Genomic DNA, 54836 nt, shown 5'->3' on the forward strand with positions numbered 1-54836 from the left:
GGCCCGTCCCCGACGGACGCCGCCCTGGCCGCCGACCTGGCGCTGCCGATCGAGGAGCTCGAGCTCACCGTCCGCTCGTACAACTGCCTCAAGCGCGAGGGCATCCACTCCGTGGGTGAGCTCGTGGCGCGGTCCGAGGCGGACCTGCTCGACATCCGTAACTTCGGCGCCAAGTCGATCGACGAGGTCAAGGCGAAGCTGGCCGGCATGGGCCTGGCCCTCAAGGACAGCCCGCCCGGGTTCGACCCGACCGCCGCCGCCGACGCCTTCGGCGCCGACGACGACGCGGACGCCGGTTTCGTGGAGACCGAGCAGTACTGAACCACTGGGCCCCGGGCTCTGAGCCCGGGGCCCTCGGTTCTGCCCAGAACTTCCGGCGGGCGCTCGCCCGTCGGTGACTGACACCGGTACCTCATACGGCCGGTGCAGACCCAAGGAGAAACACATGCCGAGGCCCACCAAGGGCGCCCGTATGGGCGGCAGCGCTGCGCACGAGCGGCTCATGCTGGCGAACCTCGCCACCTCGCTGTTCGAGCACGGCCGCATCAAGACCACCGAGGCGAAGGCCCGCCGTCTGCGCCCGGTCGCGGAGAAGCTGATCACCAAGGCGAAGAAGGGCGACCTTCACAACCGCCGTCTGGTGCTCCAGACCATCCGTGACAAGAGCGTCGTGCACACTCTCTTCACCGAGATCGGCCCGCGCTACGAGAACCGGCCGGGTGGCTACACCCGCATCACCAAGATCGGTAACCGTCGTGGCGACAACGCGCCCATGGCGATCATCGAGCTGGTCGAGGCGCTGACCGTGCAGCAGCAGGCTGTCGGCGAGGCCGAGGCCGCCACCAAGCGCACCGCGAAGGACGCTGCCGGCGACCAGGCGCTCGAGGGCCTGAAGAAGGACGAGGCCGCCGAGGCCGCCGAGGCCCCGGCGGAGGCCGCTGAGGCCGAGGAGTCCAAGGACAAGGACGCCTGAGCGTCGTTCTGACGGCTTGAGGTGACGGGCCCGCTCCCAGCGACTTGGGGGCGGGCCCGTCCTGCATGGAGAGGATTTCCGGGTGACGGACGAGGCGCCCGAAGGCTACGTACGCGTCCGGCTGGACCTGTCGTACGACGGCACCGACTTCTCGGGCTGGGCCAAGCAGCGCGGCCGGGACACGGTGCGCACCGTGCAGGGCGAGCTGGAGAGTGCCCTCCAGGTCGTCATGCGCATGCAGGACCCCGTGGAGCTGACCGTCGCCGGCCGCACCGACGCGGGCGTGCACGCGCGCGGCCAGGTCGCCCATGTCGACCTCCCGGAGCCCGTCTGGGCCGAACACCGCGAGAAGCTGCTGCGCCGCCTGGCCGGCCGGCTCCCGCACGACATACGCGTCTGGTCCGTGGCGGAGGCCCCGCCCGGCTTCAACGCCCGCTTCTCCGCCATCTGGCGCCGCTACGCCTACCGCGTCGTCGACCACCCCGGCGGCGTCGACCCGCTGCTGCGCGGGCATGTGCTGTGGCACGACTGGCCGCTGGACGTGGACGCCATGAACGAGGCCGCGCAGCAGCTCCTCGGAGAGCACGACTTCGCGGCGTACTGCAAGAAGCGCGACGGCGCCACCACCATCCGCACCCTCCAGCACCTCAGCTGGGAGCGCGGCCCCGACGGCATCATCACGGCGACCGTCCGGGCCGACGCCTTCTGCCACAACATGGTCCGTTCCCTGGTCGGCGCCCTCCTCTTCGTCGGCGACGGCCACCGCCCGCCGGACTGGCCCGCCAAGGTCCTCGCCGCCGGAGTCCGCGACTCCGCGGTCCATGTCGTCCGCCCCCACGGCCTGACCCTCGAACAGGTCGGCTACCCTGCCGACGACCAACTCGCCGCCCGCAACCGCGAGGCCCGCAACAGGCGTTCGCTGCCGCTGGTGGGTCCGACGGCGGCGGGGGCGGGCTGCTGCTGAGGCTCAGCGGCTCTGTTGGCCCGTTAGCGTCTTGTATGGGCACGCCTGTTCGGGGAAGTCTCCCTTGAGTCAGATGATCTCATCACAAGGGGTGGGGAATGCGACAGCGAGACGGAAGAGACGGCCACGGACTCAGACGCTGGGCGCGGGCCGGGTCGGTGACGGCGGCTCTGACCATGCTGGTCGCAGTGGGGGTGGCGGACTTGCCGGCCGGGCTGCCGTTCGGTGCGACTTCGGCCGCCGCGGCGGAGATCCAGCCGGTGGCCATCACCTCGGACCGGTATCCGGACGACGAGCAGTGGTATGACGGCGCGGGAGAGTACGGCAGCTTCACGCTCGACGCCGCCTCCCCTGACGCGGTGAAGTACCAGTACGAACTGACCGGTCAGGGCCGGGCGACCCTAACCCCGTCTGTTCCTGGCGGTCCTGTGACCTTTCGTTTCATGCCGGAGAGCGCAGGTGTGTATCACCTGTCCGTGAGGGCGTACGACAGCGAAGGTTCCACCGTGGGGACGGGCACTTCCTGGTTCCAGGTCGCCTCGGGACGGGCTCCCAAGGCCGCGTGGCGGCTGGACGACCCCGAAGGTTCGGAGCGGGCCCAGGGCAGCGGATCCGCCCCGTCGGCCACGGCCGGGCCGGGCGTGACGTTCGGGCGGCCGGGCCACGGCTGGAACACCGGTACCGCGGCGGCCCTGGACGGCACGAGCGGCGCGTACCTGGACGCGGGTGGGTCGGCACTCGACACGCGCAAGGCGTTCGCAGTGGGGGCCTGGGTGTATCTGCCCGATCGGCCGTCCCGCTCGATGACCGTGGTCAGCCAGGATGGCACCGACGGGCCCGCCTTCGCCCTGGGATATGACGATGAGGCAGGTGCCTGGGCCTTTCGCGCGTCGCCAGCCGAGGGCGGGTCCTTGTCTTGGGCGGTGTCGGGTGGCGCCGCGCCGCGGCAGAGCTGGATCCACCTCCTGGGGGTGTACGACGTCGAAGCGGGCAGCCTCCGGCTGTATGTGAACGGGCGTCTGGTGAAGGAGGACATCCGGCCTGGCCGCACGGTGGCCGGCGGTACCGGCGGTTTGCAGATCGGGCGCGAGGCATCCCCCTCCGGGTACACCGGCCGGCTGCGGGGGACCGTGGCGGATGTGCGGGCGTACGACCGTGTCGTCCCGGTGCCCGAGGCCGAGGAGCTGGGCACCGTGAAGCCGCATCAGGTCGCTTACTGGTCCCTCGAATCCGCCACCGGCGGCGTCGCCCCCGATATGGATCCGAAGCGACCGGACGAGTCGGCGGGAACGGGGATTTCACTGCGCGGCGGCGCGTCGATCTACACCCCGGCGGATCCCGGGTGTGACCCCGGCATGGACCCGGACTGCGTGGTCGATCCGAACGCCTACGCCCTCAGCGGCAACGGGCACCTGGCTTTGAATGGCACGAGCGCGTTCGCCGACCGGGCTGCCGGGCTGCTGGCGTCCGAGGACAGTTTCTCGATCACCGCACGAGCCCGGCTGTCGTCCTTGGACACGGCAGGGAACCACACGGTCCTGAGTCTTTCCGGCCAATTCGCCCGGGCCGCGGTGGTGCGTTACTCGCCCTTCACGCAGAGGTGGGAGCTCGCGGTGACGAGTCGGGACGACAGCGGTGCCGCGGTCAGCACGGCCCGGGCCGTGGGCACATACCCCAGCGACGAGAACTTCGGCGATCACCTGGCGCTGGTGTACGACGCGACGGCCCGCGAGGTTCGGCTATATGTCAATGGCGAACTGGCCGGCGCGGAGACCATGTGGGTCAACTCCTGGGACCTCTCCACGACGCGCCTCGATGTCGGCCGGTCGGCGACCGGCTCCGACGCGGCCGACTACTTCTCCGGGGCCGTCGACGAGGTGCGGGTCTTCCAGGGGGCGCTCGGGGAGGAAGCGGTGTCGATGCTCTCCCTCCTTGTGTCCGGCTCGAGCCTGCCCGAACCCGGCGACTCCACCTCCGGACTCACTTCCCGGGGCTCGGGCACGTGACAGCCAGGTTGTTGGCCTTCGTGAGGTAAGGGCGGATGCCGTCGGTGGACGGGTAGAGGTCCGTCTTGTTGCGGTCGACGATGTCGCCCATGATCCGGCCGACGCGGAGCGGGCTGATGTCGGCCGGGGCTGGGGTGTCCGGGGTGAGACGGAGCGTCAGGTCCCAGACCGGGGCCTTGGGTGATTCCGTGTGGGCCTCGCGGATCCGGTCGTACGGGATGGTGGCGCGGAACTCGGCCGGGCCGAGGGCCGTGACGGGGACGGTGAAGGGGCGGGACGGGCCGCCGCGGGGGACGGCCAGGACGGTGGGGGTCGCGCCCGCGGGGAAGGCGGTGCCGTGCAGGGTGCCGGCCACGTTGAGCGCCTCGGCGTCGGCGTGGATGGTCCGGGCCTCGGCGTGGGCCCGGCGGTGCCAGGTGCGCAGGGCGAGATGGCCGCCCACGGTGCGGTACGGGATCCACCAGGAGAACGGGGCGTCGGGCGACGGATCTTCCAGGTCCAGCAGGCCGCGCCCCTCCGCGAAGCGGCAGACCACCCGGCGGCGGGCGCCGTCGCCGGGGCGTAGGACATGCAGGTCCCAGCGCCCCTCCGCGAGGGTGAGGGCGCGGCGGTCGAGCAGCGCGGTCCAGGGGGCGTCGTCGGTGGCGGGGGGACGCAGGGGCAGGGTGAGGGGGGCGGCCCCCTGGCCGTCGTGATCGTCGCGGCGGGTGAGGGTGAGCGCGAGGTCGGTGCCGCGTACGTCCGTGCGGTCGATCAGGACGGTCAGGTTGCCGTCCGCGTCGACGCGGCAGGAGGCGCTGGGGCGCAGCGGCTTGCGGATCAGCTGCTTGACCGCGCCCTTGAGTGCGGTCTTCAGGGGCGTCCCCGGGGTGGCGAGCCCTCGCAGCGGACGGCGTCCGCGCCGGGTCGCGGGGGCGGACGTGCCGCGTGCCTCGTAGAGCTGCGTGAACAGTTGCTCGTACGCCTCCGCCACGCGCTCAGGCGCGTACCGCTGGGCGGCTGTGCGGGCTGCCGCGCCCATGGTGCGGCGCAGTTCGTCGTCCTCGATCAGGCTCAGCAGCCCCTTGGCGATGGCGTCGCTGTCGCCGACGGGGACGAGGAGGCCGTCCTGGCCGTGGGTGATGATCTCGCCGGGCCCGTGGGGGCAGTCGGTGGCGACGACGGGCACGCCGCAGTGCATGGCCTCCACGATCGTCATGCCGAAGGACTCCTCGCGCGAGGTGACGGCGGCGATGGAGCCCTTGGCCCACTCGGTTTCGATGGGGGAGTGCGCGCCCATGAGCGTGACGTGGTCGGCCAGGCCGAGTTCGTCGATCCGGCGGCGGAGGATCGGCTGCTGGGGGCCGCGGCCGTAGAGGCGCAAGTGCCAGTCGGGGTGTTTGGCGGCGACCGTCGCCCAGGCCTCCACCAGCAGGTCGTACCGCTTGACGGGGATGAGCCGGCCGGCCGCCACGACCAGCTTCGCCGAGCCGTCGGAGGGCTCGACCTCGGTGGCGGGGACCCCGTTGGGCAGCCCGACGATACGGGTGGCCACGCCGGGCAGATGGGCGCGGTGCGTCGCCGCGTCGGCCTCCGAGACGGTGGTGTACGCGTCCAGGCGGGCGATGGCGGCGTCGCAGGCGGCGCGGAGGGTGGCCTCGTGGGTGCCGTAGATCCGGTGTTCCTGCCCGATCCGCAGACAGCGGCCTGCCTGCCCGAACTCGGCGAGGTAGATCACGAGTCCGGGGCGGGTCGCGATGACCACGTCGGCGTCGGTGTCCGCGAGATAGGCGGCGATGCGCTGGTCGGTCAGGGCGTTGAAGTTCGTGGTGCCCTTGGCCTCGGCGGCGGGGATGTGCGCGGTGGGGCGGGTGAGCAGGGGGTCGTCCGCGTCGCTCGTCTCCGCGTCCGGGCGCCGGTCGATCAGCGGGGTGATGCGGACGGCGGGGTGGAGGGGGAGGCTGGGCGCGTCGTGGGTCCGCATGACGGTGACGATCTCAACGGTGTGGCGGGCGGCGAGCGCGCTTGCCATGTTGAAGGTCGTGCGGATGGTGCCGCCTATGCCGTACGCGTTGTGCAGCAGGAATGAGATCTTCATGGTGATGTAGGCGCGGCCTGGGCGGACCGTCGCGCCGCTGCCTCCCGTTCAGCTTCACGTAATGCGCTCAACTCACAAACCACTCTGAAATACGCCCACATGAGCCCGGTATGGGGCCGGTATGGGTTCGGTAAGCATCGATCGGTCGGTAAGACCGTTGGACGCGGGAAAGGTTGCTTATGCGGCAGGTGATATGCGATGCCCCACATCTGGGCCATCCGATACAACCTTCCGCGGGGGTCGGGTGTCGCGGCCATCTCAACGGGAGGGGCGCGGGGCGCGTTGATGCAGCCTCGTGCGGATCCGATGGACCCCGCCCGCCGCCGGCTCAGTGAAGAGTGGCGATCGCCGTGCGGCAGAGGACGCTCTCGGCCTGATCCCACGACCAGCCGTTCTCGACCACCAAGGTGCGCCAGCCGGTGGGGCCGAACCAGAACCACAGCAGGCCGGCCGTCTCCTCCACGGTGCGGGAGGGTGCCGGAGCGAGCGTGTGCAGGTGAGGGGCGGCGGCGATGAGTGCGTCCCGGTACGCGGCGGTGGCGCGCGCGGCGACACCGGCCGCTGAGGCGATGTCCGCGACCGTGACTCGGCCATAGCCGCGCTCGGCGAAGAGCTCTGTGGCCTGCCGGAGGATCAGCGCACGCGTCTGCGCGACTCCGGGGCCGTCTGGGGTCCTCGCCTCGGGCGCGTGGATGCGGTCGGCCTTCAGCGACCTGCGCTTCCCCATCCTCGGCACGGCCCGCGACGATGACCAGGTCTGGGTGCGGCTGCGCATGCGGGGTCGTCATACGGGCCCCTTCGTCCGCTTCCGTGAGGGCGCCCTCGACCAGGCAATACCCCCTACCGGGCGCGAGATCGACTTTGAACAGATCCATGTGCTCGGCCTGCGCGACGGCAAGGTGGCCGTGCACGAGGCGGTGCGCGACGATGTCGCCATGCTCGGGCAACTCGGCATCTTTCCGCCGACGCCGGCGATCGCGGTACGCATGCTCACCTGGCGAGTGACCGGACGAGCCGCCCGCGCGGCCGCACACGTCACGGCACAGGCAGCCGACGCGGCCGCCCTTCTTGCCCCCGCGCCGGCGTGAGGGGTTCCCGGCCCCGCCGCTGGACGGCATGTTGGGCCGTTGTGATCTCGTGATCAGGCGAGGGGCAACCTTTTCGGCGATACCTGATCGTCATGGAAACCGCTGTTCGAACGCGCGCAACCCGTTGTTTGATGACCCCAACCGCGATCGCGGGAGAATCAACAAAGGGTGGACAAAAAAGTGAGTAAGTCTGTGTCGCGCGTCGTGCTGGCGGTCACGGCCGTGGCGGCGCTGGGGTTGGTGACCGCGTGCAGCGGCGACTCCGACGGGGACAAGAAGTCCGACAAGTCGTCAGAGCAGACGGCGGGGAAGACGCCGGGCGGCGACAAGGCGGTCGCGGCGCCGCTCGCGAAGGCCGACTTGGAGAAGGCCGTGATCGTGAAGGCCGACGTCAAGGGCTTCGAGGTCGAGAAGATGACGGACAAGGAGTACGCCGACGGCGGAGCGGCCAAGGCCGCGAAGGCCGAGTGCCAGCCGCTGGCGCAGATGATGGGGGCCGAGCAGAACCCGGTGCCGAAGGCCTCGGCGTACGCGACGTTCGCCTCCGGCACCCCGGGCGGCGACGACGCGGATCTGGGCCTCACGGGCATGATCCGGGTGTCCTCGTACGCGGAGGCCGGCGCCGAGCAGACCATCTCGGACCTGCGGGGCGCCCTCAAGGCCTGCGCCGGTGGGTTCAAGGCGACCGACGGGTCCGGCGACAAGGCGGACGTCTCGAAGGTGGAGACGCTGACCGCGCCGAAGCTCGGCGACGAGGCGCTGGCCTACACGGTGACCGACAAGCAGGAGGGCGCCGCCGTGAAGTTCACCGTCGTGCGCTCGGGCACGCACCTGTCCGTGTTCTTCGGCGTCAACATCGCGAACCCCGCCAAGTCCGAGATCCCGGAGGCCGTGGTCTCGGCGCAGGTCGCCAAGTTGGAGAAGGCCCTGAAGGCCTGAAGCCCCTGACGGGTTGATGTGACGCCCCGCCCGACCCCGGCTGCGGAGACCGGGGTCGGGCGGGTGCGCGGTGTCAGTTGGAGGCCGTCGCCGCCGCCGACGCCTGCTGGTTGCCGCGCTCCAGGATGCGGCGGAAGGCGTAGTCCGCGATATCGCGCCCCGCCTCCAGCGCCTTGGTGTCGGAGGAGGCCACATCCGCGCCGGAGGTGTATCCGGCGATGGTGAAGTAGGCGTAGCGGCCGATGGCGTTGGCCGAGGCGCGGCAGTCCGCCTGGCGGCAGAAGGCGGGCACGCCGCCGCCCGACAGGGACGCCACATTGGGCCCCGCCTGCTCCTTCGCCCGCTCCGCCGCCGCCTTGGTGTCGAAGACGGCGATTCCGACGGTGACCGCGACCCCGTCCTTCGAGTACGTCGCGCGGAAGAGTTGGCGGCAGCCGTTGCCGGTGAGGGCGGGGACCAGGCTGCCCTGGGCCGCCGTGGCACAGCTCTTGGTGGCCGCGGTGGAGCCCTTGGCGTACTCGCGGCCGTTCCCCACGGCCTTCTTGTCGGGGAAGAGAGTGCCGGTGCTGATGGGCGCCTTGTCCCGCTGCGCGCTGGAGAGGATGTCCAGCGGCTTCGGCGGGGCCGGCGGGGCGACGTCGGAGAACGTCGGCTCGGGGGTCGGGGACTCGCTCGGCAGGTCCTGGGGCGCGGGCAGCTGACTGGCCGACTTGTCGGACTTGTTGGCGGATTTGCCCTTGTCGCCGCTGCTGATCACGGCCGTGGCCACGATCGCCCCGACGGCGGCCGTCGCGAGCACCCCGCCGCCGATGAACAGCAGCTTGCGGCGGCGGCCGCGCCTGGCGCTGTCGTCGGCCAGCGCCGCCCAGTCCGGCGTCGGCGGCTGAGCACCCCCGGGCCCGTAGCCTCCCCCGGGCCCATAAGGCCCCCCTTGCCCAAAGCTCATGGCGCGCATCTTAATCCGCGCAAGTGTTAAACCGGTTGGTCCGGTACGCGCCCGGAGGTCACAATCCGGTCCATGGGACATGTGGAGGCAGGGCATCTCGAGTACTACCTCCCGGACGGACGGGTGCTGCTCGGGGATGTGTCGTTCCGGGTCGGCGAGGGCGCCGCGGTGGCGCTGGTGGGGGCCAACGGCGCCGGGAAGACCACGCTGCTGCGGCTGATCGCGGGGGAGCTCAAGCCGCACGGCGGCTCGGTGACGGTCAGCGGCGGGCTCGGCGTGATGCCGCAGTTCGTCGGGTCCGTGCGGGACGACCGGACGGTGCGGGACCTGCTGGTCTCGGTCGCGCGGCCGGGTATCCGGAAGGCCGCCGAGGCGGTGGACGAGGCCGAGCACGCGATCATGACCCGGGACGACGAGCCCGCGCAGATGCAATATGCCCAGGCGCTCAGCGACTGGGCCGAGGCCGGCGGGTACGAGGCCGAGACGGTGTGGGACATGTGCACCATGGCCGCGCTCGGCGTTCCGTACGAGCGGGCGCAGTGGCGCCAGGTGCGGACCCTGTCGGGCGGCGAGCAGAAGCGGCTGGTGCTGGAGTCGCTGCTGCGCGGCGCCGACGAGGTGCTGCTGCTGGACGAGCCGGACAACTACCTCGACGTCCCCGGCAAGCGCTGGCTGGAGGAGCGGCTGCGGGAGACCAAGAAGACGGTGCTGTTCGTCTCCCACGACCGGGAGCTGCTGGCCCGCTCCGCCGAGAAGATCATCAGCGTGGAGCCGGGCCCGGCGGGCAGCGACGTCTGGGTGCACGGCGGCGGCTTCGCCACGTACCACCAGGCCCGCAAGGAGCGCTTCGCCCGCTTCGAGGAGCTGCGGCGGCGCTGGGACGAGGAGCACGCCAAGCTCCGGCAGCTGATGCTCACCTTCAAGCAGAAGGCGGCGTACAACTCCGACATGGCCAGCCGCTACCAGGCGGCGAAGACCCGGCTGCGGAAGTTCGAGGAGGCCGGCCCGCCGCAGGAGCCGCCGCGCGAGCAGGACATCCGGATGCGGCTGAAGGGCGGCCGCACCGGCGTGCGCGCGGTGACCTGCCAGGGGCTGGAGCTCACCGGCCTGATGAAACCGTTCGACCTGGAGGTCTTCTACGGCGAGCGGGTGGCCGTGCTCGGCAGCAACGGATCGGGCAAGTCCCACTTCCTGCGGCTCCTGGCGGGGGACGAGGTCGGCCACACGGGCGCGTGGAAGCTGGGGGCGCGGGTGGTGCCCGGCCACTTCGCGCAGACCCACGCCCACCCCGAGCTGGACGGACGCCCCCTCGTCGACATCCTGTGGACCGAGCACGCCAAGGACCGGGGCGGCGCGATGAGCGCGCTGCGCCGCTATGAGCTGGAGCGCCAGGGCGACCAGCGCTTCGACAAGCTGTCCGGCGGGCAGCAGGCGCGCTTCCAGATTCTGCTGCTGGAGCTCGCGGGCGCCACCGCGCTGCTGCTGGACGAGCCGACGGACAACCTGGACCTGGAGAGCGCGGAGGCGCTCCAGGAGGGGCTCGAGCGGTACGAGGGGACGGTGCTGGCTGTCACGCACGACCGCTGGTTCGCCAGGTCCTTCGACCGCTTCCTGGTCTTCGGGGCGGACGGGGTGGTGCGGGAGGCGTCGGAGCCGGTCTGGGACGAGGGGCGGGTGGCGCGCAAGCGGTGAGCCGCGGTGTGCCGCTATGAGCTGGAGCGCCAGGGCGATCAGCGCTTCGGCAAGCTGTCGGGCGGGCAGCAGGGGCACGGGGGTCTGGGGGTGTCCCCCAGAAGGAAGGGGTCAGATTCTGCTGCTGGAGCTCGCGGGCGCCACCGCGCTGCTGCTGGACGAGCCGACGGACAACCTGGACCTGGAGAGCGCGGAGGCGCTCCAGGAGGGGCTCGAGCGGTACGAGGGGACGGTGCTGGCTGTCACGCACGACCGCTGGTTCGCCAGGTCCTTCGACCGTTTCCTGGTCTTCGGGGCGGACGGGGTGGTGCGGGAGGCGTCGGAGCCGGTCTGGGACGAGGGGCGGGTGGCCCGTAAGAGGTGAGTGGTGCGGTGGCGGCCGGGGGTGTTTTGACCCGTGCGGGGGCGGGCCGGTATTCTGCCAGTTCGTTATGCGTATTGGCTTGCTCGTTCTCACGTGAGAGGCCGTTACGCCGGTCCACCGGGCCGATGACCAGCGGCAGGCACTCGGTTTGCGTCACCGATGTGCGGCCAAGGCTGTCGTGATCGTCCGGGTGGCCTTGTTCGGACCCATCCCCTCGGTCCTGGCGGACCTGGGGAGACCCCATCACTGAAGAAGCGAAGGCAACGACCGTGCGTACGTTCAGCCCCAAGCCCGGCGACGTCCAGCGTCAGTGGCACGTCATCGACGCCACCGACGTCGTCCTGGGCCGCCTGGCCTCTCAGGCAGCCACCCTTCTGCGGGGGAAGCACAAGCCGGTGTACGCGCCGCATGTCGACACTGGTGACTTCGTCATCATCATCAACGCCGACAAGGTGCACCTCTCCGGCAACAAGCGGACCCAGAAGATGGCGTACCGCCACTCCGGCTACCCGGGTGGTCTGCGCTCCATCCGCTACGACGAGCTGCTGGACAAGGCTCCGGAGAAGGCCGTCGAGAAGGCCATCAAGGGCATGCTCCCCAAGAACACCCTGGGCCGTCAGATGCTCTCGAAGCTGAAGGTCTACGCGGGTGACCAGCACCCGCACGGCGCTCAGCAGCCGGTCCCGTTCGAGATCACCCAGGTCGCGCAGTAGTCCCGGCCACCCCCTAAGACGAAAAGAATCTGAGGAGCATCGTGGCCGAGACCACCGCCGAGACCCCCCTCGACGTCGAGGAGTACACCACCGAGAGCGTGGAGACGATCGAGTCGGAGTACACCTCCGAGTCGCTCGCTTCCCGCTTCGGCGAGCCGCAGCCGGCCGCCGGCACCGGGCGCCGCAAGAACGCCATCGCCCGCGTCCGCATCGTGCCGGGCAGCGGCCAGTGGAAGATCAACGGTCGCACCCTTGAGGACTACTTCCCCAACAAGGTGCACCAGCAGGAAGTCAACGAGCCCTTCAAGGTGCTCGAGCTGGACGACCGCTACGACGTTGTCGCCCGCATCTCGGGTGGCGGCGTCTCCGGTCAGGCCGGTGCGCTGCGCCTGGGCATCGCCCGCGCGCTGAACGAGGCGGACGTGGACAACAACCGCGGCCCGCTGAAGAAGGCCGGCTTCCTGACCCGTGACGACCGCGCCACCGAGCGTAAGAAGGCCGGTCTGAAGAAGGCCCGCAAGGCGCCGCAGTACAGCAAGCGCTAATCGCGGCTTCGCTGCTCATGCGGCGGCTTGTCCGCTCGTTCGAACGCCCCGGCGGCACCACCCGTGCCGCCGGGGCGTTCGGCTATTGGCACCAGGGGGCGTATACCTACAAGCAAGCTTCCGCCCCCCAGCTCGTAATCTCGGAGGACACCAGTGGGACGACTCTTCGGTACGGACGGTGTGCGCGGTGTCGCCAACGCCGACCTGACGGCTGAGATGGCGCTCGGCCTGTCGGTCGCGGCGGCGCATGTGCTCGCCGAGGCGGGAACCTTCGAAGGCCATCGGCCGATGGCGGTGGTCGGAAGGGATCCGCGCGCGTCCGGGGAGTTTCTGGAGGCCGCCGTGGTGGCCGGGCTGGCCAGCGCGGGCGTGGACGTGCTGCGGGTGGGTGTGCTGCCGACGCCCGCCGTGGCGTTTCTGACCGGGGAGCGGGGCGCGGACCTCGGCGTGATGCTGTCCGCCAGCCACAACCCGATGCCCGACAACGGCATCAAGTTCTTCGCGCGCGGCGGCCACAAGCTCGCCGACGAGCTGGAGGACCGGATCGAGAACACCTACCGCGCGCACGCCTCGGGCGAGCCGTGGGACCGGCCGACCGGCGCGGGCGTGGGCCGGGTCCGCGACTACGACGAGGGCCTCGACAAATACGTCGCCCACCTCCTCGGCGTCCTCCCCAACCGGCTCGACGGGCTGAAGATCGTCATCGACGGGGCGCACGGCGCGGCCGCCCGCGTCTCCCCCGAGGCGTTCACCCGGGCCGGTGCCGAGGTCATCACCATCGGCACCGAGCCGGACGGGCTCAACATCAACGACGGCTACGGCTCCACCCACCTGGACCCGCTGCGGGCCGCCGTCGTCGAGCACGGGGCCCACCTGGGCATCGCGCACGACGGGGACGCCGACCGCTGCCTCGCCGTGGACGCGGCGGGCGAGGAGGTCGACGGCGACCAGATCCTCGCCGTGCTCGCGCTCGCGATGCGCGAGGCGGGCACGCTTCGCGAGAACACGGTCGTCGGCACCGTGATGTCCAACCTGGGCTTCAAGCTCGCCATGCGGCGCGAGGGCGTCGAGCCGGTCCAGACGGCGGTCGGCGACCGCTATGTGCTGGAGGAGATGAAGGAGCACGGCTACGCCCTGGGCGGCGAGCAGTCCGGCCACGTCATCGTGCTCGACCACGCGACCACCGGCGACGGCACCCTGACCGGGCTGCTGCTGGCCGCCCGGGTGGCCGCCACCGGCCGTACGCTGGCCGACCTCGCGGGCGTCATGGAGCGGCTGCCGCAGGTGCTGATCAACGTCCGGGACGTGGACAAGTCCCGGGTCGCCTCCAGCGCCGAGCTGGCCGCCGCGGTGACCGACGCGGAGCGGGAGCTGGGCGAGACCGGGCGGGTGCTGCTGCGGCCGTCCGGGACCGAGCCCGTGGTGCGCGTGATGGTCGAGGCCGCGGACATCGACCAGGCCCGGTCGGTCGCGGGGCGCCTCGCGGACGCGGTGAAGTCCGCGCTGGGCTAGGCCCTGTCTCCCCGTAGCCGCCGCAGCGCTCGGTCACGCTGCTTGGCCCAGAGGAACTTCTGGGCCAGCAGTGTGAGCGTGCCGGCGACCACGATCCCGGCCAGATTCAGCAGCAGCTGCTCGGTCGAGCCCCACATCTGGTCGATCTCGCCGTAGCCGAGCGCCACCGCCGCGTTGGCCGCGGCCGGCACCGTGGTGACGGAGATCGCCACGCCGACCAGCGCCCCGGACTTCGCCGAGGTCAGCGAGAGCGTGCCGGCGATGCCCGCGAGCAGGGCCACGACGAAGGAGAACATATCCGGCTTCCAGATGAAGTCGGTGTTCGGACGGGCCCGCTCCAGCTGTTCCCTGGTGAACAGCCCGAAGGCGTCCATCAGCACACTGAAGCCTGTCGTCAGCACCATCGCCACCGCGAAGCCGACGACCAGCGCGATCGTCGATCGGGCCGCGAGCCGCGGGGCCCGCTGGACCAGCGCGGTGGACAGGCCCGCCAGCGGGCCGAACTCCGGGCCGACCGCCATCGCGCCCACGATCAGGATCGCGTTGTCGAGCACCACACCGCAGGCCGCGATCATCGTGGCCAGGACGAGGAAGGCCAGGAAGGTCACGGAGAGCGTGGACTCCTCGTGGGTGGCCTCGGCCAGCTGCTCCCACAGGACGGCGTCCGCGCCCTCACCCGGAGCTTCCTCCTCCGCCTTGTCGGCCCGCTTGGACAGCGACAGATCGATGTTCTCCACGGCTATCGAGCCATCGGCGTCCAGGCCCAGCGCGCGCAACTCGCCCAGCAGGGCGTCACCCGCCTCGCGCGCCACATCGACCGTCACCACATCGCCCGCCGGGTTGCGCGCGGCGCCCGGCAGCACCACGAGATGGGTGGTGCCCACCGTCTGCTCCACGGTGTGCACCACCTTCTCGGTGCGGTCGGCCGGGACGATCAGCCGAAGGTGTAGCACGGTGATGCTCCAGTTCGTGTCTCAGAGTTTGCGGAGGGACAGCCGCCGGACCTTGTGGTCCGGGCCCTTGCGGAGCACCAGCGTGGCACGGCCGCGGGTGGGCGCGACGTTCTGCTGAAGATTGGGCTGGTTGATCGTGCGCCACATCATCCGGGCGTAGTCCAGCGCCTCGTCCTCCGAGACCTGGGTGTACTTGCGGAAGTACGAGGACGGGTCCTGGAAGGCCGTCTCGCGCAGCTTGCGGAAGCGGCCCAGGTACCAGCGCTCGATGTCCTCGGCGCGGGCGTCGACGTACACGCTGAAGTCGAAGAAGTCCGCGAGACCGACGCGGGTCAGCCCGTCCTTGCCGGGCAGCGCGGGCTGGAGCACATTGAGCCCCTCCACGATCAGGATGTCCGGGCGGCGCACGGTCAGCCGCTCGCCCGGCACGATGTCGTAGATCAGGTGCGAGTAGACGGGCGCCGACACCTCCTCCTTGCCGGCCTTCACATCCGCCACGAACCGGGTCAGGGCCCTGCGGTCGTACGACTCGGGGAAGCCCTTGCGGGACATCAGACCGCGCCGGTCGAGCTCCGCGTTGGGGTACAGAAAGCCGTCGGTGGTGATCAGCTCGACGCGCGGGTGCTCGGGCCAGCGGGCCAGCAGCGCCTGGAGCAGCCGGGCGGTGGTGGACTTGCCGACCGCGACGCTGCCCGCGACGCCGATCACGAAGGGCGTGCCGGGCTGGGTGCCACTGCCCTTCTTGGCGTCGCCGAGGAACGTGTTGAGCGCGCCGCGCAGACTGCCGGTGGCGGCGACGTAGAGGTTCAGCAGCCGGGACAGCGGCAGATAGACGTCCCGTACCTCGTCGAGGTCGATGACGTCGCCGAGGCCCCGCAGCCGCTCCACCTCCTCGGCGCTGAGCGGCAGCGGGGTCTTGTCCCGCAGCGCGCTCCACTCGTCGCGGGACAGATCCACGTACGGGCTCGGCTCGGCTCGCCGAGGGGTGCGCGCGGGGTGCGCGTCCTGCGCGGGAGACGTGATCATCCTCTCATTGTCGGGGCTCGGCGCGGGCGCGTGGGGCGGGCGGGGCGTGGGGTCCATCACGCGCGGGGGACTCCGGTCGGCCGACCGGCGCGCCGCCCTTCGGTGTGGACGCCGGATGTGCGGCGGATGACCGGCAGGTGGCGGATTGCGCGTGGGCCGCGGTCCGGGCGTCCGGCCGCGGGCCGTACGCTGCACTGCATGTGCGGAATCGTTGGTTATGTGGGAGGGCAGTCCGCCCTCGATGTCGTCCTCGCCGGGCTGAAGCGGCTGGAATACCGCGGCTATGACTCGGCGGGCGTCGCCGTGCTCGCCGACGGTGGGCTGGCCGCCGCCAAGAAGGCCGGCAAGCTCGCCAACCTGGAGAAGGAGCTCGCCGACCGCCCGCTGCCCAGCGGTGGCACCGGCATCGGCCACACCCGCTGGGCCACCCACGGCGGCCCGACGGACGCCAACGCGCATCCGCACCTGGACAACGCGGGCCGGGTCTCCGTCGTCCACAACGGCATCATCGAGAACTTCGCCACCCTGCGCGCCGAGCTCACCGAGCGCGGCCACGAGCTGTCCTCCGAGACCGACACCGAGGTCGTGGCGCATCTGCTCGCCGAGTCCTTCTCGTCCTGCGGCGACCTCGCCGAGGCGATGCGGCAGGTGTGCCGGCAGTTGGAGGGCGCCTTCACCCTGGTCGCGGTGCACGCGGACGCGCCCGACGTGGTGGTCGGGGCGCGCCGCAACTCCCCGCTGGTCGTCGGCGTCGGCGAGGACGAGGCGTTCCTGGCCTCCGACGTGGCCGCCTTCATCGCCCACACCCGGGAGGCCATCGAGCTCGGCCAGGACCAGGTCGTCGAGGCGCGCCGGGACGGGGTGACGGTCACCGACTTCGACGGGGCGCCCGCGGACATCCGCACCTACCACGTCGACTGGGACGCCTCCGCCGCCGAGAAGGGCGGCTACGACTACTTCATGCTCAAGGAGATCGCCGAGCAGCCGAAGGCCGTCGCCGACACGCTGCTCGGGCGCATCGACGTGGCCGGGAACCTCACCCTGGACGAGGTCCGGATCCCGGCGTCGGTGCTGCGCGAGGTCGACAAGGTCGTCATCGTGGCCTGCGGCACCGCCTACCACGCCGGGATGATCGCGAAGTACGCCATCGAGCACTGGACCCGCATCCCCTGCGAGACCGAGCTGGCCAGCGAGTTCCGCTACCGCGACCCGATCCTGGACCGGCGGACGCTGGTGATCGCCATCTCGCAGTCCGGCGAGACCATGGACACCCTGATGGCGCTGCGGCACGCGCGCGAGCAGGGCGCGAAGGTGCTCGCCATCTGCAACACCAACGGCTCCACGATCCCGCGCGAGTCCGACGCCGTGCTCTACACCCACGCCGGGCCCGAGGTCGCGGTCGCCTCGACCAAGGCGTTCCTCACCCAGCTGGTGGCCTGCTACCTGGTGGCGCTGTATCTGGGGCAGGTGCGCGGCACCAAGTGGGGCGACGAGATCCAGTCCGTGATCCGCGAGCTGTCCGAGATGGGCACCCAGGTGGAGCAGGTGCTGGAGACCATGGAGCCGGTGCGGGAGCTGGCGCGGACGCTGGCGGACAAGAACACCGTGCTGTTCCTGGGCCGCCACGTCGGCTACCCGGTCGCCCTGGAGGGCGCGCTCAAGCTCAAGGAACTCGCCTACATGCACGCCGAGGGGTTCGCGGCGGGCGAGCTCAAGCACGGGCCGATCGCGCTGATCGAGGAGGACCTGCCGGTGGTGGTGGTCGTGCCCTCGCCGCGTGGCCGGTCGGTCCTCCACGACAAGATCGTCTCCAACATCCAGGAGATCCGGGCGCGCGGCGCCCGGACGATCGTCATCGCCGAGCGCGGTGACGAGGCGGTGGCCCCGTACGCCGACCACCTGATCGAGATCCCCGTCACCCCGACCCTGCTCCAGCCCCTGGTCGCGACCGTGCCGCTCCAGGTCTTCGCGTGCGAGCTGGCCACGGCGCGCGGCAACGAGGTCGACCAGCCGCGCAACCTGGCCAAGTCGGTGACTGTGGAGTGAGCGTCCGGTGATCATCGGGGTCGGCATCGACGTGGCCGAGATCGACCGTTTCGACGACGCGCTGCGGCGTACGCCGGGGATGGCGGACCGGCTGTTCGTCGAGCGCGAGCTGACCCTGCCGAGCGGCGAGCGGCGCGGGATCGCGTCGCTCGCGGCCCGGTTCGCCGCCAAGGAAGCCCTGGCCAAGGCGCTGGGCGCGCCGGGCGGGCTGCGCTGGACGGACGCGGAGGTGGAGACGGAGGCCAGCGGGCAGCCGCGGCTGTCGGTGCGCGGGACGGTGGCGGCGCGGGCGGCGGAGCTGGGGGTACGGGCGTGGCATGTGTCGCTCAGCCATGACGCGGGGGTTGCGTCTGCGGTGGTGATCGCGGAGGGGTGACCCGGCGGTTCGCCGGTTTTCGCGGTGCGGGTGTTCTGTGGTGCGCCTGGTGTGTGTGCGGGGTGCGGGGGTGGGGCCTCCGGGGCTGTCACCCTGGACCGCGCCGGTCCGGTGGGTGGTGCGCCTGATGTGCGTGCGGGGTGCGGGGGCGGGGCCTCCGGGGCTGTCACCCTGGACCGCATATTTACGGCGCCGGTGCCCGGAAGCGTGGTGTTACCCGGAACTTCGCGCCACAAATATGCGTAAGCGTCCAGGGCACCACCCCTGCACCCCCACCCCCTCCCGTCTCGTCGGCGGCCCCCCGCCGGTGGCCCTTACGACAGCGTGTCCGCCACTACGGACGCTGCTTCGGCGATCAGTCTGTCGTCGGGTTCGGCGTCCTTCTTGCCGCGGTGCGACAGGATCGCCATCACGATGGGGGCCCTGTCGGGGGGCCATACGACGGCGATGTCGTTGCGGGCGCCGTAGTAGCTGCCGGTTCCGGTCTTGTCGCCGACCACCCAGTCCTTGGGCACACCGGCCCTGATGAGGTTGTCGCCGGTCTTGTTGGTCCGCAGCCACTTGGTGAGCTGCGTGCGCTCGCCCTTGCCGAGGACGTCCCCGAGGACATAGGCGCGCAGGTCCTTCGCGAACGCCCGGGGAGTGGTGGTGTCCCGCGTCTCGCCCGGGACCCACCGGCTCAGGTATGGCTCGGGGCGATCCATCCGGGTGGCGTTGTCGCCCATCTTCTCGAGTATGGCGTCGAGGGCCTTGGGGCCGCCGAGTTCCTCGAAGATCAGGTTGGCGGCGGCGTTGTCGCTGTAGCGGATGGTGGCGTCGCACAGCTCGGCGAGGGTCATTCCGGTGTCGACGTGTTTTTCGGTGATGGGGGAGTTTGGGAGCAGGTCGCTTCTGGAGTACGTGATTTTCTTGTCCATCCCGCTGAGTGAGTGCTTTTGCAGGACGGCGCCGCAGGCCAGGGCCTTGAAGGTGGAGTTGTAGGCGAAGCGCTCGCCGTCGTTGTACGCCACCTCCCGGCCGCTTCCCGCGTCGATGGCATAGACGCCCAGGCGCGCGTCGAATTCGCGCTCAAGGTCCTTGAATTCGCTGGTGTGTGACTTGGTGGATGGGGGTGACGAGGGTGGGGGATCGTTCTGGGCGCAGGCCACGAGCGGGATGAGGGTGAGGGTGGCGAGCGCACCACGAAGGGTGCGCCGGATGTGCCGCATGGACCGGACCTCCTGTGGGGGATGTGGCGGTGAGGCCACTCTCGTCTCGTGGCGGCTATGCGATCCAATACGTTTGGGTGGCCTTTCATGCCGATGTGACATAGGGGTGGGCGCTGTGGATCTGGTGGGGGCGTGTCGCGCGTTCGTCAGCGTGAGCGAGCGCGGCAGTTTCACCGTCGGGGCGGCCGCCGCCCGGATGTCCCAGCCGGTGGCCAGCCGCCGTATCGCCGCCCTGGAGGCGCACTTCGGTGAGCAACTGTTCGAGCGCACCTCCCGGCGGGCCGTTCTGACGTCCTTCGGCCGGGACATGCTCCCCGCGGCCCGGCAGCTGGTTCTGGCGGCCGATGTGCTTCAGCACGAGGCGGAAGCCGCGAAGCGCAAGCCGTGGCGGCTCGCGGTGCCCGGGATCTGCTCCGCCGTGGATCTCGCCCGTCTGGTCGCCGACGCGCGGGGGCACGGCGTCACCCTCGAACTCCGCGTCGGCCCGCCGCCGCGGCGGCTGGAGCTCGTCCGCTCCCAACAGGTGCGCGCCGCCCTGCTCCCGGTCCCGCCGGACGAGGCCAGGTGGTCGGTGCCACTCGGGCTGGCGGGTGCTCAGGATCTCGGAGTGAAGCGCGTATACGTCGAGACGCTGCGGATGGGGCGGGCCGACCCCGGGCCGGCCCGCCGCATCTGGATCCAGCCGGAGGACGACGTCCCGCACCTCCGAGACCCCCTGACGCGCCTGCGCGACGCCGTCGGGCTGCGGCCCGTACAGCTCGCCGTCGCGACCGACCTGACGACCGCCGCGGCGGAAGTGCTCTGCTCACGCGATCTGTTGCTGTGCTCGCCCGCACAGGCCCGGGAACTCTCCCTGAGCTGGCGCCCGCTCGGCGATATCACGGTCACCCGCGGGTACGCCCTCACCGCCACCGACGATCCGCAGCAGATCCAGGCGCGCCTGGGCGATGTGATCGCGCGCTGTCTGGGGGCGGTCGCATGACGGAGGCGCTGCTTCGCGAGATGCGCGGGCGTCTGCACGACGGCGGCCTGCGCGGCCATCTCCTCGTCCGGGATCTGCGCACCGGGGAGGAGCTGGGTATCGAGCCGGATGTCCAACTGCCGTCCGCTTCCCTGGTCAAGGTCCCGCTCGCGCTGGCGACGGCGGAGCGCATCCGGCGCGGCGAGCTCGACGGGGCGACGATGCTGGACGTGGCACCCGGGCGGATCACCACGCCAGGCCCCACCGGGCTGAGCCGGTTCCGCCACCCCGCCCGGATCGCGATCGACGACCTGCTCTATCTGAGCACCTGCGTGAGCGACAACTCCGCCGCGGACGCGCTGTTCGACCTCACCCCGCCCGCGCAGGTCGCTGGCCTCCTCCACGAGTTCGGCCTGCACGGCATCACCGTCCGGCACACCATGCGGGAACTGGCCGACACCCCCGTCGAACGCTTCGACACCACCCAGGCGCATCTCGCGCACGCCCTCGCCATCGACGCCGGCACCAGCGGCCGTGGCCACCGGGTGCCGCAGCTCGACACCACCCGCGCCAACACGGGCAGCGCCCGCGCCTGTGTCGAACTGCTCCAGGCCCTGTGGACACCGTCGGCCATCCCCTCGGAAGTGGCCACGCGCGTGCGCGGCCTGATGTCCCAGAACCTGATCCGGCACCGCCTCGCCCCGGACTTCGGCTCCGACGCCACCACCTGGTCCTCCAAGACCGGCACCCTGCTCAACCTCCGCCACGAGATCGGCGTCGTCGAGCACTCCGACGGCCAGGCCTTCGCCATCGCCGTCCTCACCGAATCCCTCGTTCCCGCGAGTACGCAGCCCGGTGCCGACGCTCTGATGGCGTGGGTCGCCCGCACACTGCGTGATCACCTTCGGCAGCTCTGAGCGTGCCGGTGAACGCCGACAGAGGACCTCGCCCATGACCGGAATGGCCACCCGCAGCCTCTACGTCGCCCGGCACGGCGAGGCCTCACCGGATGAGAGTAAGCCTCGCGTCTGCCTTGCGGAGGGAGTGCCCCGTCATACCCGTGGAGGACATGCCCGGCCGCGTGTAGTGCGTTCTCAGTAGTCGGGAATGTCGGCGGGCGCACGACGACGGGACGGGCCGGGTCCGGGGAGTCTGGGGGTACCCCGAGATCAGATGTGGAGACCTCCGTCCGTGGCTACTTTTCTGTACCGACTGGGCCGTCTGGCCTTCCGGCGGCGCTGGCGCTTCGCCTTGTTGTGGGTGGCGGTGCTGGCCGCTGTCGGCTTCGGCGCTGTCCAGGCTCCCGCTGCCCCCGATGAGGGGTCCTCCATGCCGGGTATCGAGTCCCAGAAGGCATTCGACCTGATGGAGCAGCGTTTCCCCGGGGCCAAGGCCGACGGGGCGAGCGCCCGGATCGTCTTTGTCGCTCCGGACGGGCAGAAGATCACCGCGGCCGGGAACCGGGCGGCCGTCGAGAAGGCCGTGGGTGAGGCGGCCGACGGGACTCAGGTCGCCAGCGCGGTGGGCCCGTTCCAGGCGAAGGCGGTGAGCAAGGACGCCTCGACGGCGTATGCGACCGTCACCTACAAGGTGAAGGCCGACGACCTCACCGACGCCAGCAAGAAGACGCTTGAGGACGCCATAGGTCAGGCCCGGGATGCGGGCCTGACCGTCGAGGTCGGCGGAAGCGCGCTGGCGACCCAGCCCTCGGCGGGCGGGGCGGCCGAGGGGATCGGCATCGCCATCGCAGCCGTCGTGCTGCTGGTGACCTTCGGCTCGCTGGCCGCGGCAGGGCTTCCGCTGCTGACCGCGATTGTCGGCGTCGGCATCAGCATGGCCTCGATCCTGGCCCTGGGCAGTGCGCTGGGCCTGTCCATGACGACCGGCACTCTGGCCACGATGCTCGGCCTCGCGTGCGGCATCGACTACGCCGTGTTCGTCGTCTCCCGCTACCGCGAGGAGCGGGCCAAGGGGCACGCACCCCAGGAGGCGGCGGGGCTGGCCGCCGGTACCGCCGGGTCGGCGGTCGTCTTCGCCGGGCTCACCGTCGTCATCGCGCTGGCCGGGCTCTCGGTGGTCGGCATCCCGATGCTGACCAAGATGGGCCTGGCCGCCGCGGGCGCGGTCGGCGTCGCCGTGGTCATCGCGCTGACCCTGGTCCCGGCCCTGCTCGGCTTCTGGCCGAACGCCGTACTCTCGCGCTCCGCCCGCAAGCGCGGGCGGGCCGAGGTGGCCGGTCAGAACAACGGCGGCAGCCGCTGGGCCCGGTTCGTGCTGCGCCGCCCCGTCCCCGTGCTCCTCGCCTCGGTCGCGGGCCTGGGGGCGCTCGCGGTACCGGTGATGGATCTGCAACTGGGTATGCCCGGAGACGAGGTCAAGCCCACCTCGACCACGGAGCGCCGCGCCTACGACGCGCTCGCCCACGGCTTCGGTGCCGGCTTCAACGGGCCCCTGAGCATCGTCGTGGACGCCAAGGGCGCCGAGAACCCGAAGGCCGCGGTGAAGACGATCGAGCAGAAGATCGGCGCCACCGAGGGGGTTGTCTCCGTCTCGCCGGCGCGGTTCAACCCCGCGGGTGACACCGCGGTGTTCTCCGCCGTCCCGGCCACCGGACCGAGCGACAAGAAGACCAAGGACATCGTCCACACCATCCGCGACGAACGCCCCGCGACCGAGTCGGCCACCGGAGCGAGCTTCGAGGTGACCGGCACCACCGCGGTGAACATCGACGTCGCCCAGAAAGTCCAGGACGCGCTGATCCCCTACCTCATCGTCGTGGTGGGCCTGGCCATCCTGCTCTTGCTGGTGGTCTTCCGGTCCGTGCTCGTACCGATCAAGGCGGCCTTCGGCTTCCTGCTGTCGGTGCTGGCGGCTCTCGGCTCGGTCGTCGCGGTCTTCCAGTGGGGCTGGGGCGCCGACCTCCTCGGTGTCGAGCAGACCGGCCCGATCATGAGCCTGATGCCGATCTTCCTGGTGGGCATCGTCTTCGGTCTCGCCATGGACTACGAGGTCTTCCTGGTCTCCCGCATGCGGGAGGCGTACGTCCACGGGGACCGGCCCGGCCAGGCGGTCGTCTCCGGGTTCCGGTACAGCGCCCGCGTCGTGGTGGCCGCCGCACTGATCATGATGGCCGTGTTCTCCGGGTTCGTCGGCGCCGGTGAATCCATGATCAAGATGATCGGGTTCGGTCTGGCCACGGCCGTCCTGTTCGACGCGTTCGTCGTCCGCATGGCACTCGTGCCCGCCGTCCTCGCCCTGCTCGGCAAGGCGGCGTGGTGGATGCCGCGTTGGCTGGACAGGCTCCTGCCCCGCGTCGATGTGGAAGGCGAGGCTCTCAGCCGCCGGTCCTCCACCGCCCCGGCCCCGGTGGACACGACCGAGCTGGAATCGGCTCACGTCTGACAGCCGTAGCGCCCGAGGGCCGCCCGTGCGGGACACGGGCGGCCCTCGTCGGCGGTTCGCACACGGCGCGCCCCCCATGGACCCAGATCGCTCTGACCGGAGTACCCGATGAACACCAGCTGGCAGCGGTACGCGAAGAACCATCCCCGCGTCGTCGACACGATGGCCATCCTGCTGCTGTTCGCCGCCTCCCTCTCCGGAACCATGTTGAGCAGCGTGGAACCCTTCACCCAGCGGATCGACTGGTGGCCCGGCGCGCTCCTGGCGGGCGTCGCCTGCACAGCCCTGTGGTGGCATCGCAGCCACCCCCGCACCGTTGTCGCGATCACCGCGGTCTGTGCCAACGCCGGCAGCGCGCTGGGCTACCTGCTGACCGCCCTGCTGCTGGCACCGACCATGGCCGCGCTGTACTGGCTCGCCATTCACACCGACCGGAAGACCGCACGCACCTACTGCTTCGCCGTCATCGCACTGCTGGTGCCCACGACACTGATCGTCGCCCCCTACCACCACTCGTTGATCCTCAGGACGATCAACCCCGCCTTCTCGCTGCTGGTGCCGGTCGCCTGGGGTACGGCGGTCCGGCTCCGGCGCGCCTATATGGAGGCCGTGCACGCCCGCGCCGAATACGCCGAGCGCACCCGCGAGGAGGAGGCGCGGCACCGGGTCGCCGAGGAGCGCATGCGCATCGCCCGTGAGCTGCACGACGTGGTCGCCCACCACTTGGCCCTGGCCAACGCCCAGGCCGGCACCGCCGGCCACCTCGCGCGGACCGACCCCGACCAGGCGCAGAAGATCCTCACCGACCTCGCCGGTACGACGTCCTCGGCGCTGCGCGAGCTCAAGGCCACCGTCGGCCTGCTGCGTCAACCGGACGACCCCGAGACGCCCCTGGAACCGTCCCCCGGACTCGGTCGGCTCTCCGAACTGACCACCGCGTTCGCGTCCGCCGGACTCAAGGTCACCGTCACCACCGAGGGCGAGGCGAGACAACTCTCACCGGGTGTGGACCTGACAGCGTTCCGGATCGTGCAGGAGGCGCTCACCAACGTCACCAAACACGCCGCCGCGGGCACCGCGCGCGTGAGGCTCGCGTACTCCCGTGACCTGCTGACCATCACGGTCAGCGACGACGGAGAAACCGCGGCCCCCACCGTGCCGGTCCCGGGCGGCGGCTTCGGCCTCATCGGGATGCGCGAGCGCGCCCAGTCCGTCGGTGGCCGCCTGCAAACAGGTCACCGCCCCGAAGGCGGCTTCGCCGTCACCACTGAACTGCCGATTCGCCCCTAGACAGCCTGGACAGCCCGGACAGCCTGGACGGACAGAACCCGGAAGTGACCGAAACAGATGACCATCCGCGTCGTGCTCGCCGACGATCAGGCCCTCCTGCGGGCGACCTTCCGGATCCTGATCGACTCCTGCTCCGACATGGGCGTGGTCGCCGAAGCCGCCGACGGCACGGAAGCGATCGAGCTCACCCGCGCCCATCACCCCGACGTCGTCCTCATGGACATCCGCATGCCCGGCACCGACGGCCTGGCCGCCACCACCGCCGTCTGCTCCGATCCGGACCTGTCCGCCACCCGCGTCCTCATCCTCACCACCTTCGAGACCGAGGAGTACGTCGCCCGGGCACTCCGCGCAGGCGCGAGCGGCTTCCTCGGCAAGGACGTCACCGCCGACGCACTCCTCACCGCCATCCGCACCGTGGCGTCCGGCGATGCCCTCCTCTCCCCCCTGGCCACCCGAGCCCTCATCACCCGCTTCCTCGCCACCCCCGCACCCGGCAGCCACCTGGCGCCCCCCGAACGCCTGGCCGTCCTCACCGCCCGTGAGCGAGAAGTGATGGCACTGGCCGCAGAAGGCATGTCCAACCACGAGATCGCTGAAAGACTCGTTGTCAGCCCACTGACCGTACGCAGCCATATCCATCGCGCCATGACGAAACTGCGCGCGCGTGACCGCGCCCAACTGGTTGTCGTCGCCTACCAGTCCGGCCTCGTCACGCCGTGACGTCGCGCCAGGTGCCGGGGAGGGCCGTAGCGCTCGGCGGAGGGCGCATGCGGAGGCGAGGCGGCTCCGCTCGCCCCTTCCGGACCTAGAACAGCTTCACGTGCGTGCAGCCATGCCGGGCCGCGGATCGCTCCGCGAACTCCCGCAACGCTTCGCGGGCGTACCCACGCTGCGGCTTGGCGTCGTGGTCGCCGTCGCGGTAGTCGACCACGAAGACCGCCTGTCGCGGTGAGCCGGGGCAAACCGCCTCGGCCCGGAAGAGGAAGTCCGTCCGCAGCGGCTTGGTCACCGCCGAGTCGAGCTCCCTGCCGGTCTGCGTCTTCATACGTTGGTCGTCCGCGAAGGTGCCGTAGTAGGAGGACAGGCGGAACAGGGCCTGGCCCTTGTCGTCGATCAGCATGCAATCTTCCACGGGCGCGCGACCTGCGGCCGTCTCGCGGGCACGCGTGATCACCGAGCCCGGCTTGATGCCCGCGCACGTGCCGCCCGCCTCGGCGAGTGGTGGCGCCTCCCGGTACTTCGGCCTCCCGGAGTCGAGCGGCCCCACCCGCTGTACGCGGCCGCCGAAGCGGGCGTCGCAGCCGTACTCGCGGGCGGCGGCCTGCGCGGTCCGCGTCGCGAACCGGGCCAGTCGTACCCGCTGTGCCGCCTCCTCGTACGGCCGCGAACCCCAGCTGTGCACGAACAGCGTCAGGCTGTCCCCGGCGCGCGGACCGTCCGTGTTCCGGCAGTCGAGGACAACGGTGGCCGCGGCGCCATCGCCCGCGAGGTTCACCATGCCCGGCCATCCCGCGCCGATCGGTACCGCGACCGTTGTGGTGAAGGAGCCGGGGTCCCGCCCGGACTCGATGTGCGGGCCCCATGCCTGGGACCGCCATTCCATCCGGACCACGGCACGCTGATTGAACCCGCCCGGCCCGTCGAGCCAGCAGATGACCGGCGGGCCGGACCCGTCCCGGTACTTCTCTCCGTCCGTTCTGCCGACCGCTCTGTGCTTGGTACTGCCGCTGACGTCGTCGGTGCCGAGCAGCGCGCGCACCTCGTCGACGGCCACCGTGCCGTCGCACTCGTCGGCCACGGACTTCTCGTCCCTCCAGCGGTCGTAGCCGCCGCTGAAGTAGAACCACCCCGCCGCGGCGGCGAGTAGCGCCACCGCAATGCCGCCGTATCGTTTGGCCCGTCGCCGCATCGGCGTTCCCCGTTTCACCCCGGCACCCCGCTCACCTGTCGTGATCGCGCCAAGGACGCTAGCAGCTCGCGGTAGAACCCTCTGACGTCTGCCGGCGTCTGCCCCCTCAAAGGATGAACAACGAAGGACCTCGCCCATGACTGAGACGGCTGCCCGCCACCTCTACCTCGCCCGGCACGGCGAGGCATCACCAGACGAGAGCGAGCTGACGGACAACGGCCGCCGGCAAGCCGTACTACTCGGCGAACGCCTCCGGAGCAGCCCGCTCTCCGCCATCCACCACGGCCCGCTGCCACGAGCGGAGCAGACTGCCCGGCTGATCCACGACCAGCTCGACGGCGTTTCACTACAACCCTCGGAACTGGCGGGGGACTACATCCCCCACCTGCCGAAGAGAGAAGAGCTGCCGCCTGATTCGGCCGACGCCATGCTCGACCGCCTCACTCAGTTCCCGGCCGAAGAACGCGAATTCGGACCCCGGCTGGCACAGGAGGCCCTCACCCAGTTCACCGGAGCTGTCAAAGGTGACAAGCCTCGCCATGAACTTGTCGTCACCCACAACTTCCTCATCGGCTGGCTTGTCCGGGCCGCCCTCGACGCTCCGAATTGGCGCTGGATGGGTCTCAACCACGCCAATGCCGCCCTGACGGTCATCCGCTACGCGCCCGATCGGCCCGCCTCCGTGCTCTTCTACAACGACATGGGGCACCTTCCCCCGCATCTCCGCTGGACCGGTTTCCCGTCCGACCTTCACGTGTGACGGCAGTAGCCTTTCGGCAAAGGCGGGCGAACGAGGGGGAATCAGTGCGAGTCACATACGACGCTGAGGCGAACATGGGGTACATCTACCTGGTGGACGAGGTCGGCCCAGGCGAAGCCACCCGGCAGGAACTCACCGAGGACGAATCCGCGGTGCTCGATTTCGACGCGCAGGGACGGCTTCTTGGCATCGAACTTTTCGACGCCAAGGCCAGGTTGCACCCCGATCTCATGGCCATCGCCGAGAAAAGCGGGTGAGCCGCGTCCGTTGAAGCGTCGCGCTTGGCGGTCATGAGATTCCTCCGGCGTGCTTGGGCACGGGGCACTCGTCTTCGTTGTAGTCAGACAGTCGCCTGCCCCTGCTCTCTGCTACTCGCAGCGTGTCGCGCAGTGCCTCACACAGCCGCTGCGCGAGGAAGCGGAGCTCTGTGGTGCTTGCCTTGCGGTCGTCCAGCAGCGCGTGGGCGTGGCCGAGGAGTTCCGTCCCCATGGACAGTTGCAGTGCCTCGATCTGGTCCGCTCGTCGGTTCAGGAGACTGTCGCCGTTGTCCGAGGACAGATAGCAGGGCCTGCCGTCCGGATCGGACCAGGGCAGCAGGCGCAGGCCGGTCATCGCGTCCATCCGGCGGCCTCCCCGACATGGTGCGGACCGGGCGTACGGGCGGCGCAAACCGCTCTCACTCGTTCGAGGGCACGGGCCATAGGGTGGTTCATGTTCATCAGCTCCCATCAGCTGGTGGGCCACGCCCCCGGACGTCCGCAACGTCGCGGGGGTCTTGCGCACTGCCCACCAGTGCAGCGCCTCGACGGGAGCCGTGAGCCGTTCGCGACCGGACGTTGGGGCGGACGTTTTCTCCTGACGGCGCATCGATCGCATCGCTACGCTGAGTGTTCGGTCGCGCACGTGGGGAGAAAGTCAATGGCGGACAGCGGCGTCAGCAGACTTGCAGGGTTGCGCAAGGCGGCGGGGTATACCCAGGTGGCCTTCGTTTCGGACTTCGTCCGCGAGGCGGCCCGACTGGTCATCGACGCCTCGTTGAGCGTCCGCCAACTCCGGCGATGGGAGAGCGAGTCGCCTCCACCGTTACCGCATCCGGGCCAGCAGGCCGTTCTGGAAGCGATGTTCGGGCTTCCGCTTGCGGAGATGGGGTTCGATGTTCCTTCGCATCGGCATTCGACCGTCGAGAGGATCGGCGACGATGGAGAGGTGAAGCGTCGAGCATTCGTCACTGGATCAGGCGCGGCCGTGGCGGCAACGATCCTCCCGAACCAGCGCGGCCCCCGTATCGGTGCCGGCGAAGTGGCGGCGTTCCGCGCCCGGCTGGTCGAGCTCTATACCGTGGATCATCGCTCGGGAGGCATTCCCGCGAAGGCGGGAGCGCGGCGACTTGAGCAGCACATCACGCGGGCCCTGAGTCATAGCGTCTACACGAGTGGGGTTGGCCGGGATCTTCAGGCCATGCTTTCTGAGCTGCACAGTAATCAGGCCTGGTACGGCTATGACAGCGGGCCGATTGGGCAAGCACGCGCCGTCGCCATGGAGGCCTTGACCGCCGCCCAACTCATTGGTGACGGCCTCTTGCAGCTTTCGGCATTGGAAACACTCGTGCTGATCGACATCAAGGCGGACCGGTTGTGGGAAGCCGCGTCAGCGGTCGAGTTCGCGTATGGCTTGGCCGCCAGGAGTGGGGCGGGACCAACCGTGCATCTCGTGATCGCCCTGCGCGAGGCCAACGTCGCTACGAATGCGGGGGATACGGCCGCCGCCCGGCGGGCGCTCAGTCGTGCACTTTCGTACCAGAGTCGTGCTGATATGGACACGGATGTGCCGGACTGGGCGCGGTTCGCCAGCCCCATTGAGATCGACTACGCCACAGCGGATATGTACATGAGCGTTGGCGACCCACGACGTGCCGTGCCATTTTTGCGTGCCGCCGTCGATGGTTTGGCAGGCGGCTATGCCCGCAACACAGCCTGGTACCGGTCCAAGCTGGCCAGCACGCTCCTCGACGCCGGTGAGGTCGAGGAGGCGTGCGCCGAGATGGGAACTGTGCTGGACGCCTACGGAGAGATCGACTCCGACCGCCTCACCCGGCGCATTGACGCTTTCCAGAGGACAGCCACGGCTATTGACACCGCAGTGGCGCGTGACACTTCCGCTCGCATCCGTGAGGCCACACGAGGAGGCTGTACATGACCGTGTCGGAGACGATCGCTGTCGAGCGCATGGACGGCTCGGCTGCCGCGCAGACCGAGGCGGAGTTCAGGCTCGTTTACGCGGAGGTCTTCGCGGAGGAGCCGTACGAGGAGACTCCCGAATCGGTCCACGAGAACTTCCGGCGGTTCCGTTCCCAGGTCCGCAAGGCGACCTTCCGGGGAGCCCTCGCCCGCACCACAGGCGGCGAGCCCGTCGGCATCGCCTACGGCTACCCGCTCAGCCCGAGCACCGGCTGGTGGGACCGGCTCACGACGCCGGTCAGCCAAGAGCTGCGCCGCGAGGACGGGCGGCGGACGTTCGGGCTGATGGAACTCGCTGTGCGCGCCCCGTGGCGCCGCCAGCATGTGGCCCTCCGACTGCATCAGGCAGTCCTGGCCGACACCACCGCAGAACGCGTGCTGCTCAACGCACGGCCGGACGTCGAGGCCGCGCAGGCCGCGTACCAATCGTGGGGATACCGCAAGGTGGGCGAGGCCCACCCATGGGACGGCGCCGACCTGCATGACGTGATGATGCTCGACCTGCGCCGAGAGGGCGGCTAGCCGCCGACGAGACGGGAGGGGGTGGGGGTGCAGGGGTGGTGCCCTGGACGCTTACGCATATTTGTGGCGCCAAGTTCCGGGCAAGACCACGCTTCCGGGCACCGGCGCCGTAAATATGCGGTCCAGGGTGACAGCCCCGGAGGCCCTACCCCCGGCACCACTCACGAACAGCAGGCGCACCCCCCACGAACCCGCACCCAACCAACGTGCTCAGCCCAGCAGCACGTCCCGCCAGACCTCGGGCAGGGCCGTCGCCACGTCGTACGCCGCGATGGGTGCGCCGGTCGGGGAGGTGGCGTGGCGGGCGGCGAGGCCGTGGAGGTAGGCGCCGGCGGAGGCGGCGTCGTGGGCGGGCAGGCCGGTGGCGAGGAGGGAGCCGGTCAGGCCGGAGAGGACGTCGCCGCTGCCCGCCGTGGCGAGCCAGCCGGTGCCGGTGGGGTTGACGCGTACGGGGCCGGAGCCCGGGCCGGAACAGACGAGCGTCGTCGAGCCCTTGAGGAGGACGGTCGCGCCGTAGCGCTCGGCGAGGGCGCGCACAAAGGCGAGGCGGCTGCGCTCGACCTCCTCGCGCGCCACGCCAAGCAGCGCCGCGGCCTCCCCGGCGTGCGGGGTGAGGACCGTGGCCGCGCCGCGTGAGCCCAGGTCGCCGGAGGGGAGCAGGCGTAGCCCGTCCGCGTCGACGAGGAGCGGGACGTCGGAGGCGAGGACGTCGTCGAGGGACTGGCGGGCGGCCGCGTCGTCGCCGAGGCCGGGGCCGACCACCCACGCCTGGACGCGGCCGGCCTTGTGCGGCGGGCCGGAGTGGACGAGGGTCTCGGGGAAGCGGGCGATGACCGCGTCGGCCGCCGGGCCCACGTACCGGACCGCGCCCGCCCCGCCGCGCAGCGCGCCCGCGACGGCCAGGACCGCGGCGCCCGGGTAGCGGGCCGAGCCCGCCACGACGCCGACGACGCCGCGCCGGTACTTGTCGCTCTCCGCGCTGGGGCGGGGCAGGAGGGCCGCGACGTCGTGGTGCTGGAGGGCCTCGGCGTCGGGGGTGGCGGGCAGATGGGGGGCCAGACCGATGTCGATCAGCCGCAGCGCGCCCGCGTGTTCATGGGCGGGGTCGATGAGCAGGCCGGGCTTGTAGGTGCCGAAGGTGACGGTCGCGTCGGCGCGCACGGCGGGGCCGCGCACCTCGCCGGTGTCGGCGTCGACGCCGCTGGGCAGGTCGACGGCGACCATGGTGCCGCGCACGGCCCGGATCAGGCGCTCGGCGTCGGGCCGCAGGCCGCCCTTGCCGCCGATGCCGACGATCCCGTCGAGGACCAGGTCGGCCTGGGCCAGGACCGCTTCGGCGGAGACGGAGGCGGAATCAGAAGAGGCGGGGAGCGCGCGCCCGCCCGCGCCGAGCAGCGCCCGCAGCCCGCCCGCGTGGGCGCGGTCGGGCGCCAGCAGTACGGCCGTCACCCCCGCCCCGCGCCGGGCGAGTCGGGCTCCGGCATACAGAGCGTCTCCGCCGTTGTCGCCGCTGCCCACCAGGAGGGCCACCCGGGCCCCGTACACGCGGCCCAGCAGCCCCGCGCAGGCGGCCGCCAGGCCCGCGGCCGCGCGCTGCATGAGCGCTCCTCGGGGCAGCCGCGCCATCAGGTCCCGCTCCGCGGCCCGTACGGTCTCGACGCTGTAGGCAATCCTCATGGCGACCAGTTTCCCGGACCTTTGCCGCACTCGCCGGGCGCCTGTGCGGACGGCTCGTGCGGAAGCACGCGCTCCGCGCGCGGGGCGGGCCTGAGAGACTGACGCTGATGAACGAGACACCGATGCGCGCCCGTGCCGTGGTCGACCTGGCCGCCCTGCGGGCCAATGTGCGCGCGCTGCGCGCCGCGGCCCCCGGGGCCGAGCTGATGGCCGTGGTCAAGTCGGACGCCTACGGCCACGGCGCCGTGCCCTGCGCGCGCGCCGCCCGCGAGGCGGGCGCGAGCTGGCTGGGCACGGCCACGCCCGAGGAGGCGCTGGCGCTGCGCGCCGCGGGTGACACGGGCCGGGTGCTGTGCTGGCTGTGGACGCCGGGCGGCCCGTGGCGGGAGGCGATCGAGGCGGACGTCGACGTGTCGCTGAGCGGGCTGTGGGCGCTGTGGGAGGCCGTCGCCGCGGCCCGGGAGTGCGGCCGTACGGCGCGCGTGCAGCTGAAGGCGGACACCGGGCTGGGCCGCAACGGCTGCCCGCCCGAGGAGTGGCCGGAACTCATCGCCGCCGCGCGGGCCGCCGAGGCGGAGGGCACGGTGAAGGTGACCGGTCTGTGGTCGCACTTCGCGTGCGCGGACGAGCCGGGACACCCGTCGATCGCCGCGCAGCTGGAGGTGTTCCGGGCGCTGCTGGCGCAGGCGGAGGAGGCGGGGCTGCGCCCGGAGGTGCGGCACATGGCCAACTCGCCGGCGACGCTGACGCTGCCCGAGTCGCACTTCGACCTCGTACGGACCGGGATCGCGGTCTACGGGATCTCGCCGAGCCCGGAGGTCGGCCACCCCGGGGACTTCGGGCTGCGCCCGGTGATGACGCTGGTGGCCTCGCTCGCCTCGGTCAAGCGGGTGCCGGGCGGACACGGCGTGTCGTACGGGCACCGCTATGTCACCCCCGGCCCGACCACGCTCGCGCTGGTGCCGGTGGGCTACGCGGACGGGATTCCGCGGCATGCCTCCGGGACGGGTCCGGTGCTGGTGGCGGGCAAGTGGCGGACGGTGGCCGGCACGGTGGCCATGGACCAGTTCGTGGTGGATCTCGGCGGTGACAGCGCGGCGCCGGGGGACGAGGTGGTGCTGTTCGGGCCCGGTGACCGGGGCGAGCCGACCGCGGAGGACTGGGCGCGGGCGGTCGGCACGATCGCGTACGAGATCGTCACGAGGATCGGGGCACGCGTGCCGCGCGTTTATGTGGGTCACGCTGCGGGCACTGGGAACTGACCATGGAAGGCGACAGCACAGCGGAGACGGCGGCACGGGTGGCGGCGGGGGCAACGGCCGTGGGGTGGCGGCGCGGCGCGGGTTTCGCGGGCGTCGCCATCGGTGTCGTCGCGGCGGGCGCGGCCATGGGCGTCGGGCTCGAGCGGCTGACGGTGGGCCGTGGCGTACGGCGCAAGGCGCGGCTGGAGCTGGACGCGGCGGGCCCGTTCGGCACGCTGCGCGGCACCCCGGGCACGGCGGTCGCCGACGACGGCACCGAGCTGTACTACGAGGTCGAGGACATACCGGCGCAGACGCCGGCGCGCCGCAAGCGGCTGCTCGGGCGGCGCACCCCCGCCCCGATCACGGTGATTTTCAGCCATGGCTACTGTCTGGCCCAGGACTCCTGGCACTTCCAGCGCGCGGTGCTGCGCGGCGGGGTCCGCGCCGTTTACTGGGACCAGCGGTGCCACGGCAGGTCGGCGCGGGGCCGCGCCCAGATGGACGGCACGCAGGTCACCATCGACCAGCTCGGCCGCGATCTGAAGGCCGTGATCGACACGGCGGCGCCCGAGGGGCCGCTGGTGCTGGTGGGGCACTCGATGGGCGGCATGACGATGATGGCGCTGGCCGCGCAGTTCCCGGAGCTGGTGCGCGAGCGGGTGATCGGCGCGGCGTTCGTGGGCACGTCGTCGGGGCATCTCAGCGAGGTCAGCTTCGGACTGCCGGTGGTCGGGGTGAACGCGGTACGGCGGCTGCTGCCGGGCCTGCTGAAGGCGCTGGGGTGGCAGGCGGAGCTGGTCGAGCGGGGGCGGCGGGCCACGGCCGATCTGTTCGCGGGCGTGATCAAGCGCTATTCGTTCGGGTCGAAGGACGTGGACCCGGGGGTCGCGCGGTTCGCGGAGCGGCTGATCGAGGCGACGCCGATCGATGTGGTCGCGGAGTTCTACCCGGCCTTCGTGGAGCACGACAAGGCGGAGGCGCTGCCGGTCTTCGACGGGCTGCCGGTGCTGGTGCTGGCGGGCGACAAGGACCTCATCACCCCGATGGAGCACAGCGAGGCCATCGCGGAGGCGCTGCCCGGCGCGGGCCTGGTGATCGTCGAGGAGGGCGGGCACCTGGTGATGCTGGAACACCCCGAAGAGGTGAACGGACATCTGATCGACCTGCTGGCGCAGGCGGCCGGTACGGACACCTCGCGGGCCGCGTCCGGCGGGAGCGGACGACGGCGTACGGCGCGCGGGTAGCGGCTCCCGGGCCCGGCCCGGGGCGGGGCCCGAGCCGTAACATCGGCCGGTATGGAGACCCCGCACGCCACCGGCCCGTACGCCACCCTGCGCATCACCGTCACCTCGCCCGAGCAGATGCGGGACCTGGGGCGCAGGCTTGCCAAGCTGCTGCGCCCCGGTGACCTGGTGCTGCTCACCGGGGAGCTGGGCGCGGGCAAGACGACGCTGACCCGCGGCCTCGGGGAGGGGCTCGGGGTGCGCGGCGCGGTCACCTCGCCGACGTTCGTGATCGCGCGCGTCCACCCGTCGCTGGGCGACGGCCCGCCGCTGGTGCATGTGGACGCCTACCGGCTGGGCGGGGGCCTGGACGAGATGGAGGACCTGGACCTCGATGTGTCGCTGCCGGAGTCGGTGGTGGCCGTGGAGTGGGGCGAGGGGAAGGTCGAGGGGCTCTCGGAGGACCGGCTGCACGTCGTCATCGAGCGGACGGCGGGGGACGAGGCCACCGCGCCGGAGGACGTCCGGGGCGTGGTGGTGACCGGGGTCGGGCCGCGCTGGGCGGGTGAGGATCTGGCGTCGCTGGCGGGCTGAGGTTCCGGCCGCGGCGCCGACAAGGTTCCGGCCGCGGCGCCGACAAGGTTCCGACAAGCCGTCGGCAAAATGTTGCGCGAGGGGCATCCCCCGTGGTCACATGGGAAGAGAGGCTAAGTTAGGCGTGCCTAAGTTGGCCGTTTGCCCCAGGACCCTTAGGAGGCATCCATGCCGTCCCGAGAGCCCGCTGCCGAGGCGGGCCGGCGCGATGACCGGTCCCCGTCGATGAGGGAACTGCTGGCCGCCTGCGCGGCGGCGAGCGCGGTGTCCACGCCGCCGGAGTGCCCGTCGCCCGGCCCGGCGCCCGCCGCGGCGGGCGAGCCGGAAGAGGCCGGCGCGTGCGAGGGGGAGGGCGAACCGCGCCGCGACGCGGCGTAGCGGGCGTGGCGCGGCGCGCGCCGAAGGTCAGGCGAGGACGACGACCTTCGTGCCGGCCTGCGCGAACTGCCACATCGCCGTGGCGTCCGCGCGGCTCTCCCGGATGCCGCCGGTCTTCTTCGTCGCGTTCGGGTCGGGGAGCGAGCCGTCGACCGCCGCGCTGAAGCCGTACACGACCCCCGCTTCCGTGTTGAAGACGACGACGTGTTCGACCTGTACCCCGTCCGAGCCGATCGTGCTCGCCACGCGCGAGGTGACCTCGTACGTCCCGGGGGCCGGGCTCGCCGTGCTGGGGGAGACCACGAAGGTGTGGGTCGCCTTCTCGTCGGCGTCCACCAGCCAGACCCGCCGTTCCCCCAGCGCGTAGACCACGCGGAGCCCGGAGCCGGATTTGGCCGGCAGCGCGGTGGACTTCTTCTTGTCGCCCTTGTCCTTGGTCTTGGCCTTGTCCTCGGAGCCGCCCGCCTTGGAGTCGCGCACGGAGTGGGAGGGGCGGTCGGGAGCGGTCGCCGACGCCTGATAGGCGAGGAAGCCCACGCCGCCGAGCGCGGCGGCGGTGAGCGCGGCCACGACGGTCCCGGTGCTGCTCCTTGGCACGGCTTGCCACCCTCTCCTCGGCTCCGGATTCCTCCCGTCGCCGCGGGCCGGACCGCGGGCGGACAGAGGACAAGCCGACCGTAGCACCGGAGCGCGGTCCCCATGTGCGCCACAACCTCCCCCAGGCTTCGCCCGGGAGGTGCCCCCTCCCGCGCGCACCCCGTCCCCCTCCGGCGCGCGCTCGCGGTGCGCGCCCCGCGGCGGAGCGGCCCCCGCCGCGGGCGCCGTAGGCTGTCCTCGTGCTGTTGCTCGCGCTTGACACCGCCACCCCCGCCGTCACCGTCGCCCTGCACGACGGCACCGCCGTCCTCGCCGAGTCGCGTCAGACCGACGCGCGGCGCCACGGCGAGCTGCTGCTGCCCGCCGTCGACCGGGTGCTGGCCGAGGCGGGGACCGCGCTCGGCGAGGTGACCGATCTGGTCGTCGGCGTGGGGCCCGGCCCGTATACCGGGCTGCGGGTCGGCCTGGTGACCGCGGCCACCTTCGGGGCGGCCCTCGGCATCCCCGTGCACGGGCTGTGCACGCTCGACGGGATCGCGTACGCCGCCGGGCAGGCCGGTCTGGAAGGGCCCTTCGTCGTGGCCACGGACGCGCGGCGCAAAGAGGTCTACTGGGCGCGGTACGACGACGCCCGCACCCGGGTGACCGAGCCGGCCGTCGACCTGCCGGCGGACCTCGGCGAGCGGGTGGCCGGGCTGCCGGCCGTCGGCGCGGGCGCCCTGCTCTACCCGGCCGCCTTCGCGGACGTACCGGCCGGGATGCCCGAGCACCAGTCGGCCGGCGCGCTGGCGGCGCTGGCCGCCGAGAAGCTGGCGCGCGGCGAGGAGCTGCTGCCCGACCGGCCGCTGTATCTGCGCCGCCCCGACGCCCAGGTGCCCGCCAACTACAAGGTGGTCACGCCCCGGTGACCCCCGCGACACCGCAGGCCCCGGTGGTGCGCGAGATGCGCTGGTGGGACATCGAGAGCGTGCTGCGGCTCGAAGTGGACCTCTTCCCGGACGACGCCTGGTCGCCCGGCATGTTCTGGTCCGAGCTCGCCCATGCCCGCGGCCCGGCCGCGACCCGCCACTACGTGGTCGCGGAGGCGGGCGGCCGGCTGGTGGGTTACGCGGGGCTCGCCGCCGTCGACCGCACGGCCGATGTGCAGACCATCGCCGCCGCCCGCGACCACTGGGGCACCGGGCTCGGCGCCCGGCTGCTGACGAACCTCATCACGGCCGCCACCGCCTTCGAGTGCCATGAGGTGCTGCTGGAGGTGCGCGTCGACAATCTGCGGGCGCAGCGCCTCTACGAGCGCTTCGGCTTCGCGCCCCTCGGCATCCGCAAGGGCTATTACCAGCCGGGGAACGTGGACGCGCTGGTGATGCGCTTGGCGGACCCGGCCTCCCCCACGCCCGCCGCGCAGTGCCCCGTGCAAGGACAAGGCTCCGTACAAGGCTCCGCACAAGGAACGAAGACCCATGGCTGACGAACCGCTCGTACTCGGCATCGAGACCTCCTGCGACGAGACCGGCGTCGGCATCGTCCGCGGCCACACCCTCCTCGCCGACGCCGTCGCCTCCAGCGTCGACGAGCACGCCCGCTTCGGCGGCGTGGTCCCCGAGGTGGCCAGCCGGGCGCATCTGGAGGCGATGGTCCCCACCATCCAGCGCGCCCTGAAGGAGGCCGGGGTCGCCCCGTCCGACCTGGACGGCGTCGCGGTCACCGCCGGGCCCGGGCTCGCGGGGGCGCTGCTGGTCGGCGTCTCGGCCGCCAAGGCGTACGCGTACGCGCTCGGCAAGCCGCTCTACGGCGTCAACCACCTGGCCTCGCACATCTGCGTGGACCAACTGGAGCACGGCCCGCTGCCCGAGCCGACGATGGCCCTGCTGGTGAGCGGCGGCCACTCCTCGCTGCTGCTCGCGCCCGACATCACCTCGGACGTCCGCCCGCTCGGCTCGACGATCGACGACGCGGCGGGCGAGGCGTTCGACAAGATCGCCCGGGTGCTGCACCTCGGCTTCCCGGGCGGCCCGGTCATCGACCGCATGGCGCGCGAGGGCGACCCGGACGCGATCGCCTTCCCGCGCGGGCTGACCGGCCCGCGCGACGCCCCGTACGACTTCTCCTTCTCCGGCCTCAAGACCGCCGTGGCCCGCTGGATCGAGGCCAGGCGGGCGGCGGGCGAGGACGTGCCGGTGGCCGATGTCTCGGCCTCCTTCCAGGAGGCGGTCGTGGACGTGCTGACCCGCAAGGCCGTGCGGGCCTGCCGGGACGAGGGCGTCGACCACCTGATGATCGGCGGCGGGGTGGCCGCCAACTCCCGGCTGCGCGCCATGGCGGAGCGCCGCTGCGAGGACGCGGGCATCACGCTGCGCGTGCCCCGGCCCAAGCTGTGCACGGACAACGGCGCGATGGTCGCGGCGCTGGGCGCGGAGATGGTGGCGCGCGGGCGGGCCGCGTCGGCCTGGGACCTGTCGGCGGACTCCTCGCTGCCGGTGACCGACCCGCATGTCCCGGCCCCCGCGGGCCACGACCACGACCATGTGCACGACCACGACCATGTGCACGAGCTGAGCCGGAAGAACCTCTACGCATGACCGTCGCCCTGATGTGGGAGGCGCGGGCCGTGGAGGGCGGCGGCGAGCGGCTGCTGGCCTGGGCCCGCGGTCAGCGGCTCGACCCCGCGCCGCTGCGCCGCGAGACCCTCCGCGCCCCCGCGGACCGCGTCCTGGTCATCACCTGGTGGGACGCCCCGTACGACGCCGAGCTGCCCGAACTCCCCGAGCCGGGGGAGGACTTGGTGCGCCGGGCCGTGCACCGCTGGCGGTTCGAGTCCGTCGAGTCCGCCGCGCCCGAGGTGTGAGCCGGATGCCGGGCCCCAGCCTCCCGCCGCCACCCGACCCCGCCTCGGACATATGGCCGCCGCCCGACCACGCCGACCTCCTCGCCGAGCGGGAGGAGGCGCTGCGCGAGCTGGTGCCCTGGTATCTGGGGCGGCGGCGGGCGCTGCTGTTCTGGCTGGCGGCCGGGCTCATCTCGGTGGGGTGGGTGGCGGCCTGGGCGGGGAGCCGCTACGTGGGCATGGGCGATGTGGTCAGCGTCGTGCTCGGCGTCTTCTTCCTGGCCGTGGCGGTGGGGTTCGTGGTGCCCACGACGCTGGCCATGACCTCCGGCGTCCGGGACGACCTGGAGGCGCGCGAGCGGCTCCGCGCCTGGGCCGGGGCGGGGCGGGACCGGGACTCCCTGGCCCGGTGGCACTCCCCGGGCCGGGCTCTCTTCTGGCTGCTGCCGTCTCTGCTGCTGTGCTGCTTCGGGTCGGCCTCGGCGGCCAGGGCGGCCGCCGTGGACGGTTCCGTCCGGGCCCTGGGGTGCGCGGTCGTCCTCGCGGGGACGGGAGCGCTGGGCATGGCCAAGGCGGTCGGCTACTACCGCCTGGTCACCCGCGAACTCACCCCCGCGCCCGAGGCGGACCCGGAGGGCGACCGGCCGGACGACATGTTCTGAGCGTCCGGCCTCGGCGAGGGTGTTGGTGTCGCTGTCGGTTCGGGGAGGGTCAGGCCGCGGGGTCCGGCTCGTCGTGGCCGTCCGTGCCCTGCGGTCCGGGCTGCTCCTCCCACGACCTCTGCAACACCTGGAACCTGTGCAGCAGTTCCAGATAGCGGGGGTCGGCGTCCGCCCCCTGCGCCTTCGTCGCCTCCTCGACGGCGTTCAGCATCTGCCTGATCCGCACCGCGTCCATGCTCACATCGCGCTGGAGCTTCTTGTAGGCGGTGGCCGCGGGCCCCTTCCCGTCCTTGTCGACGGACTCGACCAGGAGGTTCAGACGCTTGATCTTCGTCTCGACGTAGCTCTGCGTCTCCTCCAGGTCTTTGATCAGGCTTGTCAGATCCTGATCCGATACGGACAGTTTTTCTTTGCCCATGCCCCCTGCCACCCTCTCATCCGCCCATTAGCGGGATGATCGTGCCATGGCCGGGGGTCTGCCCGAAGGGCTACCTCGGCAATTGGACGCCCTCCGGCGCCTCGATGCCGAACTCGGCGGCGAGTACGGCCAGCACCTCGGCCTCATCGGCCAGTTCGCGCTGGGCGCGGGTGCCGTCGCGGTCCGTCTCGGTCAGGGTGTGCCCGCTCAGTGCCAGATGCCGGTCGGCGGTGGTGCGCTGGACGTGGAGGGTGCGCCGGAAGGGCGAGCGCGGGTGGGTCGCCACATACCAGTTGAAGATCTCGTAGTCGGGGCGCTCGCAGGGTTCGAGGGTGAAGGCGTACTGGTCCTCCCACGCCCCGTCCGCCCCGTCGAGGAATGCCTGGAGCACCCACAGGTCCTCATGGCCGGGGTGCGGCTCGCGGACGAAGCGGTGGCGGCGGATCCCGTCGTGGAACTCGGTGTCCGCGGCCAGCGGCACCGCCTCCAGCAGACCGCCGATGCTGCCGAAGCCGACATCGGCCACGTACGGTTCGCGCTCGCCCGGGACCTCGACGAGCAGCAGCATGTGCGTACGGGGGCGGAGGGCGCCGCGGGCGCCGACGCGCACCCGGGCGGCCAGGCCGGTGACGGTGAAGCCGAGGGCCCTCAGGGCGGCGGCGAACAGCGTGTTCTGCTCGTAGCAGTAGCCGCCGCGCGGGGCGCGGACCAGCTTGGCCTCCAGGTCGGGGAGGGCGAGCGAGGGCGCCGAGCCGCGCAGGGGGTCGAGGTTCTCGAACGGTATGGACGTCACATGCGCGAAGGCCAGCGCGCGCAAGGACGCCGCGCTCGGGCCGCGTTCGCCGGGCCGGCCGATGCGGGCGAGGTAGGCGTCGAGGTCCAGCCGGGGCGTGCTCGGGGCCTCGGGCATGGTGGTGGTCTCGGTCATGGTGATCAACGTAACGACGCCCGGCCGGGCGCGCGTCGGGCCGAGGAGGCAGGGGACCTGGTCCGCTGGGCGTAGGGCTCGGGCGGTGGGGTGGTCATGGCGGTGTCACCGTTAAGGACAGGCGGTCGAACTCACCGGCCTTGATGCCGTCGAGCAGCGATCTGAGCTCGGTGGGGGTGGTGGTCACGACTCTGTCGGGGTCGTCGCTCTCCCGGAGCGCTATGTCCTCGCCCATGGAGGCGACCTCGACGCAGGCGTCTCCCTCGCCTTGGCCGGAGTAGGAGGACTTCTGCCAGTTGATGGTGCGCATTTCCTTGCTTTCAGAGGCGCTGAACGGCGGCGCGCACGACAGAGCGCGATTCCTCGTCGGGCAGGGCCACCTCCGCGCTGCGGTCCAGGACCCCTCGGTACTTGCGCAGCTGGGACTCCGCGTCCAGGAACATCGAGCCGAGGGCCGAGTCGAACTGCACGGTGTCCAGCTGCGGTACGGGCCCCGAGGCGTAGGTGACCGTGGAGCCGGCGACCGGGAAGCCGTCCGTGTCGAGCGGGATGACGCGCACGGTGACGTACTCGCGCTCCGACGCCTCCAGCAGCCGCTCCAGCTGGGCCCGCAGCACTCGCGCCCCGCCGAACCGGGTGTGCAGGGCGGCCTCGTGGATGACGAAGGTGCACTCGGGAGGGGTGTCCCGGTCCAGGATGTCCCGGCGCTTCATCCGGTGGGAGAGCCTGCGGCGCAGCTCCGTCGGTGACCACGGGGGCACGGCCTGGCCCATCACCGCGTGTGCGTACTCCTCCGTCTGGAGAAGCCCGGGAATGTGGATGAGGCCGACTACGCGCAGGCTCGACGCGTAGTACTCCATCTCGGCCAGGTCGAGTCCGCCGGTGGCGATGAGCCCCCGGTACTCCTCCCACCAACCGCCCTTGCGCTCATGGGTCATGGCGGCGAGCGCGTCGATGTACGCGATGTCCGGGCAGGCGTAGATGGCGGCGAGGGTCCGTACGCGCTCCTCGCTCACCCCGAACCGGGCCAGCTCCAGGTTGGTGATGTGGGTCCGGTTGATGCCGAGCCGGTCGGCGGCCTCCTGGATGCTGAGGCCCGCGTCCTCCCGCATCCTGCGCAGTTCGGTGCCCAACCGCTGTTGCCGGGCGGTTGGCGCGTTCCTGGGTGGCATGTCTCTCCCATACGTGTCACCCTCGCGGGCTATTTGTCGGGGAAATTCAACGAATCCGTAGCACTTGTTTGCAGCACTGTCCTACGGTAGGTGCTGTCGCCGTTACGAAGCGTTGATCATCGTAACGGTACGCGCACCAACGGCCCCGTCGCAGGGAGTTGACATGGGACCCGACCACGAGCCCGACGACAGCCCTGCGGACAGTTCGCCCTCCTCGGGACCCGAAGAGCCGTACGTCTACACGCTTCAGAGCACCCGCCGGGCCACCTCCCCGAAGATCTGCCGGGACTTCGTCGCCTGCGTGTTGAACTCCGTGGGCCATGAGGACCTTGTCGAGACCGCGACGGCCTGCACCTCGGAGCTGGCCACCAACGCCTATCTGCACGCCGAGGGCGACTCCCTGATGCTCCGCGTGATGATCGAGCAGCCCCGGCTGCGCATCAGCGTCTACGACGCGAGCACCGAGCTCCCCACGGGCGCGTATCTCCCGGCGGGCGACCGGTTGTACGGGCGCGGGCTCGGGGTGGTCGCGGCGCTGGCCGACGAGTGGGGGACGGCGGACGGGGATCCGACGGGGATGTACGCGAAGGGCGTCTGGTTCGAGCTGAAAACCAGGAACGGCACCGGAGCCTGACGGAGCCGCCCGGGCCGGGTGATTTCCCCCACCCCGCCCTCCCTCGACTGGGGCGGGGTGGGGAAAGGCCTGCTCTCCGAGCCCGGCCCCGGCCGCGTGGCTCAGGCTCGGGCCGGGTGGCCGAGGAGCATGGTGGGGGCGCCGCTCACCCGGGTGAGGAACACCGTGCAGGAATTCACCCCATCGAGGCGGAGCCTCTTCCGCAGCTCCTCCGGCTCGACCGCCGATCCCCGCTTCTTGACCGTCAGGACGCCGACCTTCCGCTCACGCAGCAGCGCCTTGAGCTTCTTGAGGTTGAACGGCAGCACGTCCGTGATCTCGTACGCGGTGGCGTACGGCGTCGGGCGCAGGTCGTCGGCCGTGACATAGGCGATCGTCGGGTCGATGAGGCGGCCGCCGATCCGCGCGGCGACGTCCGCGACCAGGTGCGCGCGGATGACCGCGCCGTCCGGTTCGTACAGCCAGCGCCCGACCGTGCCCGGCTCGGGGTCCGGCAGCAGCGGGGTGCCGAGGAGGGTGTGGTGGTCGGGGAGCAGCGTGGCGCGGCGCAGGCCGGGGCGCGCCGTGCCGAACCACAGCAGGGCCTCCTTCACGTCGCCGTGGTCCGAGATCCACTCGGCCTCCGCGTCCTCGGGGACCGCGTCGTGCGGGATGCCGGGGGCGACCTTGAGCGCGGCGTGCGGGGCGGTGCGGGCGGCCGCGACGGCCCAGGACAGCGGCGGCGAGTACGCCTCGGGGTCGAAGACGCGGCCCCGCCCGCCGCGCCGCGCCGGGTCCACGAAGATCGCGTCGTAGCCGGAGGTGTCGACCTCGGCGACATCCGCGTGGCGCACCTCGATGAGGTCGGCCAGTCCCAGGGCCTCGGCGTTGGCCCGGACCACGGCGCAGGTCAGCGGGTCGCGGTCGACGGCCAGCACGAAGATGCCCGCGCGGGCCAGCGCGACCGCGTCGCCGCCGATGCCGCAGCACAGGTCGGCGACGCGGCGCACGCCGAGCTCGGTGAAGCGGGCGGCGCGGTAGGCGGCGACGGACGCCCGGGTGGCCTGTTCGACGCCATGGGGGGTGAAGTACATGCGGTGGGCGTCGGCGGCGCCGAACTTCGCGGCCGCGCGCTGCCGCAGCCCCGCCTGGGTGAGGGCCGCGGAGACCAGCTCCGCGGGGTGGTCACGGCGCAGCCGGGTCGCCGTGGCGAGCTCCCGCGCCGGGTCGTAGTCGCTCAGCTCGCGGAGCAGCGTCTGCCCTTCGTCGCGGAGCAGTGAGTCGAAGGCGTCAACGTCCACGTCGCCCATTCTCCCCGCTTCAGCGCGCGCGTTCGCGACACCCGGCTGAAGATCGCTTATGTGATGATGATCAAGACTGGCCTTTCAAGGTGTCTCGTGTTGGTCGCGGCCGCGGCGCTGCTCGCGGGCTGTGGGGACGGGCATGGCGCCGGGACGGCTGCGCCGTCTTCGCCGTCGTCCGACTCGTCGATGTCCTCTTCGTCTCCCCATTCGTCCATGTCGTCGCCCGGGGCCGGGGCCCACGCCCCGGGCTCGCTGCACGACTCGTCCCGGTCGCCGGGGCCGGAGCCGGGGTCCGGCCCCGCGTCCGAGTCCGGTTCGGCCTCCGACCTGCCCTCGGCGCCCCCCGCGGCCCCGGACGGCTACCGCCGCTGGGGGCTCGACGGGCCGCTGGAAACGGCGGCGCCGCCCTCGTCCAAGCCGCCCCTGGTGCCGCCCGGGGCGGGCGCGCCCGCCGGGCCGCCGATCATCGACCATGTGCCGACCCACGACAAGGTCGTCTTCGTGACCATCGACGACGGCGCGGAGAAGGACCCGGCCTTCATCCAGCAGGCCCACGACCTGGGGCTGCCGTTCACCGCCTTCCTGACGGACGACGTGGCGTCCGGCGACTACGGCTACTTCGAGCAGCTGCGCCGGCTCGGCAACGGGATCCAGAACCACACCCTCACCCATCCGAGGCTGCCCGATCTGGAGTTCGAGGAGCAGGCCCATGAGATCTGCGGCCAGCAGGATGTGCTCGCTCACCAGTTCGGTACCCGGCCGTATCTCTTCCGCCCGCCGTACGGGGCGGTCGACGACGACACGGTGCGCGCGGCGGCGGCCTGCGGGGTGCGGGCGCTGGTGATGTGGTCGGCCGAGATGAAGGCCGACGGGCTGGAGTACGCGTCGGGCGGCCGACTGCACTCCGGCGACATCGTGCTGGCCCACTTCCGCGGTCCCGCCCAGCAGGAGGGGCGGACCATGACCGATGTGATGACCGAGCTGCTCCGGGAGATCCAGGCCGAGGGCTTCGCCGTGGCCCGGCTGGAGGACTATCTCTGAATCCCTCCGAGGGCTCCCCCTGAGGACCGCCTCCGGGGACCGGCCGAGTGGCGTCCCGCCGACTCCGGCGGGGCGCCGCGGCACCCCGTCACTTGGCACTCTGGTTGACTGAGTGCTAACCGCGTCATAATGTCGTGGCTGGCACTCAGCACCAACGAGTGCCAAACACAGCGACGGGCAGGTCCGGCACCCGCGACGACGGATCCACCTGGTCGCCACCTCAGACAGTTAACCCCGTGAGATCTCCGAAGGGGGAGGTCGGATCGTGACGACCGCCAGCTCCAAGGTTGCCATCAAGCCGCTCGAGGACCGCATTGTGGTCCAGCCGCTCGACGCCGAGCAGACCACGGCCTCTGGCCTGGTTATCCCGGACACTGCCAAGGAGAAGCCCCAGGAGGGCGTCGTCCTGGCCGTGGGCCCGGGCCGCTTCGAGGACGGCAACCGTCTCCCGCTCGACGTCTCCGTAGGCGACGTCGTGCTCTACAGCAAGTACGGCGGTACCGAGGTGAAGTACAACGGCGAGGAGTACCTCGTCCTCTCGGCTCGCGACGTTCTCGCGATCATCGAGAAGTAAGTCACCGAAGTTTTGCCTGTGAGCCGCGCCCCGGTGCCCCAGTCCATACCGGGGCCGGGGCGCGGTTCGTTCGAGAGGACATACGCAACCCATGGCGAAGATCCTGAAGTTTGACGAGGACGCCCGTCGCGCCCTCGAGCGTGGCGTCAACAAGCTCGCCGACACCGTCAAGGTGACGATCGGCCCCAAGGGCCGCAACGTCGTCATCGACAAGAAGTTCGGCGCCCCGACCATCACCAACGACGGTGTCACCATCGCCCGCGAGGTCGAGGTCGAGGACCCGTACGAGAACCTGGGCGCCCAGCTCGTCAAGGAGGTGGCGACCAAGACCAACGACATCGCGGGTGACGGCACCACCACCGCCACCGTGCTGGCCCAGGCCCTGGTCCGCGAGGGCCTGCGGAACGTGGCCGCCGGTGCTTCCCCGGCCGCCCTGAAGAAGGGCATCGACGCGGCCGTCAAGGCCGTGTCCGACGAGCTGCTGGCCACCGCCCGCCCGATCGACTCCAAGTCCGACATCGCCGCCGTGGCCGCGCTGTCCGCCCAGGACAAGCAGGTCGGCGAGCTCATCGCCGAGGCGATGGACAAGGTCGGCAAGGACGGTGTGATCACCGTCGAGGAGTCCAACACCTTCGGCCTGGAGCTCGACTTCACCGAGGGCATGGCCTTCGACAAGGGCTACCTGTCGCCGTACATGGTCACCGACCAGGAGCGTATGGAGGCCGTCCTCGACGACCCGTACATCCTGATCCACCAGGGCAAGATCTCCTCGATCCAGGACCTGCTGCCGCTGCTGGAGAAGATCATCCAGGGTGGCAACAAGCCGCTGCTGATCATCGCCGAGGACGTGGAGGGCGAGGCCCTGTCCACCCTCGTCGTCAACAAGATCCGCGGCACCTTCAACGCCGTCGCGGTGAAGGCCCCCGGCTTCGGCGACCGCCGCAAGGCGATGCTCGGCGACATGGCCGCCCTCACCGGCGGCACCGTCGTCGCCGAGGAGGTCGGCCTCAAGCTCGACCAGGTCGGCCTGGACGTGCTGGGCACCGCCCGCCGGGTGACCGTCACCAAGGACGACACCACCATCGTCGACGGTGGCGGCAAGTCCGAGGACGTCACCGGCCGGATCAACCAGATCAAGGCCGAGATCGAGGCCACGGACTCCGACTGGGACCGCGAGAAGCTCCAGGAGCGCCTCGCCAAGCTGGCCGGCGGCGTGTGCGTGATCCGCGTCGGCGCCGCCACCGAGGTGGAGCTCAAGGAGAAGAAGCACCGTCTGGAGGACGCCATCTCCGCGACCCGCGCCGCGGTCGAGGAGGGCATCGTCTCCGGTGGTGGCTCCGCGCTCGTCCACGCCGTGAAGGTGCTGGAGGACAACCTCGGCAAGGAGGGCGACGAGGCCACCGGTGTCGCGGTCGTCCGCCGCGCCGCGGTCGAGCCGCTGCGCTGGATCGCCGAGAACGCGGGCCTTGAGGGCTACGTCATCACCTCCAAGGTGGCCGAGCTCGAGAAGGGCCACGGCTTCAACGCCGCGACCGACGAGTACGGCGACCTGGTGAAGGCCGGCGTCATCGACCCGGTCAAGGTCACCCGCTCCGCCCTGGAGAACGCGGCGTCCATCGCCTCCCTGCTGCTCACCACCGAGACGCTGGTGGTCGAGAAGCCGGCCGAGGAGGAGCCCGAGGCCGCGGGCCACGGCCACGGTCACGCGCACTGACGCGGCCCCGCGCGATCCCGCCGGGCGCGGTCACCCCTCGCGGGGGTGACCGCGCCCGAGGCGTTTCCGGGGCCGCGGGGCTCCGGGGGCGGCGGGGGTGTCAGCGCTTGGGAGGACGTCCGACGTTCGAGGAGACGACCGAGAGCGCGGCCCGCGGCGCCAGCTTCGCCAGCCCCGTCATCGCCTTGTACCGCGGATCGGGGATCGACAGCGCCTTGCCCCGCGCGAAGTCCTTGAGCGCCTCCGTCACCACCTTGTCGGCGTCCAGCCACATCCAGCTCGGCACGCTGTCCGGCTTGATCCCCGCCCGCGCGTGGAACTCGGTCCGTACGAACCCCGGGCACAGCGCCATCAGCCGCACCCCGGAACTCGCCAGGTCCCGCGCCGCGCCCTGGGTGAACTGCACGACCCACGCCTTGCTGGCCCCGTACGTGCCGCGCGGGAAGAACGCGGCGATCGAGGCGACGTTGATCACTCCGCCGCGCCCCCGGGTCCGCATCGTCTCGGCGGCCGCGGTGGTGAGCCGCAGCACGGCCTCGCAGTGGACCTTCATCATCCGCAGCTCGTCGGCCAGGGGCGCCTCGAGATAGCGGCCCTTGTTGCCGAAGCCGGCGTTGTTGACGAGCAGATCGATCGGGTGCTTGCGGTCGCCGAGGCGCTCCTCGACGGCCGCGATGCCGTCGTCCTCGGACAGGTCGGCCCGCAGCACGTCCGCCTCCACCCCGTGCCGGTCGTGGAGGTCGGCGGCCTGGTCGCGCAGCCGCTTCTCGTCCCGCGCCACCAGCACCAGGTTGTGACCGTCCGCCGCGAGCCGGCTCGCGAAGGCGGCGCCGATGCCCGCCGTGGTTCCCGTAATCAACGCAGTCGTCATACGCGCACGTTAGCGGCCTCGGCGGGGGTCGGAGCGCACCCGTCCGGATCAGTTCTCCGGTGAGTGGGAAAGTGTTCCGGTATAGGAAAGTGCGGTCTGCCGCAGTTCGGGCTGGAGCGCGTCGCCCGCCGCGAGCACCCGTGGCAGCAGGGCGCGTTCGGTGGTGACGGCGCGGAAGGCGAAGCCGACGGTCACCTCGTGGTCGGGCCGGTGCACGATCTCGACCGAGTCCCCGGAGCGGATCTCGCCCGGCTCGAGGACCCGCAGATACGCGCCGGGGACGGCCGCCCGGGTGAACCGCTTCACCCAGCGCTCCTCGCCCAGCCAGGCCGCGAAGGTCCGGCACGGGATGCGCGCCGAGGCCACCTCGAGCAGCAGCTCGGCGCCGATCCGCCAGCGCTCGCCGATCCGGGCGCCGGTGATGTCGAGGCCGCGGGTGGTGAGGTTCTCGCCGAAGACGCCGTTCGGCAGCTCGCGGCCGAGCTCGCCCTCCCAGGCGTCGAGGTCCTCGCGCGCGTAGGCGTACACGGCCTGGTCGTTCCCGCCGTGGTGGCGTGTGTCGCTGACCGCGTCGCCGATCAGCCCGCTCCCGGCCTCGCCCTTGGGGCCGGGGGCGACCACCCGCACCGGCCCGTCGGCGGGGCATTTGTCGATGCCGGTGCCGCCGGACGGGGCGTCGGTGTACTCGACCTGCTTCAGCCGGCCGAGGTTCACGGTGAGCACGGTCGTCGGGTGCGGCTGAATGCGCGGCTGGGGGCGCGGCTCAGGGTGCGGGGACCCGGCCTCGGGGATACGCGTCATGGCGGCACGCTAGAGGACGGCGATTCAAAGCGTCGACGTGATATCGCGGACCATACCCAAGGGTCGCTTATGCTCGAAGAATGATCGAGGCTCGTCACCTGAGGGTGCTGCGCGCCGTGGCAACCACGGGCTCCTTCTCCGCGGCCGCCCGCGAACTGGGCTGCACCCAGCCCGCCGTCAGCCAGCAGATGAAGGCCCTCGAACAGTCCTCGGGCACCCCGCTGCTGGTCCGTACGGGCCGGGAGATGCGGCTGACGCAGGCCGGCGAGGCGCTGGTGCGGCACGCGGCGGGGATCCTGGCCGGGCTGACCGCCGCCGAGGAGGAGGTCGCGGCGATCGCCGGGCTGCGGGCCGGCCGGGTGCGGCTGGCGTCCTTCCCCAGCGGCAGCTCGACACTGGTGCCGACCGCGCTCGCCGAGATGCGCCGGGCCTACCCGGGGACCCGGGTCTCGCTGGTGGAGGCCGAGCCGCCGCGCTCGGTGGAGCTGCTGCGCGCCGGCGATGTCGAGATCGCCGTGGCCTTCCGTTACCCGGAGGTCGAACCGGCGGTGGCGGACGCGGAGGAGCTGATTGCCCCGGCCGAGGGCCCGTGGGGCAAGGACGACCTGGTCGTACGGCCGCTGCTGAGGGACCGGCTGGTGGGCGTGGTGCCCGAGGGGCACCGGCTGGCGGGGGCCGGGGCGGTGGGCATCGGGGAGCTGGCCGAGGAGCCGTGGATCGCGGGGTGCCCGCGCTGTCGCAGGCATCTGGTGGACGTGTGCGAGGCGGCGGGCTTCACACCGCGGATCGACTTCGCCACGGACGACTATCCGGCGGTGATCGGGCTGGTGGCGGCCGGGCTCGGGGTGGCGGTGCTGCCGGAGCTGGCGATGGAGTCCGTACGGGCCAAGGGGACCGCGAGGGTGGAGGTGGAGCCGGCGGTGCGGCGGGAGGTCGTCGCGCTCACGCTGCCGGACCTCGCACGGGTCCCGGCGGTGGCGGCGACGCTGGACCGGCTGGAGTCCGCGGCGCGGCGCGAGACGCGGCCGTGACGCACCGCTGAAGGCGTCCCGCAGCGACGGCCGGGGAGACGCCGAGCTGCGAAAGAGGGGCTCGCGGGGCTCGCGGTCGGTGGCGATACGTTTCTTCAGTCTGTGGTGATCGCGGGCGCGATCAGGCGCCGGGAGCCCCGGCGCCGGAAGTGGCGACGGCCCGGTGGCGTGCCCGCCCCATGAGCTCCTCGCGTTCGTCCTCGGTCAGTCCGCCCCACACGCCGTACGGCTCACGAACCGCCAGCGCGTGCGCCGCGCACTCCGCGCGCACGGGGCATCGCATGCACACCTCTTTGGCTGACAACTCGCGTGCGCTGCGGGCAGCACCGCGCTCGCCCTCCGGATGGAAGAAGAGCGAGCTGTCGACCCCGCGACACGCGGCGAGGAGCTGCCAGTCCCACAGGTCGGCGTTCGGACCGGGAAGACGGGAGAAATCTGCCATTGCCTTATCTCCTCGAAGCGATCTGGTGCGGACGCTGTGTCCTGGGTCGTACACCTACTGTGTAAGTAGATGTAAATATGACTCATTGCGAATCTAGCCACAGAGACAGGCAAATTGGAAGCAAGGTCGCCAAATGCCATCGAAGAGGGCAGAACTCGGGGCGGGGCGCGGCGGCCGCGATGAAGCAGCTCTGTGTCCGTTCCCTCACGTAGAGTGTCGAAGGTGGCCGCCGGACCCCGTAACTCTTTCGGGTGACCGTCGTTGAGAGTGCGGAGGCGGTTGATGGGTAAAGCTCTCGGACGGGCGTCCGAGGTCGTCAATCGCACAGGTGACGATATGTACCAGCCTGGAGGCTCAAGGTGACGCGCATCAGCTGCGGAGGGCGGTCATGACATCCGTCCTCGTCTGCGACGACTCCCCGCTTGCCCGAGAGGCGCTGCGCCGCGCGGTGGCGACCGTGCCCGGCGTCGAGCGTGTGACGACGGCGGCCAACGGCGAGGAAGTCCTCCGCCGCTGGGGGGCCGACCGCTCGGATCTGATTCTGATGGACGTGCGGATGCCCGGCCTCGGTGGTGTCGAGACCGTGCGGCGGCTGCTCTCGGCCGACCCCGGCGCCCGGATCATCATGCTCACGGTCGCCGAGGACCTGGACGGCGTCGCGCTGGCCGTGGCCGCCGGCGCCCGTGGCTATCTGCACAAGGACGCCTCGCGCGCCGAGCTGCGCGCCACCGTGACCCAGGCGCTGGCCGACCCGACCTGGCGGCTGGCGCCGCGCAGGCTGCGCTCTGCGGAGATGGGCGCGGCACCCACGCTCACCGCCCGTGAGATCCAGGTCCTGGAGGGCATGAGCCACGGCCGGTCCAACGCGGAGATCGGCCGTGAGCTGTTCCTGTCGGAGGACACCGTCAAGACGCACGCGCGGCGACTGTTCAAGAAACTCGGCGCCTCGGACCGGGCACACGCGGTGGCGCTCGGCTTCCGGTGGGGCCTGGTCCGCTAGAGCCGGATCATTCACCGGGCCGAGCCGAGGTGCGCGCACAGCGGGGGCGGACTGTCCCCGCCCGTCGGGTGACGGGCGGGGTTGAGGACAGCCGATATCCCGCCGAGGTCGCGGCGGCCGGGGTCACCGCCCAGCGGTAGCTGGGGAAGGCTTATGTCCCCGCTGCGGCAGCAGCTTGTGTCGCTTTGCCGGGCGATGCCGCATCCTTGAAGGTGTGGAGTTCCTCGGGGACATGTCGGTCGGGCGTGAGGGGAGAGCGCAGGACGTGACGACAGCCGGCGCACCTGCTCATAACGCTTCAGCGCACAACTACGGACGCGGTGCTACGGAAGCCACGGCGTCAAGGCACCATGGACGGATGCGCGACGACGAGACCCAGGGGTCCCCGAAGGCCGGCGGCCCAGGGACCCAGGGGGCCATCGGAGCCCTTGTCCGGCGCGCCGCCGAGGGGGACGAGAGGGCCACCCACGATCTGCTCGCCCATGTGCACCCGCTCGCCCTTCGCTATTGCCGCACGCGTTTGTCGCGGCTGCCGGGGGACGCGCGCCATTTCGTGGACGACCTGGCGCAGGAGGTCTGTCTCGCGGTGCTGTGCGCGCTGCCGCGCTACCGCGACACCGGCAGGCCCTTCGAGGCGTTCGTCGTGGCCATCGCCGCGCACAAGGTCGCCGATCTACAGCGCGCCGCCATGCGCCACCCGGGCAGCACGGCCGTGCCCTCGGACGAGATGCCGGAGCAGCCGGACGACTCGCTCGGGCCGGAGGAGCAGGCGCTGCTGAGCAGTGACGCCGAGTGGGCCAAGAAGCTGCTGGCGAATCTCCCGGAGAACCAGCGCGAGCTGGTGCTGCTGCGGGTCGCGGTCGGGCTGACGGCGGAGGAGACCGGGCAGATGCTCGGGATGTCGCCGGGCGCGGTGCGGGTGGCCCAGCACCGGGCCCTGAGCAGGCTGCGCGCGCTCGCCGAGCAGTAGCCCCGCGCGGCCGTACGAACGGCCGTGTCAGTGGCCGTGTCAATGGTGGTTTCGGCAGGCCGCGGGGGTTTTCCACAGGGAGGAATGGGACACCTGTCGAGCCCGTTAGCATGGGAGTCCGCGCTGGGGCAAGACCATTGGAAGGGTGTCATGACTGTCAACGTCGACGGAGTGCCTGAGAAATTCGCGATGCTCGGGCTGACGTACGACGATGTGCTGCTGCTGCCGGGCGCCTCCGAGGTGCTGCCGAACGCGGTCGACACCTCGTCCAGGGTCTCTCGGAACGTCCGGGTCAATGTGCCGCTGCTGTCCGCGGCCATGGACAAGGTCACCGAGTCCCGCATGGCCATCGCCATGGCCCGCCAGGGCGGCGTCGGCGTGCTGCACCGCAATCTGTCGATCGAGGACCAGGCCAACCAGGTCGACCTGGTCAAGCGGTCCGAGTCCGGCATGGTGACCGACCCGATCACGGTCCGGCCGGACGCGACGCTGGCCGAGGCGGACGCCCTGTGCGGGAAGTTCCGGATCAGCGGCGTCCCGGTGACGGACGCGGCGGGCAAGCTGCTGGGCATCGTCACCAACCGCGACATGGCCTTCGAGACGGACCGGGGCCGTCAGGTCCGCGAGGTCATGACCCCGATGCCGCTGGTCACCGGCAAGGTCGGGATCTCCGGCGAGGACGCGATGCAGCTGCTGCGTCGCCACAAGATCGAGAAGCTGCCGCTGGTCGACGACGCGGGCGTGCTCAAGGGCCTGATCACCGTCAAGGACTTCGTGAAGGCCGAGAAGTACCCCCACGCGGCCAAGGACGCCGACGGCCGGCTGATCGTCGGCGCGGCGGTCGGTGTCGGCGACGAGTCGTACGAGCGGGCGCAGGCGCTGGTCGAGGCCGGGGTGGACTTCCTCGTGGTCGACAGCGCGCACGGCCACAGCCGGGGCATCCTCGACATGATCGCCAAGCTGAAGTCCAACATCACGGTCGATGTGGTGGGCGGCAATGTCGCCACGCGTGACGGCGCCCAGGCGCTGATCGACGCGGGTGTGGACGGGGTCAAGGTCGGCGTCGGCCCGGGCTCGATCTGTACCACCCGGGTGGTCGCGGGCATCGGTGTGCCGCAGGTGACGGCGATCTACGAGGCCGCGCGGGCGTGCCATGCGGCCGGGGTGCCGCTGATCGGCGACGGCGGTCTCCAGTACTCCGGCGACATCGCGAAGGCGATCGCGGCGGGCGCGGACACGGTCATGCTGGGCAGCCTGCTGGCCGGGTGCGAGGAGTCGCCGGGCGAGATGGTGTTCATCAACGGCAAGCAGTTCAAGTCCTACCGGGGCATGGGTTCGCTGGCCGCGATGCAGTCGCGTGGCCAGGCCCGTTCGTACTCCAAGGACCGGTACTTCCAGGACAACGTCCTCTCCGAGGACAAGCTGGTGCCCGAGGGCATCGAGGGTCAGGTGCCCTACCGCGGCCCGCTGGCCTCGGTCGCCCACCAGCTCGTGGGCGGTCTGCGGGCGTCGATGGGGTATGTCGGCTCGGCGAATGTGCCGGAGCTCAAGGAGAAGGGCCGCTTTGTGCGGATCACGGCGGCCGGACTCAAGGAGAGCCACCCGCACGACATCCAGATGACGACCGAGGCTCCGAACTACTCCGCTCGTCGTTAGCCCGTACGAAGTCGTCAGCCCGTACGAAGGGGCGGCGCAGGGGGCAGGGATACTGGGACGGCAGACCTGAAGAGCGAAAGGCACCCACGTGACTGAGATCGAGATCGGGCGCGGCAAGCGCGGCCGCAGGGCGTATGCGTTCGACGACATCGCCGTTGTGCCGAGTCGTCGTACCCGGGACCCGAAGGAGGTCTCGATTGCCTGGCAGATCGACGCTTACCGGTTCGAGCTGCCGTTCCTCGCCGCCCCGATGGACTCGGTGGTCTCGCCGAAGACCGCGATCCGCATCGGCGAGCTCGGCGGTCTGGGGGTGCTCAACCTCGAGGGGCTGTGGACCCGGTACGAGGACCCCGAGCCGCTGCTCGCGGAGATCGCCGAGCTGGACGAGGACGCCGCGACCCGGCGCATGCAGGAGATCTACGCCGCACCGATCAAGGAAGAGCTGATCGGGCAGCGGCTGAAGGAGGTGCGCGACTCGGGCGTGGTGACGGCCGCCGCGCTCTCCCCGCAGCGCACCGCGCAGTTCTCCAAGGCCGTGGTGGACGCCGGGGTCGACATCTTCGTGATCCGGGGCACCACGGTCTCGGCCG

General features: G+C 71.4%; 57 protein-coding genes and 1 pseudogene (1 of these 58 running past the window's edge). 40 read left to right on the plus strand and 18 right to left on the minus strand.

Going from position 1 to position 54836, the window contains the following annotated elements; genetic code table 11:
- The 4 genes from ACH4S9_RS45305 to ACH4S9_RS45320 form a co-directional block, all read left to right on the plus strand.
- On the plus strand, positions 1-321 hold a 321-nt coding region (locus ACH4S9_RS45305), incomplete at its 5' end, for a DNA-directed RNA polymerase subunit alpha C-terminal domain-containing protein (protein WP_037767076.1).
- A 124-nt stretch (positions 322-445) separates the two neighbouring features.
- Positions 446-973 carry a 50S ribosomal protein L17 gene (rplQ, locus tag ACH4S9_RS45310; protein ID WP_398377436.1) on the plus strand — a complete coding sequence of 176 codons (528 nt, stop codon included), beginning with the start codon at positions 446-448 and terminating at the stop codon, positions 971-973.
- 82 nt (positions 974-1055) lie between these two features.
- On the plus strand, positions 1056-1937 hold the full coding sequence (gene truA, locus ACH4S9_RS45315; protein WP_398377437.1) for a tRNA pseudouridine(38-40) synthase TruA: 882 nt from the start codon (positions 1056-1058) through the stop codon (positions 1935-1937).
- Positions 1938-2113: 176 nt separating this feature from the next.
- Positions 2114-3943 (plus strand): LamG domain-containing protein, encoded by a 1830-nt coding sequence (locus tag ACH4S9_RS45320; RefSeq protein ID WP_358846561.1) that lies wholly within the window; start codon positions 2114-2116, stop codon positions 3941-3943.
- Here ACH4S9_RS45320 and ACH4S9_RS45325 read toward each other — a convergent pair.
- Together ACH4S9_RS45325 and ACH4S9_RS45330 are read right to left on the minus strand one after the other, a co-directional pair.
- The gene (locus ACH4S9_RS45325) at positions 3918-6020 is read right to left on the minus strand and encodes a glycosyltransferase family 4 protein (protein ID WP_398377439.1); all 2103 of its coding nucleotides are present in this window, start codon (positions 6018-6020) and stop codon (positions 3918-3920) included. The genes ACH4S9_RS45320 and ACH4S9_RS45325 overlap by 26 nt on opposite strands.
- Positions 6021-6348: 328 nt before the next feature.
- The gene (locus ACH4S9_RS45330; protein ID WP_398377440.1) at positions 6349-6747 is read right to left on the minus strand and encodes a TetR family transcriptional regulator; all 399 of its coding nucleotides are present in this window, start codon (positions 6745-6747) and stop codon (positions 6349-6351) included.
- Between ACH4S9_RS45330 and ACH4S9_RS45335 the strand changes: the two genes are divergently transcribed.
- Together ACH4S9_RS45335 and ACH4S9_RS45340 are read left to right on the plus strand one after the other, a co-directional pair.
- Entirely contained in the window at positions 6713-7108 is a 396-nt protein-coding gene (locus ACH4S9_RS45335) for an ester cyclase (RefSeq protein WP_398377441.1), read from the plus strand. The two genes, ACH4S9_RS45330 and ACH4S9_RS45335, sit on opposite strands and share 35 nt — an antisense overlap.
- Before the next feature lie 180 nt (positions 7109-7288).
- On the plus strand, positions 7289-8047 hold the full coding sequence (locus tag ACH4S9_RS45340) for a hypothetical protein (protein ID WP_385348033.1): 759 nt from the start codon (positions 7289-7291) through the stop codon (positions 8045-8047).
- Between the two features lie 73 nt (positions 8048-8120).
- On the opposite strand, the gene ACH4S9_RS45345 is transcribed toward ACH4S9_RS45340, so the two are convergent.
- On the minus strand, positions 8121-8993 hold the full coding sequence (locus ACH4S9_RS45345) for a hypothetical protein (protein WP_398377443.1): 873 nt from the start codon (positions 8991-8993) through the stop codon (positions 8121-8123).
- 72 nt (positions 8994-9065) lie between these two features.
- Here ACH4S9_RS45345 and ACH4S9_RS45350 point away from each other — a divergent pair, with 72 nt between their 5' ends.
- From ACH4S9_RS45350 to glmM, 5 genes and pseudogenes are all read left to right on the plus strand, one after another.
- Positions 9066-10685, plus strand: a complete 1620-nt coding sequence (locus tag ACH4S9_RS45350; protein ID WP_358846567.1) for an ATP-binding cassette domain-containing protein — start codon at positions 9066-9068, stop codon at positions 10683-10685.
- Positions 10686-10697: 12 nt separating this feature from the next.
- Positions 10698-11049: pseudogene (locus ACH4S9_RS45355) on the plus strand (ABC transporter ATP-binding protein); the annotation flags it as partial.
- Between the two features lie 269 nt (positions 11050-11318).
- The gene (gene rplM / locus ACH4S9_RS45360; RefSeq protein WP_311726681.1) at positions 11319-11762 is read left to right on the plus strand and encodes a 50S ribosomal protein L13; all 444 of its coding nucleotides are present in this window, start codon (positions 11319-11321) and stop codon (positions 11760-11762) included.
- A 41-nt stretch (positions 11763-11803) separates the two neighbouring features.
- Positions 11804-12307, plus strand: coding sequence for a 30S ribosomal protein S9 (gene rpsI, locus ACH4S9_RS45365; RefSeq protein ID WP_311726682.1), 504 nt, complete (start codon positions 11804-11806; stop codon positions 12305-12307).
- Between the two features lie 153 nt (positions 12308-12460).
- On the plus strand, positions 12461-13819 hold the full coding sequence (glmM, locus tag ACH4S9_RS45370; RefSeq protein ID WP_311726683.1) for a phosphoglucosamine mutase: 1359 nt from the start codon (positions 12461-12463) through the stop codon (positions 13817-13819).
- Here the strand turns inward: glmM and ACH4S9_RS45375 are convergent.
- Entirely contained in the window at positions 13816-14772 is a 957-nt protein-coding gene (locus tag ACH4S9_RS45375) for a DUF389 domain-containing protein (RefSeq protein WP_398377445.1), read from the minus strand. The genes glmM and ACH4S9_RS45375 overlap by 4 nt on opposite strands.
- 21 nt (positions 14773-14793) lie before the next feature.
- Entirely contained in the window at positions 14794-15798 is a 1005-nt protein-coding gene (coaA, locus tag ACH4S9_RS45380; protein WP_311726685.1) for a type I pantothenate kinase, read from the minus strand.
- A 198-nt stretch (positions 15799-15996) separates the two neighbouring features.
- Here coaA and glmS point away from each other — a divergent pair, with 198 nt between their 5' ends.
- Together glmS and ACH4S9_RS45390 are read left to right on the plus strand one after the other, a co-directional pair.
- Positions 15997-17844 carry a glutamine--fructose-6-phosphate transaminase (isomerizing) gene (gene glmS, locus ACH4S9_RS45385; RefSeq protein WP_311726686.1) on the plus strand — a complete coding sequence of 616 codons (1848 nt, stop codon included), beginning with the start codon at positions 15997-15999 and terminating at the stop codon, positions 17842-17844.
- 7 nt (positions 17845-17851) lie between these two features.
- Positions 17852-18220, plus strand: coding sequence for a holo-ACP synthase (locus ACH4S9_RS45390; RefSeq protein WP_358846571.1), 369 nt, complete (start codon positions 17852-17854; stop codon positions 18218-18220).
- A gap of 314 nt (positions 18221-18534) precedes the next feature.
- Here the strand turns inward: ACH4S9_RS45390 and bla are convergent, their stop codons facing one another.
- Positions 18535-19428, minus strand: a complete 894-nt coding sequence (gene bla / locus ACH4S9_RS45395) for a class A beta-lactamase (RefSeq protein ID WP_398377446.1) — start codon at positions 19426-19428, stop codon at positions 18535-18537.
- A 115-nt stretch (positions 19429-19543) separates the two neighbouring features.
- On the opposite strand from bla, the gene ACH4S9_RS45400 reads away from it, so the two are divergent.
- The 5 genes from ACH4S9_RS45400 (at position 19544) to ACH4S9_RS45420 (ending at position 25804) form a co-directional block, all read left to right on the plus strand.
- A complete protein-coding gene (locus ACH4S9_RS45400) occupies positions 19544-20410 on the plus strand; it encodes a LysR family transcriptional regulator (RefSeq protein WP_385348050.1) in 867 nt (288 codons plus the stop codon).
- On the plus strand, positions 20407-21306 hold the full coding sequence (locus ACH4S9_RS45405) for a serine hydrolase (RefSeq protein WP_398377448.1): 900 nt from the start codon (positions 20407-20409) through the stop codon (positions 21304-21306). The genes ACH4S9_RS45400 and ACH4S9_RS45405 overlap by 4 nt, the downstream gene beginning before the upstream one ends.
- Positions 21307-21580: 274 nt before the next feature.
- The gene (locus tag ACH4S9_RS45410; protein ID WP_398377449.1) at positions 21581-23791 is read left to right on the plus strand and encodes an MMPL family transporter; all 2211 of its coding nucleotides are present in this window, start codon (positions 21581-21583) and stop codon (positions 23789-23791) included.
- A gap of 108 nt (positions 23792-23899) precedes the next feature.
- Positions 23900-25081 (plus strand): sensor histidine kinase, encoded by a 1182-nt coding sequence (locus ACH4S9_RS45415; RefSeq protein WP_398377451.1) that lies wholly within the window; start codon positions 23900-23902, stop codon positions 25079-25081.
- A gap of 57 nt (positions 25082-25138) precedes the next feature.
- The gene (locus tag ACH4S9_RS45420; RefSeq protein WP_311726693.1) at positions 25139-25804 is read left to right on the plus strand and encodes a response regulator transcription factor; all 666 of its coding nucleotides are present in this window, start codon (positions 25139-25141) and stop codon (positions 25802-25804) included.
- An 85-nt stretch (positions 25805-25889) separates the two neighbouring features.
- Here ACH4S9_RS45420 and ACH4S9_RS45425 read toward each other — a convergent pair whose 3' ends face one another.
- Entirely contained in the window at positions 25890-26957 is a 1068-nt protein-coding gene (locus ACH4S9_RS45425) for a hypothetical protein (RefSeq protein WP_398377453.1), read from the minus strand.
- 172 nt (positions 26958-27129) lie between these two features.
- Between ACH4S9_RS45425 and ACH4S9_RS45430 the strand changes: the two genes are divergently transcribed.
- Positions 27130-27753 carry a histidine phosphatase family protein gene (locus tag ACH4S9_RS45430; RefSeq protein WP_398377455.1) on the plus strand — a complete coding sequence of 208 codons (624 nt, stop codon included), beginning with the start codon at positions 27130-27132 and terminating at the stop codon, positions 27751-27753.
- Between the two features lie 74 nt (positions 27754-27827).
- A complete protein-coding gene (locus ACH4S9_RS45435; RefSeq protein WP_398377457.1) occupies positions 27828-28010 on the plus strand; it encodes a DUF2283 domain-containing protein in 183 nt (60 codons plus the stop codon).
- Between the two features lie 31 nt (positions 28011-28041).
- Here ACH4S9_RS45435 and ACH4S9_RS45440 read toward each other — a convergent pair whose 3' ends face one another.
- Entirely contained in the window at positions 28042-28374 is a 333-nt protein-coding gene (locus tag ACH4S9_RS45440; RefSeq protein ID WP_311726697.1) for a hypothetical protein, read from the minus strand.
- Between the two features lie 297 nt (positions 28375-28671).
- Here ACH4S9_RS45440 and ACH4S9_RS45445 point away from each other — a divergent pair, with 297 nt between their 5' ends.
- Together ACH4S9_RS45445 and ACH4S9_RS45450 are read left to right on the plus strand one after the other, a co-directional pair.
- Positions 28672-29949 (plus strand): hypothetical protein, encoded by a 1278-nt coding sequence (locus ACH4S9_RS45445; RefSeq protein WP_398377458.1) that lies wholly within the window; start codon positions 28672-28674, stop codon positions 29947-29949.
- Positions 29946-30512 (plus strand): GNAT family N-acetyltransferase, encoded by a 567-nt coding sequence (locus ACH4S9_RS45450; RefSeq protein ID WP_398377459.1) that lies wholly within the window; start codon positions 29946-29948, stop codon positions 30510-30512. Before ACH4S9_RS45445 ends, ACH4S9_RS45450 begins: the two co-directional genes overlap by 4 nt.
- Positions 30513-30722: 210 nt before the next feature.
- Here ACH4S9_RS45450 and ACH4S9_RS45455 read toward each other — a convergent pair whose 3' ends face one another.
- Positions 30723-32189 carry an NAD(P)H-hydrate dehydratase gene (locus ACH4S9_RS45455; protein WP_398377460.1) on the minus strand — a complete coding sequence of 489 codons (1467 nt, stop codon included), beginning with the start codon at positions 32187-32189 and terminating at the stop codon, positions 30723-30725.
- A gap of 107 nt (positions 32190-32296) precedes the next feature.
- On the opposite strand from ACH4S9_RS45455, the gene alr reads away from it, so the two are divergent.
- The 4 genes from alr to ACH4S9_RS45475 all read left to right on the plus strand — a co-directional run bounded on the left by alr (position 32297) and on the right by ACH4S9_RS45475 (position 35628).
- Complete coding sequence (gene alr / locus ACH4S9_RS45460; RefSeq protein ID WP_398377461.1) at positions 32297-33451, plus strand: alanine racemase; 1155 nt, start codon at positions 32297-32299, stop codon at positions 33449-33451.
- A gap of 2 nt (positions 33452-33453) precedes the next feature.
- Positions 33454-34677 carry an alpha/beta fold hydrolase gene (locus ACH4S9_RS45465; protein WP_385348080.1) on the plus strand — a complete coding sequence of 408 codons (1224 nt, stop codon included), beginning with the start codon at positions 33454-33456 and terminating at the stop codon, positions 34675-34677.
- Between the two features lie 51 nt (positions 34678-34728).
- Positions 34729-35250, plus strand: a complete 522-nt coding sequence (gene tsaE, locus ACH4S9_RS45470) for a tRNA (adenosine(37)-N6)-threonylcarbamoyltransferase complex ATPase subunit type 1 TsaE (RefSeq protein ID WP_311726703.1) — start codon at positions 34729-34731, stop codon at positions 35248-35250.
- Positions 35251-35418: 168 nt separating this feature from the next.
- Positions 35419-35628: a hypothetical protein gene (locus ACH4S9_RS45475; protein ID WP_385348083.1), complete on the plus strand. Its 210-nt coding sequence runs from the start codon at positions 35419-35421 to the stop codon at positions 35626-35628.
- Positions 35629-35655: 27 nt separating this feature from the next.
- Here ACH4S9_RS45475 and ACH4S9_RS45480 read toward each other — a convergent pair whose 3' ends face one another.
- A complete protein-coding gene (locus tag ACH4S9_RS45480; RefSeq protein WP_361190168.1) occupies positions 35656-36225 on the minus strand; it encodes a hypothetical protein in 570 nt (189 codons plus the stop codon).
- A gap of 239 nt (positions 36226-36464) precedes the next feature.
- Here ACH4S9_RS45480 and tsaB point away from each other — a divergent pair, with 239 nt between their 5' ends.
- The 5 genes from tsaB to ACH4S9_RS45505 are packed head-to-tail and all read left to right on the plus strand — an operon-like array spanning position 36465 to position 39711.
- Positions 36465-37133 carry a tRNA (adenosine(37)-N6)-threonylcarbamoyltransferase complex dimerization subunit type 1 TsaB gene (tsaB, locus tag ACH4S9_RS45485; protein WP_311726706.1) on the plus strand — a complete coding sequence of 223 codons (669 nt, stop codon included), beginning with the start codon at positions 36465-36467 and terminating at the stop codon, positions 37131-37133.
- Between the two features lie 35 nt (positions 37134-37168).
- A complete protein-coding gene (gene rimI / locus ACH4S9_RS45490) occupies positions 37169-37693 on the plus strand; it encodes a ribosomal protein S18-alanine N-acetyltransferase (protein ID WP_358846612.1) in 525 nt (174 codons plus the stop codon).
- Positions 37686-38804 (plus strand): tRNA (adenosine(37)-N6)-threonylcarbamoyltransferase complex transferase subunit TsaD, encoded by a 1119-nt coding sequence (tsaD, locus tag ACH4S9_RS45495; protein WP_311726707.1) that lies wholly within the window; start codon positions 37686-37688, stop codon positions 38802-38804. Before rimI ends, tsaD begins: the two co-directional genes overlap by 8 nt.
- Complete coding sequence (locus ACH4S9_RS45500) at positions 38801-39070, plus strand: hypothetical protein (RefSeq protein WP_311726708.1); 270 nt, start codon at positions 38801-38803, stop codon at positions 39068-39070. Before tsaD ends, ACH4S9_RS45500 begins: the two co-directional genes overlap by 4 nt.
- Positions 39071-39075: 5 nt before the next feature.
- Positions 39076-39711, plus strand: coding sequence for a hypothetical protein (locus ACH4S9_RS45505; protein ID WP_398377462.1), 636 nt, complete (start codon positions 39076-39078; stop codon positions 39709-39711).
- A 49-nt stretch (positions 39712-39760) separates the two neighbouring features.
- Here ACH4S9_RS45505 and ACH4S9_RS45510 read toward each other — a convergent pair whose 3' ends face one another.
- The 4 genes from ACH4S9_RS45510 to ACH4S9_RS45525 all read right to left on the minus strand — a co-directional run bounded on the left by ACH4S9_RS45510 (position 39761) and on the right by ACH4S9_RS45525 (position 42229).
- The gene (locus ACH4S9_RS45510) at positions 39761-40129 is read right to left on the minus strand and encodes a hypothetical protein (RefSeq protein WP_311726710.1); all 369 of its coding nucleotides are present in this window, start codon (positions 40127-40129) and stop codon (positions 39761-39763) included.
- Between the two features lie 70 nt (positions 40130-40199).
- On the minus strand, positions 40200-41057 hold the full coding sequence (locus ACH4S9_RS45515) for an arylamine N-acetyltransferase (protein ID WP_398377464.1): 858 nt from the start codon (positions 41055-41057) through the stop codon (positions 40200-40202).
- 94 nt (positions 41058-41151) lie between these two features.
- Positions 41152-41367 carry a DUF397 domain-containing protein gene (locus ACH4S9_RS45520; RefSeq protein WP_311726712.1) on the minus strand — a complete coding sequence of 72 codons (216 nt, stop codon included), beginning with the start codon at positions 41365-41367 and terminating at the stop codon, positions 41152-41154.
- Positions 41368-41377: 10 nt separating this feature from the next.
- Positions 41378-42229 carry a Scr1 family TA system antitoxin-like transcriptional regulator gene (locus ACH4S9_RS45525; protein WP_311726713.1) on the minus strand — a complete coding sequence of 284 codons (852 nt, stop codon included), beginning with the start codon at positions 42227-42229 and terminating at the stop codon, positions 41378-41380.
- A 163-nt stretch (positions 42230-42392) separates the two neighbouring features.
- On the opposite strand from ACH4S9_RS45525, the gene ACH4S9_RS45530 reads away from it, so the two are divergent.
- Positions 42393-42863 (plus strand): ATP-binding protein, encoded by a 471-nt coding sequence (locus ACH4S9_RS45530; RefSeq protein ID WP_311726714.1) that lies wholly within the window; start codon positions 42393-42395, stop codon positions 42861-42863.
- 101 nt (positions 42864-42964) lie between these two features.
- On the opposite strand, the gene ACH4S9_RS45535 is transcribed toward ACH4S9_RS45530, so the two are convergent.
- Positions 42965-44152, minus strand: a complete 1188-nt coding sequence (locus ACH4S9_RS45535; RefSeq protein WP_311726715.1) for a class I SAM-dependent methyltransferase — start codon at positions 44150-44152, stop codon at positions 42965-42967.
- Between the two features lie 207 nt (positions 44153-44359).
- Between ACH4S9_RS45535 and ACH4S9_RS45540 the strand changes: the two genes are divergently transcribed.
- The 3 genes from ACH4S9_RS45540 to groL all read left to right on the plus strand — a co-directional run bounded on the left by ACH4S9_RS45540 (position 44360) and on the right by groL (position 47475).
- On the plus strand, positions 44360-45187 hold the full coding sequence (locus ACH4S9_RS45540; RefSeq protein WP_311726716.1) for a polysaccharide deacetylase family protein: 828 nt from the start codon (positions 44360-44362) through the stop codon (positions 45185-45187).
- 265 nt (positions 45188-45452) lie between these two features.
- Entirely contained in the window at positions 45453-45761 is a 309-nt protein-coding gene (gene groES, locus ACH4S9_RS45545) for a co-chaperone GroES (RefSeq protein ID WP_014178834.1), read from the plus strand.
- Between the two features lie 91 nt (positions 45762-45852).
- The gene (gene groL / locus ACH4S9_RS45550; protein ID WP_311726717.1) at positions 45853-47475 is read left to right on the plus strand and encodes a chaperonin GroEL; all 1623 of its coding nucleotides are present in this window, start codon (positions 45853-45855) and stop codon (positions 47473-47475) included.
- Positions 47476-47575: 100 nt separating this feature from the next.
- On the opposite strand, the gene ACH4S9_RS45555 is transcribed toward groL, so the two are convergent.
- Positions 47576-48346: an SDR family oxidoreductase gene (locus ACH4S9_RS45555; RefSeq protein WP_311726718.1), complete on the minus strand. Its 771-nt coding sequence runs from the start codon at positions 48344-48346 to the stop codon at positions 47576-47578.
- A 48-nt stretch (positions 48347-48394) separates the two neighbouring features.
- Positions 48395-49147, minus strand: coding sequence for an MOSC domain-containing protein (locus ACH4S9_RS45560; RefSeq protein WP_398377467.1), 753 nt, complete (start codon positions 49145-49147; stop codon positions 48395-48397).
- Positions 49148-49227: 80 nt separating this feature from the next.
- On the opposite strand from ACH4S9_RS45560, the gene ACH4S9_RS45565 reads away from it, so the two are divergent.
- Entirely contained in the window at positions 49228-50178 is a 951-nt protein-coding gene (locus tag ACH4S9_RS45565; RefSeq protein WP_361190187.1) for a LysR family transcriptional regulator, read from the plus strand.
- A gap of 121 nt (positions 50179-50299) precedes the next feature.
- On the opposite strand, the gene ACH4S9_RS45570 is transcribed toward ACH4S9_RS45565, so the two are convergent.
- Complete coding sequence (locus ACH4S9_RS45570; protein WP_311726721.1) at positions 50300-50620, minus strand: WhiB family transcriptional regulator; 321 nt, start codon at positions 50618-50620, stop codon at positions 50300-50302.
- A gap of 388 nt (positions 50621-51008) precedes the next feature.
- Between ACH4S9_RS45570 and ACH4S9_RS45575 the strand changes: the two genes are divergently transcribed.
- The 4 genes from ACH4S9_RS45575 to ACH4S9_RS45590 all read left to right on the plus strand — a co-directional run.
- Positions 51009-51620, plus strand: a complete 612-nt coding sequence (locus tag ACH4S9_RS45575; RefSeq protein WP_003948568.1) for a response regulator transcription factor — start codon at positions 51009-51011, stop codon at positions 51618-51620.
- A 358-nt stretch (positions 51621-51978) separates the two neighbouring features.
- Positions 51979-52590: a sigma-70 family RNA polymerase sigma factor gene (locus ACH4S9_RS45580; RefSeq protein ID WP_065963126.1), complete on the plus strand. Its 612-nt coding sequence runs from the start codon at positions 51979-51981 to the stop codon at positions 52588-52590.
- A gap of 150 nt (positions 52591-52740) precedes the next feature.
- Positions 52741-54246 (plus strand): IMP dehydrogenase, encoded by a 1506-nt coding sequence (gene guaB, locus ACH4S9_RS45585; RefSeq protein WP_311726722.1) that lies wholly within the window; start codon positions 52741-52743, stop codon positions 54244-54246.
- Between the two features lie 88 nt (positions 54247-54334).
- Positions 54335-54836 carry the start of a GuaB3 family IMP dehydrogenase-related protein gene (locus ACH4S9_RS45590; RefSeq protein ID WP_311726723.1) on the plus strand. 626 nt of this gene lie beyond the right edge of the window, so 502 of the gene's 1128 nt are visible here — the first part of the coding sequence; its start codon is at positions 54335-54337; the stop codon falls past the right edge of the window.

It is taken from the genome of Streptomyces sp. NPDC021225, from assembly GCF_044332865.1.
Taxonomy (GTDB): Bacteria; Actinomycetota; Actinomycetes; order Streptomycetales; family Streptomycetaceae; genus Streptomyces.

Excerpts from the sequence above, each read along its gene's own strand:
- rplQ (WP_398377436.1), top strand. The coding sequence starts at position 446 with ATGCCGAGGCCCACCAAGGGCGCCCGTATGGGCGGCAGCGCTGCGCAC.
- ACH4S9_RS45320 (WP_358846561.1), top strand. The coding sequence starts at position 2,114 with ATGCTGGTCGCAGTGGGGGTGGCGGACTTGCCGGCCGGGCTGCCGTTC.
- ACH4S9_RS45325 (WP_398377439.1), bottom strand. The coding sequence starts at position 6,020 with ATGAAGATCTCATTCCTGCTGCACAACGCGTACGGCATAGGCGGCACC.
- ACH4S9_RS45335 (WP_398377441.1), top strand. The coding sequence starts at position 6,713 with ATGCGGTCGGCCTTCAGCGACCTGCGCTTCCCCATCCTCGGCACGGCC.
- ACH4S9_RS45330 (WP_398377440.1), bottom strand. The coding sequence starts at position 6,747 with ATGGGGAAGCGCAGGTCGCTGAAGGCCGACCGCATCCACGCGCCCGAG.
- ACH4S9_RS45345 (WP_398377443.1), bottom strand. The coding sequence starts at position 8,993 with ATGAGCTTTGGGCAAGGGGGGCCTTATGGGCCCGGGGGAGGCTACGGG.
- ACH4S9_RS45350 (WP_358846567.1), top strand. The coding sequence starts at position 9,066 with ATGGGACATGTGGAGGCAGGGCATCTCGAGTACTACCTCCCGGACGGA.
- coaA (WP_311726685.1), bottom strand. The coding sequence starts at position 15,798 with ATGATCACGTCTCCCGCGCAGGACGCGCACCCCGCGCGCACCCCTCGG.
- glmS (WP_311726686.1), top strand. The coding sequence starts at position 15,997 with ATGTGCGGAATCGTTGGTTATGTGGGAGGGCAGTCCGCCCTCGATGTC.
- bla (WP_398377446.1), bottom strand. The coding sequence starts at position 19,428 with ATGCGGCACATCCGGCGCACCCTTCGTGGTGCGCTCGCCACCCTCACC.
- ACH4S9_RS45405 (WP_398377448.1), top strand. The coding sequence starts at position 20,407 with ATGACGGAGGCGCTGCTTCGCGAGATGCGCGGGCGTCTGCACGACGGC.
- ACH4S9_RS45415 (WP_398377451.1), top strand. The coding sequence starts at position 23,900 with ATGAACACCAGCTGGCAGCGGTACGCGAAGAACCATCCCCGCGTCGTC.
- ACH4S9_RS45420 (WP_311726693.1), top strand. The coding sequence starts at position 25,139 with ATGACCATCCGCGTCGTGCTCGCCGACGATCAGGCCCTCCTGCGGGCG.
- ACH4S9_RS45430 (WP_398377455.1), top strand. The coding sequence starts at position 27,130 with ATGACTGAGACGGCTGCCCGCCACCTCTACCTCGCCCGGCACGGCGAG.
- ACH4S9_RS45435 (WP_398377457.1), top strand. The coding sequence starts at position 27,828 with ATGGGGTACATCTACCTGGTGGACGAGGTCGGCCCAGGCGAAGCCACC.
- ACH4S9_RS45440 (WP_311726697.1), bottom strand. The coding sequence starts at position 28,374 with ATGGACGCGATGACCGGCCTGCGCCTGCTGCCCTGGTCCGATCCGGAC.
- ACH4S9_RS45445 (WP_398377458.1), top strand. The coding sequence starts at position 28,672 with ATGGCGGACAGCGGCGTCAGCAGACTTGCAGGGTTGCGCAAGGCGGCG.
- ACH4S9_RS45450 (WP_398377459.1), top strand. The coding sequence starts at position 29,946 with ATGACCGTGTCGGAGACGATCGCTGTCGAGCGCATGGACGGCTCGGCT.
- ACH4S9_RS45455 (WP_398377460.1), bottom strand. The coding sequence starts at position 32,189 with ATGAGGATTGCCTACAGCGTCGAGACCGTACGGGCCGCGGAGCGGGAC.
- alr (WP_398377461.1), top strand. The coding sequence starts at position 32,297 with ATGAACGAGACACCGATGCGCGCCCGTGCCGTGGTCGACCTGGCCGCC.
- ACH4S9_RS45465 (WP_385348080.1), top strand. The coding sequence starts at position 33,454 with ATGGAAGGCGACAGCACAGCGGAGACGGCGGCACGGGTGGCGGCGGGG.
- tsaE (WP_311726703.1), top strand. The coding sequence starts at position 34,729 with ATGGAGACCCCGCACGCCACCGGCCCGTACGCCACCCTGCGCATCACC.
- ACH4S9_RS45475 (WP_385348083.1), top strand. The coding sequence starts at position 35,419 with ATGCCGTCCCGAGAGCCCGCTGCCGAGGCGGGCCGGCGCGATGACCGG.
- rimI (WP_358846612.1), top strand. The coding sequence starts at position 37,169 with ATGCGCTGGTGGGACATCGAGAGCGTGCTGCGGCTCGAAGTGGACCTC.
- tsaD (WP_311726707.1), top strand. The coding sequence starts at position 37,686 with ATGGCTGACGAACCGCTCGTACTCGGCATCGAGACCTCCTGCGACGAG.
- ACH4S9_RS45500 (WP_311726708.1), top strand. The coding sequence starts at position 38,801 with ATGACCGTCGCCCTGATGTGGGAGGCGCGGGCCGTGGAGGGCGGCGGC.
- ACH4S9_RS45505 (WP_398377462.1), top strand. The coding sequence starts at position 39,076 with ATGCCGGGCCCCAGCCTCCCGCCGCCACCCGACCCCGCCTCGGACATA.
- ACH4S9_RS45510 (WP_311726710.1), bottom strand. The coding sequence starts at position 40,129 with ATGGGCAAAGAAAAACTGTCCGTATCGGATCAGGATCTGACAAGCCTG.
- ACH4S9_RS45515 (WP_398377464.1), bottom strand. The coding sequence starts at position 41,057 with ATGACCGAGACCACCACCATGCCCGAGGCCCCGAGCACGCCCCGGCTG.
- ACH4S9_RS45520 (WP_311726712.1), bottom strand. The coding sequence starts at position 41,367 with ATGCGCACCATCAACTGGCAGAAGTCCTCCTACTCCGGCCAAGGCGAG.
- ACH4S9_RS45525 (WP_311726713.1), bottom strand. The coding sequence starts at position 42,229 with ATGCCACCCAGGAACGCGCCAACCGCCCGGCAACAGCGGTTGGGCACC.
- ACH4S9_RS45530 (WP_311726714.1), top strand. The coding sequence starts at position 42,393 with ATGGGACCCGACCACGAGCCCGACGACAGCCCTGCGGACAGTTCGCCC.
- ACH4S9_RS45535 (WP_311726715.1), bottom strand. The coding sequence starts at position 44,152 with ATGGGCGACGTGGACGTTGACGCCTTCGACTCACTGCTCCGCGACGAA.
- ACH4S9_RS45540 (WP_311726716.1), top strand. The coding sequence starts at position 44,360 with ATGTCGTCGCCCGGGGCCGGGGCCCACGCCCCGGGCTCGCTGCACGAC.
- groL (WP_311726717.1), top strand. The coding sequence starts at position 45,853 with ATGGCGAAGATCCTGAAGTTTGACGAGGACGCCCGTCGCGCCCTCGAG.
- ACH4S9_RS45555 (WP_311726718.1), bottom strand. The coding sequence starts at position 48,346 with ATGACGACTGCGTTGATTACGGGAACCACGGCGGGCATCGGCGCCGCC.
- ACH4S9_RS45560 (WP_398377467.1), bottom strand. The coding sequence starts at position 49,147 with ATGACGCGTATCCCCGAGGCCGGGTCCCCGCACCCTGAGCCGCGCCCC.
- ACH4S9_RS45565 (WP_361190187.1), top strand. The coding sequence starts at position 49,228 with ATGATCGAGGCTCGTCACCTGAGGGTGCTGCGCGCCGTGGCAACCACG.
- ACH4S9_RS45570 (WP_311726721.1), bottom strand. The coding sequence starts at position 50,620 with ATGGCAGATTTCTCCCGTCTTCCCGGTCCGAACGCCGACCTGTGGGAC.
- ACH4S9_RS45575 (WP_003948568.1), top strand. The coding sequence starts at position 51,009 with ATGACATCCGTCCTCGTCTGCGACGACTCCCCGCTTGCCCGAGAGGCG.
- ACH4S9_RS45580 (WP_065963126.1), top strand. The coding sequence starts at position 51,979 with ATGCGCGACGACGAGACCCAGGGGTCCCCGAAGGCCGGCGGCCCAGGG.
- guaB (WP_311726722.1), top strand. The coding sequence starts at position 52,741 with ATGACTGTCAACGTCGACGGAGTGCCTGAGAAATTCGCGATGCTCGGG.